Origin of the sequence: Kordia aestuariivivens (assembly GCF_014397005.1) — a bacterium.
GTDB classification, from domain to species: domain Bacteria; phylum Bacteroidota; class Bacteroidia; order Flavobacteriales; family Flavobacteriaceae; genus Kordia; species Kordia aestuariivivens.
The window spans coordinates 57,672-109,054 of record NZ_JACGWS010000018.1 but is presented as its reverse complement, the minus strand read 5'-3'; the positions used below and the strand labels follow the sequence as shown (position 1 = coordinate 109,054).

The window sequence follows — 51,383 nt, the reverse complement described above, 5'->3', positions numbered from 1 at the left end:
GAAGTCTGCAAGACGCACGCAATGTTGTAAGTTGAATTAATCCCGTTGCATAACGGGATCTCAAGAATCAATAGTTCTAACTCAACATTGAGAAGTCTGCAAGACGCACGCAATGTTGTAAGTTGAAGTATTCCCTTTGCATAACGGGATCTCATGAATCAATAGTTTTAACTCAATATTGAGAAGTCTGCAAGACGCACGCAATATTGCAAGTTGAATTAATCCCGTTGCATAACTGGATCTTATGGTAAAACAATTAAAAATTTTAGATGCTATTCTGGTTCCTCCTTTGAGTCAGCTCCGGCTCTTTTAGTGCCGCCATTAATTTTAATAGTAATATCATTAGAAACTTTGTACTGTTTCAATTGAGAAATACTTACTTGACTTTTTCATGCTAAAAGTTTTATATATTAATAGGTTAGGTAAGGTACTAAATATTCTTTAAATTTATAACTGCCACATAATGAACACAGATTTCTAATATTTATGGTTATTTCACAGATAAGATTTCGTAAGTTTTTTTTAGTATTTATTTTTTTGATGCCATTGTGTTTATTGCAAGCACAGGATGTAGAATTAAGTAATTATTATCATCAGCAACTGGAAAAAAGAGAGTTCTCCTTAGCTGAAAAAGAAAAGCTAGTAGATAGTTTATTACTTCAAAAGAACATTCAAGTTGATCCGCTAAAATTGGTTAAAATTTATAGAGATTTTATTAATGTGGCAGGTTTTTCAAACATTAAAAAGGCTGTTTTTTATGCTCAAAAAGTAGAAAATATAGCAGTCATATTGGACAATTTTAATATTAACGACTTCAAGAAAAATCGTAGAAATAGAATCGTTTTTTTACACCGAGATCAGCAGTTTTATAAAGCCTTAAAAGCAGCGAATAATTATTTAGAAAGGTACCCTGAAGTTAACAATTCTACAAGCAAAATATATCGATCTCTCGGAAATATATACGGTGATTTAGGAGATTTTCAGAAGGCAATTACTATTTATGATAAATCTATATATTTATCAAAATCTTTTCAAAATGATGAAGAATTAGTAAGAACATACGTTTGTAAATTACAAATTTTAGTAGATTTATATGAAACTAGCTATTCTAAACAAATATTAAAAATAAAGAAAGAATTAGAAAAATTGACAAATCATATCAGTGTAGAAAATAAAATAGTTACTTACTTAAATTTGGGAGCTTTTTATGATTTTATAGAGGATTTTACAAGTGCAAAAGAAAATTATGTAAGTGCGTTAAATATATCGACTTTAGAAAATGATACCATTAATATTTTCAGGAGTAACATAAATTTGGCAATAGTCAGTAAGAAAACAAATCAACTAGAAAAAGCAAAGTATTTTTTAGAAAAAGCAAATGAAAATAGCTCTGAAGATGGAAATATGAAAGCAATGGTCTCCAACAACTTAGCCGACATCTATCAAAAAGAAAACAACCATCAAAAAGCACTCATTCATTACCAAAAGGCAATTGTGTTAGCATTAGAATCTAAAGACATTGACTATCAACAATTACCAACACTGCAAGACATTGAATTTTCTCCTAATAAAATAGATGTTTTAGGATACTTAATCGACAAAGCTAACGGTTGGATTGCCTATTACGATGCAGAAGGAAATCCTGAATACCTCAAAAATGCTCTCGATACGTTTACACTAGCAGATCAATTAATAGATTTGATTTACGTAGAAAGTCGTGAAGACTTATCAAAACTATTCTGGCGAAAAAAAGGCGCAACATTCTACCCAAAAGCGGTTGAGGTTTGTTACCGTTTGCAACAACCCGAAAAAGCCTTCTTCTTCATGGAAAAAAACAAAGCCATGTTGTTGTTAGAAAACATGACCAATGCAACGGCAAAACGCTTGTCTAAACTTCCCGAAAACATACTAGAGCGCGAACAAAACTTAATCAAAGAAATCAAAACGTTTGAATCTGAAATTCAAGCGTATGAAACTACTGAAACGCAGACGATAGATTCACTAAAAAACAGCGTTTTCAAATACAAAAAAGAATATGCCGCATTCATAGATTCATTAGAAACGGAGTTTCCAAAATACTATAACTACAAGAAAAACATCAACATTGTAACCTTGCAAAACGTACAATCAACATTACAAGCAGACGAACTGATATTACAATACATTGTTGGAAAAGAAAAAGGATTTGTGGCGTTAATTTCTCCAAAAAGCATTCAGCTAAAAGAATTGCCAACAACGGAAATCCTAACGGAAACAGTTACACAATACAAAGAAGCGGTTTCCAAACCTTTTGTAAAAAACGAAGATAAAAACAAGTATGAAGCTCTTGCTAAAAAACTCTATCAGCAACTCATACCATTCAATACTTCGGAAATGCAATTCGCTGAAAAACGCATCACGATTATTGCAGATGGACTCTTGCAATACATTCCTTTTGAAGCATTGCGTACGCCAAACAATGCGTATTTCATTGAAAATACAGAAATTCATTATAACTATTCGCTTTCTTCGGCCGCACAATCGCAACAAAACAACACGCCAATCTCCAAGGCATTTATTGCGATCGCGCCTACGAAATTCAAAAACGATCAATTTGGCGCATTGGCAACAAGTAAAGAAGAATTAGAAAAACTAACCAATATATTTAACGCCAATCACTTTCAATACGAAGAAGCGACGAAAGAGCTATTTACAGAAGCTTATGGAAATTACAAAATAGTGCATTTATCAACGCATGGCGGAATAAATAATACGGTTCCTTGGATGGCTTTCTATGACGAAAAAATAACGTTGGATGAACTCTACTTCACCAAAAACAAATCCGAATTAGTAGTATTAAGTGCTTGTAAAACGTCTGATGGCGAACTCAAAAAAGGCGAAGGTGTGATGAGTTTGGCAAGAGGATTCTTCAACGCTGGCGCAAAAAGTGTGGTTTCTTCTTTATGGGATATCAATGAAAAAGCGAGCAACGATATCATACAAGAATTCTACAAAAATATCGCAGCTGGCGATACAAAATCGTTCGCGTTGCAAAAAGCAAAACTCACGTATCTCAAAAACAATAAAAACACTAGTGAAGCTTCTCCCTATTACTGGAGCGCATTAACCATTACGGGAGACATAAATCCTATCTACAATAATAAAAACGTGTATCTATACTATATAATAGGTGGTTTGTTCCTTACGGGAATAATCTTATGGATTCGATCTAAAAGAAGAAAACAACAAGCAGCGTAAGTAATTGTAAATTATAAATGTTGAAAGTTAAATTTTGAATCGTTTAATATTTTAATTTCTTGACATTCAATGCTATTTCAAAGTACTTCTCGACACTATTTTCTATCGAAAATCGAAGTAGCGTTTTGACAACTAAATTTTGAACTTTAAAGTAAAAAGTATTTTTTCGAACAACCAACAACCAACAACCAACAACCAAGGAACAAAGCGACTTAAAAGAACTAACCCAACACTTTCTTCAAATTCGTAATCATTTCAGAAACAATAGCTTTCATGTCAAATTGTGAAGACCAATTCCAATCATTTGTAGCTGTTGTATCATCAATACTTTCGGGCCAACTATCTGCAATTTCCTGTCTAAAATCAGGTTCATAACGTATCGTAAAATCAGGAAGCAACTCTTGAATCGCGATGGTTAATTCTTTTGGTGTAAAACTAGTAGCGGCAATATTATACGAAGAACGCACTTTTACGTTTGATGCTTCTGCATTCATAATGTCAATCGTAGCGCGAACAGCATCATCCATAAACATCATTGGTAGCGAAGTATCTTCATTCAAAAAACACGTATAGGTTCCATGCTTAATAGCTTCATGAAAAATTTCTACAGCATAATCCGTAGTTCCGCCACCTGGATTTGCTTTCCAACTAATAATTCCCGGATACCGAATACTGCGAACATCAACACCATAATTTTTATGGTAATACTCACACCAGCGTTCCCCCGATAACTTACTAATTCCGTAAACGGTAGAAGGCTCCATAATGGTGTGTTGAGGTGTGTTTTTCTTTGGCGAATTATGACCAAAAACAGCAATAGAACTTGGCCAGAAAACTTTTTTAATGCGTTGATCTTTGGCTAAATTAAGCACGTGCAGCAACGAATTCATATTCAAATCCCAAGCCAACTCAGGGTTTTTCTCAGCAGTTGCCGAAAGTAAGGCAGCCATCAAATACACATCGGTAATAGTATGCTTATCAACACAAGCAGCAATAGCTTCTTTATCTCTGGCGTCAAGGACTTCAAAAATACCTTCGCTAAAAACGTTACTTTCGCTTTTTCGAATATCCGAAGCAACAACATTTGCAATACCATACATAGTTCGCAAAGCTGCTGTCAATTCTGTGCCTATTTGCCCACAGGCACCAATAATTAAAATTTTTGTAGTCATTAAAAACAGTAAAAAGTGTATACAAATATATAGAAATCTATTGCTAGCGAATGCGAAAAATTAAATTTAACAGCTAGTTTTTTGATAAATTCATAAATTACAATGCCTTAGCATGGTAAACTTTGTTAAAAATACAGACGAACATAAAAAACTAGCTATATTTGTTTCTCATTTTTTAATAAAATTGATAGTCAAAAATTAATGAAAAAAATCATCGTACTTGTGCTTGTCATGATCTCCTTTTTTGCATGCAAAAAAGAACAACAGGATACGCGCAATACCCAGACAGAAAGTCGTGAAGATTTTCTTGCCAAAAACAAGTTAACCATTCCCAAAAAAGGAAAACTCAAAGAATTAACGCCAATTCAAAAAAAGTTGGTGCAAGATTGGTTGGAATTTAAGACGGTACACGAAAGCACAAAACTCATTAATGCTAGTACACGCTTTGCTATTGTAGAAGACTTGGGGCAGTTAGCAGCAAACATTGACGCTATGGAACAAAAGAGATTTCCAAAAGAATTAGATGTTATGCAAATACGCAGTCGTTTCTTAGTATTAAAAACTAAAGCACTGAAGCTGCAAGATGACGCAACAGACGAAAATATTTCGAACGAATTTATAGAAAAAGAAATTGTAGAAATAAACAAAGTATTCAATGCGATTTGCTATCAAATAGAACAAGCTTCAGCATTAAACATTACTCCTGAGGAAATTCTTGGAGATGCATTCAAAACTAAAGATAGTACGGAGGCAGTAATGAATAAGGAGCAAAAACCTGCCCAAAAACTCCCTAAAAAACAATTCAAACAAGTAGAACTAGAAAAAAACTAAGCTTTGAAAAAACTAATCTTATTGCTCACTTTTGTCACATTTGTATCGTGTAATACGGAAAAAGCGCGCCAAAAAGTGGAAGAATTTCGTTTAGAAAAAAGTAAAACAGCCATCAATACCGTATTAGATGCTTGGCATAAAGCTGCAGCAGATGCAGATTTTAATGCGTATTTCTCCAAAATGACGGATGCCGCTATATTTATAGGAACCGACGCTACTGAAAATTGGAAAAACGAGGACTTTAAAGCATTTTCAAAACCCTATTTTGACAAAGGAAAAGCTTGGAGTTTTACTGCCTTAGAACGAAATGTATTTATATCGGAATATGGCGACATTGCATGGTTTGATGAGCTATTAGATACACAAATGGAATTATGTAGAGGTTCTGGTGTACTCAAAAAAGTAAATGACACTTGGAAAATATCACACTATGTACTCTCTATTGCAATTCCAAATGACAACGTCAAAGAAATTGTAAAGCTAAAACAAGCAAACGACTCTATCGTAAAATCGCAACTATAAAATGTCTTAAAGAAATGTTAATGTGCTGACTAACGGTAACATTACAGTTATTATTTATACTAAATTGCGTAGAACTAATTAAACACAATCAAAAAATGAAGACAAATAGTTTAAAATTAGCACTTTGTATTACAGCAAGTGCGCTTCTTTTCTCTTGCGAAGGAGAGAAAAAGGAAAAGGCCAAAGAAATAGCCTCGGTTCCAGGAATCAACTTGGAATACATGGACACTTCGGTAAGCCCTAAAGATGACTTTTACACGTATGTAAATGGTAAATGGATGGAAACTACAGAAATTCCTGCCGATAGAACATCTTGGGGAGGATTTGGCGTATTGCGTAAAAAAACAGATCAAGATGTATTAGCTATTCTTGATGAAGCACTCAAAAGCGGAAAATACGCAGCCGACACTGATCAAGCGAAAGCATTAATGATCTATAATTCTATTTTAGACACCATAGCACGAAACAAAGCAGGAATCAAACCATTACAGCCAGCGCTAGATGCAATTGCGAGTATCAAATCAATTGCGGATATGCAAACGGTATTAGCTAAAAACCCAGCAACAGTTTCAGCACCTTTCATGGGATTATCGGCATTTGCAAACTTAAGCGATAGTAGCATGAACGCAGCGTATGTTGGTGCAGGAGGATTAGGATTGCCAGAAAGAGATTATTATTTAGATCAAGATGAAAAATCTAAAGAAATCAGAGCTAAATATGTAGCACACATTACACGCATGTTACAATTTTTAGGTGATAGCGAAGAGAAAGCTAAAAAAGATGCTGAAACAGTATTAGCATTGGAAACAAAATTAGCAGCACCACGCTTAGATAAAATAGAAAGCAGAGATGCGCGTAATTATAACAATCCGAGAACAATTGCTGAACTATCAACAATAACACCAGTTATCGATTGGAATAAATTCATGACAGACTTGGAGATGAAAAAGGTAGATACTGTTATTGTAACACAGCTACGATACATGACAGCATTGCAAGAAATCTTAACGAATGAAAGTATTGAAGATATCAAAACAGTAATGCGTTGGGCTACATTAAATAGTGCTTCTGGACAATTAACAACAGAATTAGACAAAGCAAACTGGGATTTCTATTCAAAAGAACTAAACGGAGCAAAACAACAACGTGATGCTGAAGAAAGAGCATTAGCAACTGTTAATGGAACTGTTGGAGAAGCAATTGGACAATTATATGTAGATGCTAAATTTCCGCCAGAAGCGAAAGAAAAAGCAGAAAAAATGATTGCAAATGTAATTGCTGCGTATAAAGATAGAATCATGAACTTAGACTGGATGAGTCCTGAAACGAAAGCGAAAGCAGTTGAAAAACTAGATAAGTTTACGGTAAAAATTGGATATCCTAACAAATGGGAAGACTACTCTACATTAGCAGTTAAAGATGGTAATTCATATTATGATAATATGGTTGCAGTTGGAAATTGGGGATTCAGAAAAAATTTAGATGAAATCAACGAGCCAGTTGACAAAACAAAATGGGGAATGTCGCCTCAAACGGTAAATGCATACTTTAATCCTTTAAACAATGAAATCGTTTTTCCAGCGGCTATCTTACAACCACCTTTCTATAACTATCAAGCAGATGATGCTGTAAACTATGGTGGAATTGGAGCTGTAATTGGACATGAAATTTCACATGCATTTGACGATTCTGGAGCACGTTTTGATGCGGATGGAAATCTAAAAAACTGGTGGACAAAAGACGATTTAGCACAATTTACAAAACGAGGAGATGCATTAGCAGCTCAGTATAGCGCTATTGAAGTACTAGATAGCTTATACATCAATGGTAAATTTACCTTAGGTGAAAACATTGGAGATTTAGGTGGTGTTTTAGGTGCGTATGATGGATTACAACGTCATATCAAAGAAAACGGACGACCAGAAAAAATAGATGGATATACAGCTGAACAACGTTTCTTCCTTTCTTGGGGAACTGTTTGGAGAACAAAAATGAGAGATGAAGCATTGCGTACAAAAATCAAAACAGATACGCATTCGCCAGGACAATACAGAGCGTATGTTCCTTTACAAAATATTGACGCTTTTTACGAAGCTTTCGATATCAAAGAAGGAGACAAAATGTACTTAGCTCCTGAAGATAGAGTTCGAATTTGGTAACAATCAAATCACAATAAAGTAAAAGCCTGAATGTATGTTCAGGCTTTTTTTATGTTTGTGCTTAATACGGAACCTCATAAACACATTAAAACTCAATCGTCTTTTTTACTAAAACGGCATCATTCAGTACAAAAGGTCTTGGCATCATGTTTTTAGCACGCGCAGGAATTGTAAACAACGGATTCGTCAGCAAATCAAAAGAAGCTTCATACATTATAAATGATACTTTTTGATCAGGTTTTGTGGTGAATGAAAGCGAAAGCGGCTCATTATCTGAAACATAATAACTCACCAAACGTCTGCTGCGTAATTTGGGTATTTTAGGCACTCTAACTCCATTAATCTGTAAAGTTTCAAGTTGTTTTCCATCGCCAAATACTTCAATTCTATTTACATTTCGCTGCGGAATAATCTTTACTTCTACATGACGAAGATTACTGTGTACGGTATCTTTTATTGTTTCAAAAAGCGGTATCGGAATCGGTTTTACGGGCGCAGTTTGCGTGTATGTATAACCAGACTTGTACTTACTGTCTAGTATTTCTTTTGTTCTTGCAATCGTTTCATCTTTGATGTAATTTCGCGTCCAATCGTCCAAAATGCCATCATACGTATTCCAATTGGCTTTATTCTGATCCGCATCTAAAACGTATACCAAACTATTTGGTTTTTGAGTTTTCTCGGTAAATCCGGAATTGGAATGTGCTACAAAAAAGGCAACAATCGCCAAGAAAAAGAACAAACGCGCCGTCCATTTTTTACGTTTATACAATCCGAAAACGGGCATTAACAATCCAATTATCAATACAACTAATAGTGCAACAACTGCAATAATTTCCAAACCTAAACCAACAGGAAACAGCTTGATAAACGGCGTTAAAATTACCACTGCAGGAATTGCTAAAAAAGTTAATGAAAAAGCCGGAGGTTGTTTTTGGTTTCTAATCAAAATAATGACAGAAACTAAACTTAACAGTACAGGAATGCTTATAAAACTTGCGCCGTCTAAATAGAAAGCGGCAAGTGCTGTAATAACAACCCAAAAGAAAAGTGGTGCAATTGATAAGTTTGCAGCGGTTGTTTTTTTACCAAATTTATGATAAGAATAAAACGAAATTCCCAATGAAAGAAATGCAAAAAGTGAAATATAGGTGTATCCATTATACGTAAATCCATGTTGAATTTCGCCATAATGCGGATACAACCAATTGATTAATTTCCAACCTAAAATCGTTGCGGCACAACTCGCGATAAGCGCCACTAAAAACGGAATAAATCCGGATAAAATTCCTTTGCCAGAAAGCATTTTTTCTTTAAATCCATAGAGTATTAATCCAATGAATAATAATATAATTAAGATTAACATCGGTAAAATCCACGAGAATGGATAGGTATGAAATCCAAAAGGTGAATTGAAATAAATCAAATCGTCTTCAGATGTCATTTGTGTTAAATCTTGTGTTGAAAAATAATCTAACAATGGCATCAAATACGTTCCTTGATGCGCTAGCGTGTTGAAGTCTAAATTTTCTGGCGTATCATTTGCGGTGTGATAATCAAAATGATCGTCAATAAATGCAAAGTTAAATCCTTGAATGTTTCCATCTTCCCGAAAAACAGTCAAATCGGTATCATTTGGAAGCATTTTATAAATACTGTACGCGAGTGAATTTCCAACAGGATATTGTGTTCCGGCATCTTTAAACGCTTTGATGAGTTTGGCATTTCCGTTATTAGTTTCTAACAACATTATACTTGGTCCGCCACTTCCGCGCGCTTCAAAATTCAATACTAAACCAACATCTTTTGCCCATGGATGTTTGTTTACAAACAATTCGGCACCATTCAAACCTAATTCTTCTCCATCGGATAGTAATAAAATAATATCGTTTTCTGGTTGTTTTCCTTTGGCTAAAAAAGCACGAGTTCCTTCTAAAATTGTTGCAACACCACTTGCAGCGTCACTTGCGCCAACAGCTGAATGCGGATCACTATCGTAATGTGACAATAATAGTAATGCTTTTGAAGAATTTTTCCCTTTAATGCGTGCTAATATGTTTTTTGGTTTTGAAACATTTCCCCAGCCATCTAGTGTGAATCCTTCTTGAACACTTGGTTGTAAGCCTAATTTTTTTAATTCTGAAATAATATAATTACGAACCGTTTCATGCGCTTTTGAACCTACATAATGTGGTTCTTTGGCAAGTTCGTTTACATGTTCAAACGCACGAACTGTAGAAAATTCGGTTTTTGGAACTTTCCCTTCTGTGGCTTCTTGCGGCATCGCACTATGAAAACTTGAATAGACGGCAAATGCAATCAGTAAAAAAGAAAGAAAGGTATAACGTGCTTTTGGCGTATTCATAGTGTTTGGTTGTAAGGTTGCTTAAAAATAGTAAAAACTATACAGTTTAAGGATATGAAATGACGGTTTTAGGTTAACCAGTTAAAAATGAGTAACTTTAGGAATCACTAAATATATTTATTATGGGAATAAAAAGTTTTCAAGGTGCACGAAAAGCGCAGACTAATAGTGCAACCAAAGCAGAAGCGTTTAAAGTTAGTGATTATATGACGCGAAATTTAATCACGTTTAAGCCTGAACAAACTGTGGAAGAAGTGATTCAAAAACTAATTCAGCATAAAATTTCTGGTGGACCAGTTGTGAACGATAAAAACGAATTGATCGGAATTATCTCTGAAGGAGATTGCATCAAGCAAATTTCGGACAGTCGTTATTACAACATGCCTTTTGAGCAAAATAAAATAGAAGCACACATGGCAAAAAATGTAGAAACTATTGATGGTAATTTGGATATTTTTGAAGCTGCCAATAAGTTTATTCAATCTAAAAGAAGGCGTTTTCCAATTGTAGAGAATGGAAAGCTTGTTGGGCAAATTAGTCAGAAAGATATTTTGAAAGCGGCGATGCAATTAAAAGGGCAGAGTTGGAAGTAATTTTTAACTTTTTTTAGCGGTTATCATTTCTTAATCTATGGCTTCCGCCAGATTGGTCATGATGAGTTTATGCTTTTTTGTGCCTTTTTCTAACTATACTTGTATTCATTTTTATAATTTTCTCTTAACACGTTTCATCGCTTTCGGTTCATCTGTGACTAACAGTTTTTGTTCTTTTGAACCTGTTAATGTCAACACTCTTGAATCAGAATAACCGTCTACAGGCGTATCAATTGTTTGCCATTTAGCAATGCCCATTACGGCAATTTCTTCATTGAGCTCAATAACACTTTCTTTGTAGCGAAGTGTTTTATTCATCCCAAAAAAACCTGTACTTTTATTTCCTTTTAATTGTAAATAACGTTCTATTTCTGCATCAGGTTTTTTGAAAAAACCTGAATTTATAGAATGATCAGTTACTAAATAGATTCTTTTCGTGTTGTCTTTTTGTACTTTTAAATTCAAAATAGCGCTTTCAGTTCCTGTGCTGATAAAGAAATCTTGAAAAACAACATCGTCGATTATAGTTTTCCAGTGTTTTCCACTTTGTTCTTCTACTTTTACAGCATAATACACGCATTTCCGATTGCTAAGCGGCGCAATTAAAGGTTCTCCCGCATGTTTTGCTTTGCCGACAATCTTTACATATTCGTTTTCTCGTGCACTGTGAATTGCTTTTCGACGCACTTTTTTCAGTTCACGGAGAATTCTACTTTTAGCGCTAAAATAAAAGCCAACAAAAATTAAAATAGCGAAACCAACGATAATAAGTGCTGGAATTATATATGCTGAAATGTCGAAACTAGTGTCCATTATGGGGATTGCTTTTGTAGTTTATGAATCTTTTTTGACTAATAAATAATAATCATTATCTAACAACAAATATCCTTGATCGTATACATAATAATACGTTGCACCGGCTTTCGTGGTATAGATTGAGGTAAAGTAACTAAAATCAAATCCTTTTTCCAAAAGTTTTCCTTTGGTCGTTTTTGTCTTTTTATGTACGTTTAAATCTTCTAGAATACGCCAATTTTTCCGCAAGCGATTGTTGATATTCCGAATTAGATTTTTTCCGTCTTTATTAAGTCGATTGTTGTGTGCATTTCGACAGTAATCGCTACAAAACTTTTTATCGACACGACCTTTGAACGTATCGCCGCATTCTAAACATTTTTTGTCCATATTAATTCGGTTTTGCGATGTTATACCAACGAAGCATCATGTTTTCGGGTTCATAATAGAAATCTTCCAAATAGTCGAGTCCAATTTTCAATAAGACGTTATGTGAAGCTTCATTACCTTTTTCAGTAATTCCATATACTTTCTCTAATTTCAATACCTTCCACGCGTATTCCAAACAGGCTTTGGAAGCTTCTGTGGCGTATCCTTTTCCCCAGAATTCAGGACGCAATCGATACCCAATATCATAGAAATTTGTGAAATTATTGAATGTGTAATCTGTGTACAATCGCAATCCACACCAACCTATGAACTCGCCAGTTTCTTTAATTTCAACTGCCCAGCGTCCAATTCCACGTTCCTCATATTGTTTTTTTATGTCTTTAATATATTTTAGTGCTTCTTCTTTTTTTGTGATTGGTTTATTGCCTAAATATTTGTGTACTTCCGGATTTGAATCAAGCGCAAACATTCCGTCTAGGTCTTGTTCTGAAAGAGCTCGGATGCGAAGTCTGTCGGTTTCTAAATGTATTTTCATGAGTGATTTCTAGCTGCCAATATACATAAAAATTATCCATTTACAAACGACTACAAATATTTGTAAACGAAAGTAAGCACTTCGTAACCGAATAAAATTTGGAAGTCGTTTCATATTTGCACTGTTGAATTACAATAACGATTTGACATCAAAAAAAATTTAAACTTTTAAAAATAGAAATTATGAATACACTTAGAAACAAAGTACAGTTGATTGGAAGATTAGGACAAGATCCAGAAATTATCAGTTTTGAAGACGGTAACAAAATGGCAAAATTCTCTTTAGCTACCGATGATAGTTACAAAGACAAAGATGGAAACAAAGTTGAGCGTGCACAATGGCACAACTGCGTTGACCATTTGTACCCTCGAATTAACAGCCAAAGCGCCGCCTAAAAAAGGCTACCCATTGATTCCTTTGACTTATGGTGACTATTTAAAGCAAGCACGTATGGATATCGGCTACACGATGGTAGAACTTGCTATGGAGCTTGTAGTGTATAAGTCAACGATAGATAAATGGGAGCGAGGACTTACACAGCCAAATTATATAAACAAACAAAAAATCATAGATTTCTTTGGATTTGATCCAAGAACAGAAACAATAACAATTTAAAAAATAGAAATTATGAACAGTTTAAGAAACAGAGTACAGTTAATCGGAAATTTAGGAAACGATCCAGAAATCATCAACTTAGAAGATGGAAAGAAAATCGCAAAATTCTCCATTGCAACGAACGAAACTTACAAGAATGCGCAGGGAGATAAGATTGAAAACACCTACTGGCATTCCCTAATCGCCTGGAATAAAACGGCCGAAATTGTAGAGAAGTATTTACTAAAAGGAAAAGAAATTGCGATAGAAGGAAAGCTTACAAACCGATCTTATGAGACTGAAAATGGCGAGAAAAAATATGTAACGGAAATTTTGGTAAATGAGATTTTGATGTTAAGGAACTAAGGGAAGAAAAAATAGTTTAGTCACTGTATAGATGCGCTTTTATTTGTAAGATTTTTAATTGAATTAATGGCTTTTTAAATGTAAATTCGATTAAAGATCTTACATGTATGAAAAAAGTAAATTTATTATCATTAATTGATAGTTTTCAGCACCTTGAGGAAGATATTCGAAATCAATATTTTACCTTTTTAGGTTTAAATTTTGATAACTTGGAATATTCTTGTTTGCAAACTTTAGTAAATAAGATTCAGCAAGAATGCGCTAATATTGATATTTTTGATAATTATTTTATAGGTTATACAATCCCACAAATTGGCAAAGAATTCGATCTATTAAGATTTGGACAAAATACCCTTGTTAATATTGAACTTAAGAGTGAAAGCTCTGATGAAAAAGTTCATGAACAACTTTTAAAGAATAAATATTATTTAAGTTTTATAAATAAGGACGCTTACTTTTTCTCTTATGTGTTGGATAGAGATAGCCTATTTTGTTTAGATGAAGCTGATAACTTAATTGAAGTAGATTTCAAAAAACTTGCTAATTTTTTGATTAAGCAAGATTTATTGGATATAAATGACATTAATGATTTTTTTAACCCTACAGACTATTTAGTTTCTCCTTTTAATTCTACAGGAAAGTTTATTTCAAATGAATATTTTCTAACAAATAGACAAAATCAGATTAAACGAGAAGTGATTACAAAGGTTGACAATAATGAAGTCTCACTTATTTCTATATCTGGAAAACCTGGTACAGGTAAGTCTTTATTAGTTTATGATATTGCAAAAGAGTTTGCGAAAAATGGAAAAACAGTCTTAATTATTCACTGTGGTAAATTAAATAGAGGGCATTTTGAATTAAACCATTCAATCAATTGGTCAATTGTAGCAATAAAGGTTGTTTCAAACATAGACATCAATCAATACGATCTTGTTGTGGTCGATGAAGTACAAAGAATAAGAGGATCAAGCTTTGATTATATTTTAGATAAGCTAAAACGATCAATAAATAAAAGTTATATCTTTTCACACGATGGAGAACAGTGCCTACATAGGGATGAGATTAACAGAAATATTCCACAAAAAATAGAAGGAATATCAGATGTAAATCATTACAAATTTCAACTAAAATCAAAAATACGAACTAATAAAGAGGTTGCTCAATTCATAAGAGTACTATTTGATATTAATAAAAAATTTGAAAAGTTAAGTACTGATAATATTATTATTAAGTATTTTAAAAATCTTGATACTTCCAAAGTTTATATGGAGTTCTTATCTAGAAATGGATGGAAGATTATTAACTATACACCATCATTATACAATCGCGATCATCATGATGATAATCAAATACCAAATGAAGATAAGACACACGATATTATTGGACAGGAGTTTGATGATGTAGTAGCTCTTATTGATTCATCTTTTTATTATAATACAGATGGTTTTCTAACAACGAGAGGTATAAGTACATATTATCATTCACCAAAAATGCTGTATCAAATTTTAAGTAGAGCTAGAAAACGACTTAATATTATAATTGTAAACAACCCAAGTATGATGAATCGCTGTCTTTCAATTTTGGGAACGTCTATGAGAACAGAATTAAAAAATAAGCCGTAACCAATGATTCTGTATTACTTTATAATAATATTTATGATTTTATTTCTTTCTTTTCTTTTTTCTTGATTTTTTTCGATTCTAAATCTATATCAACTTGAAATATTTTAACAATTCTTTTAAGAATTATAAATAAAGTCAAAAAGATTTGAAAAGATAAAAAGTACAGTATTGAAGATAATATGAATTGAATTATTATATTTAAATCTAAATTTATGGAGTAGTAATGATATTTGAAAATTATGGAATTATCAATTACAAAAATATTTATCAAAATTAAATTTATTAATCCCAAAATGCATAGAACAATTGAAAAGGCAATATTGAAAAATGTCTCTTCAATTAGTTCAACTCTTCTTTTTTGATTACTTAAACTAAGTCCTTTTGTTGCTAAATTTGAGATTATTAGTATTAATAAATTTAATAAAAGACCTATTAATATTGATAAACAAATACTAAGAATATTCTGAATATTATTGTTTAAAATATTGCAGTATGAAATGAAAAGAGACAAAATGATCGGTAAGTACACAAATGCAATTTTCTCATTAAAAAGCATTTTGTTATCATTACCCAAAAATGTTTTTTTGTGCTGCTTGAATATGTTTTTTATGTCCAGTTTAGAATACAAAGCTTATATAATTCCTAAATTAAAAGATTTTAGCAAGGTTATGGTTTCTTTATTTATTGACTTATAGTCAGAAAATCCTTTAGCGTCAATTTTTACATCTATTAAATAGTAAGGTCTAGTTTTTAAAGTATCTTCAAGATCTATAGTTCTTTTATTTCCATTATAGGTTGTTACTACTTTAATGTTTGCATTCTCATCAAAACCTAGGTTTTTTAAATCTTCATCCTCAAAAAAACCGTCATAATGTTCAAGATGTCTTACAATCTTTTTCTTTGTAAGGATTGGAATTACTGTTTTTGCTTGAGGAATAATGTTTAATTGAATTTGATATGCTCCTCCATCATGATAGGTTCCTAAGTAGCGTTCACTCTTATCAGCAGGAAGATACTTTCTACTTAAAATAATCCTTTCATAATCACCATTTATTAAAAATTCTTTGATTAGTTCACTTTCAACAAAACCATTAATTTTCACATCTAATTCAGAAAACTTATCATTTATAAATTTTCTAAAAATTTTAGAAAAATCTCCTTTCATCGCATGTCTTCCTTCTCGTTCTAAAACAATAAAGCCCTTGTTTGACTTTTCAGGAAGAGAAATAAAGAAGAAAAATGGTCTCTCAACTGATTGCCCTTTTTCAATAGTGAACAATCGATCTTTATTTTTGTCTGCTGTAACTACGTCTTGTTCTTTATTTTGGTCTTCACCTATTTTAATTTTACCTGATACATATCGAAGACTAGACTTGGTCTTAAATAGACTTTTTTTACTTTCATTATTTACTTCAATTTTGGTTGTCTTACCATTTACCTGTGATGGAGCTAATCCGTCTACGAAAGGCAAAAAGTCAGTTTTGAAAACATCAAATAAATCTCGTCCATAAACATCTGAATAATCTATTATTTGTGAAGGTTTGCGATTTTCATGTAAATAAAACGTGTGAATTTCTAACTTTCTTTTTTCCATAATCAAATAAATTTGTTCTTAAATATTAGGACTAATTTAGATAAGTAATTTTTAGATTACAATTAAAAACAAAAAATCTTATGATTTGACGGAAATTTACTTAAGCCAAATATAGTCTTTAAGATGGGATAATTATTTTTTTTGTAAACTAAATACTGCAAAGACAGGTGTCATATTAGTCATGTTAACTTTCAATCAAAGTAAATTAATATAAATCAGTTCTAATTGAGGTTTTCCGTAACTCTAGATAAAAAAATATTAATTCGTAACAAATACCCATTTATAACTACTTATTCAACATGGAGTAGTTGAAATTTCCTATCGACTAAAGTTTCTTTCTTCAGGTGTCAAATACTTAATAATTTAGTCTTAAATGATTTATTAACCATTAAAACTAAAGTTATGAGTTTAAATGAAAAACAGAAGTATACTGAAGAAGAATTAAGAAACCGTTCAATACAATTAAACCCAAATAATGAAGCTTTTTGGAAATGTCGAGGAAGAAAAAAACGGCCAAAAGATTGGAAGCGCACTGCTAAAAGTACTTAAAAAGGAAAAGCCATTATGAATGAAGTAGCAAATATTTTTAGTCCACATTACAATAGAAAGCACGATGTTCATCTTGCTTTTATTTTACGTTTGATTTTTTGGTCAAGATTTAAAACATCAGAGAGAAGAGCTATTTATTTTTTGTTTGGTGTTGGTAAAATAAATTTAAGAATTAATAATAGTAACTCTTTTACTAAAGAGTCGTTGTTAAACCACATTTTTGATTTAACACAAAATCGAAAGATAGTAAAGAAAGCTGAAATTCGTGGAATTACAGGACTTTCCAAGGGGACATTCAATAAATATTTTAGAAAATGTCTACAAGATAAAGGTTTAATAAGACGTAAGATATTTACTTTTCCAGAAGTCTATTCAATATTAGAATACTGGCAAGGTGATGAAAAATGGGGAAGAATGAAAGCTTTTACAAAGAATGAACTTTCTAAGCTTTTTACTAATGGCAATTATGAAGAATTAGAGATTAATATGACCAATGAAGTTATGTCATACCATAAATATAAGTCTCAAAATAAGATTGCTCCAAAAAATGTGAAACAAATTGCAAAGCACTTTTTCAGCGGTGCCGAAGAAAATATTGATTCATTTTACAAGGAGCATTTCAATAATGATTATCTGACTTTTTTTCTTGGTTTACTTATTTGGTATTTCATAAAGGATATTTTACAACAAAACATGATATCTTAGTTTTGAAAAAACACCAAAAGGTGTCTTTTTCACTAATCCAAATAATGATGCGTCAGCATCAGTGCAAAAGCATCAAATACGCCCATCTGATAATGCTCTGCTTTGGTATTCTTTCGTAGGTCAGGCATACGACGTTTCAGTTCGGGATACCACGACACAATCGTCTTTGAAATCCCATACTTTGAACTATTCCCAAATTGCTTAAAGGTTTCCTTGATTTGATTTCGTGAATAGCTATACACTGGAATATCAAGTTTAGTAGCTTCTTCTTTGAAAGCATCAATCGTAGTAATAACTCGTTTGCTGATCTTGTTATCCGTATCATCATAATCACGCAGAATGATCAGCGTTGGTCGGTACTGTTTAATAAACGAATATAATCGTTTGATGTACTTATCTTTCGTAAGTGGACGAATACGTGCCACGCCATAATTGATAAGTTCCTTGGGTGTTTCGCATATAACATATCCCATACCAAAGGCATTGGGATAGAGCGTGACAATTAACTGACTATTCATGATTGTTATCTAGTTCAACAAGTCGGTCAATAATAGTATCAAGGAGTTGTAGTCGATGATCTATGTTGGGTGTTTTCATATTCTCCATAAGTTTTTCACGAACTGATAATCCACCTCTTAAACATTCTTTGATAATGCTCGGATAGTGATTCTTAAAGAGTTTCTCAATCGGTATGTTGAGAATAATATGGTATGAGAGAACTACAGTCATACTTGCCTGTAACTTTCCATGTTCAACTTTTGAAAGGTTTCCAATATCTACACCAATCATGCTTGCCATATCTTGGAGTGAAATGCCGGTTCGTTCTCGATAGCTTTTTAATAAATGAAGTGCGTTTGTCATATAAATGAAAAGCGATGGGGTTAACTAATATCCAACGCTTCACCTATTTTAAAAAGTTATGAGGTTTCAATATAGATAGACCTATTTGTAATATTTACAAAAAAAATCGCGGTCACGCGAAATTGTGTGGAAGAAGTGTGTATAGATGGTTACACATTATTTCGGGAATTGTATCCGCTTCAAACCTTGTGAACTTTCTTCACTGTACATCTTTGTATGTTTAATTATTGTAGTGTGAAGTTTCTTCACAGACTTTGTGTGCTTAGCTTCACAGCTTTGAGGTTCGAGAATGCAAGAGAAGTAGAGTTTTGCTTCTCGTTGTCGTTCTGAAGCTTCTAACAGCATCTTACCATTTCCATTTTTAACCAGAACTAATTGCTTGTTAATCAGTTTGGCTATGGCAGTGGAAACAGCACGTTGTGAAAGTCCTGTTTTTTTAACAAAAAACTGTTGAGAGATCCAATCCCAACGTTTGTAACTATTTGTTCTGGTATCTTTCCAACCATAGGTTTGACGAATCACGACTAAAAGCACCTTTAGTTCTGCATATCCTAAATCTTTGAGATAGATATCAAAGACATTGTTAGGAACGTTCGTACGATATATATAACTCATATATGTATCATAGGAAGGAACAGGGAAGTGGTATAGATATGCTTATTTGTAACTTATGTTTAGCTAACTAGAAATTCTAAGAATGATAGGATCAACATTCTTTAATATTAGATTACTATTTATAATTCCTGCTTTTATATCTATGATTTGAATAAGATCCCCTTTTTTTAAAGCTTGTATTTTACGTTTGTGACTTTGTTCAACTTTTGAATCTCTGACATTAACTAGACCATTAGGTGTCTGTATTTTAAAAGATGAAACATATAGATTTAAATCAAGGTGAAAGTAAGGTAGTTCTATAGAAACCTTAGGGTTTAATAACCGACTTTTAGATATCTTAGAATTTATATTACCTTCTATTAGAGCTTTAGGTTTCGGTATGTCTAACACTCTAAATTCTCTAACACTAGTAATTTGTTTACCATTCTTTTTCCCCGTAATAATAACTTGCATTTTATCTTTAAGACTGGAATGAGGTCTTATCGTATATTTACCTTTAGATTTTTTGTATACACCTTTTCCTTTTAGTTCCAAATCATATTTTTCAAATCCATGTAGTGATATAGATATTGGGTTATCAATACCACGATAAAGGATATTCATTTTGTCTGCTGAAACAATGATTTCTTCTAGGTCTAATTCATTAGATATTATATTTTTAATGTTACCATCTTTTAATTTCTTATTTAGATTAGACCTATTATTTAAATCAATAGCTATTTTTTCAAGAATAAGATCATATTGTTTTAAAATTTCATAGTTTACATTGTTATGTGATAAAGCATTTTGAATTGATTTTTTTGATTCATTAAACCTTCTTTCAGCAAAATAAGTCAATGAAATTTGATAATGCAGCTTCGATAAGTTTTCACTATCTTGAAATTGATTTTCATTTATAAAATTTTCAAGTAATTTTCGAGCATCCGTATATCTGTATTGCTTAAAGAGGACTTCTATTCTCTCTTGAAAAATTGGGTAAGTATTTGAGATTGACAATCTATTTAATTTCTCAAGTAAAGCTTTGTTTTCTTTTTTGAGTAGTTCAATTTCTATATTTTGAGATTTTGAAATGCTATCTATACGATTTAATATATCCTTACTATTTATAGTTAATTCTTCGAGGTATTCTTTTTGTGTTTCTAATTTTTCAATTATTTCATTATCTGAACTTGGAAACATTTGATTGTATGTAAATGTACCAACCCAACTTAACACGATCACGCCAATTATTGAGCTTAATACCCATTTTTCTATCTTCTTGTGTTTATTTTTAGATAGCAAGGTAATTTTGTCATAGGGAATTATATAAATTATTAATAAGATTATTTGAACTATAATGAATATGATATATGGAGAGCTAAGGCTGATATATTCTCGTAGTAAGAATACTGTTGCTAATGTTAGAAATATTATTGATAACGCAATAGCTATTTTTTTATGTTTCAAAATAAAAGTATTGATTTTAAGTTTGCTTTCAGAAATTAATATACAAAATGTAATTAAAAGTTTACGAATTGTAGTTTTTTATTTCAATTACAAAAAAGGTTATCTATATCTAAGATTCTTTTTCTATTACGATAACATCATGAATGAGCTACCAACACCACCAATACAATTATCCAAAAAGGCAATGTCAGAACTAAAAGTTGTTTTAGAACAGGACATTGGGAAGGAAGCACTTGGAAAGTTGAGTGAGGCTGAAATTAATCATATTGGTTGTATGATGTTAACGCTTACCTCAATTCAATTAAAAATACAAATTCGAGAAAAGAAGAGACAGGTTAATCTAGACCAATAGTTTCTCTTACGCTATACTTTAGATGCTAAATCCTCGATACATTCGATACTTTTTAAACACGGAAGTTGTATTACTTGTGTGTAAAAAAGGGGTAACAACACTCTTGGATTTAGCAAAAAAAGAGAATGTAGTTGTTATCCCTTTTTTATTATGAATATGAATCCAATTGAAACCAAAAATTTTACTTACGGCGTATATGCTCGTAAATCATCAGAGTCGGAAGATAAACAAGTACAGTCTATTGATCGGCAGATAGACGACTTTTTAGAATTGCAAAACAAAGAGCAATTGATCTTTTATGATACACCTATTGAAGAATCTCAATCAGCTTTTTCTGTGGGTAGAGATGGATTCAATTCATTGGTCTCTCTTACTGAAAAAGAAAAAGTAAATGCGTGGTTATGTTGGCACGCTAATCGACTTTCAAGAAATGCTATTGATGCCGGAGTAATTGTTGATCTTCTTGATCGAGGAAAACTACATCATATACGAACACCTTCACGTATCTACTTCAATACGCCTACTGACAAAATGATGCTTCAAATTGAATTTACAATGTCGAAAAAAGACAGCGATGATAAAAGTGTCTTTGTAAAGAGTGGACTCAAAAAGCGGTATAAAAAAGGATTACCAAACGGAAAAGCACCCATTGGATTTTTGAATGATAAGACGAAAGAGAAAGGTGATCGTGATTGGATCGTAGACAAGAAACGATTTGATAAATTAAAACTGCTATTCACAAGATTTTTAAAAGGAAACGACTCACTGAGTACCATAACTGATTACGCGCGAACAGTACTTGAACTCACAACGCCTAAAACTAAACGACAAGGTGGAATATTAGTTGGACGTTCTGTGGTTGAACATATCTTGAAAAATTCTATATACGCAGGATTCTTTTATTCAAAAGATGAATACGGACAAGCGAGAACCTTTCGGCAACTTGATAAGCAAATACCAAGAATTCTAACGGAAGATGAACACTTTAAAACATTAAATATTCTAGGGGAAAGAAATCATCCTAATATGCAAAATCACCTCACGCCATATTCGGGATTCATCCACGGGAAGGAAGGAAACTACATGGGAGCAGATGTGAAACTGCAAGTAATTTGCGATTGCCTAAATAAATTTGCCTATCGAAGTAAAGAGGTCTGTCCAAACTGTTGTATCAAGATTGCTGACATGAAGAATCCTAAATACCTTTCCTATACTTATTATTACAACATCAAACGAAAACGTACTAGAGGGCTTTCTGCACGCAGTATTGAAGAACAGAAAATCAATAACGTTCTCATTAATTTATTTGAAGAAGAATTAAAAATATCAGAAACGTTCTATATGTGGGCAAAGCTTCATCTTAAAGAATTGCACGATCAAGAAATTGAAGAAGACAAGAAGTTAGCGAAGATTCAGCGTAGAGCATTAAATACTTTGGAAGACAAAAAAGCACGTCTGCGAGAATTATTTGTTGATGAGGTGATCACCAGAGAAGAATTTCAAGATGATCTGAAAAAATTAGAACAACAAATTTCAAACAAAAAAGCAAGCTGTGAGTACACCGAAAACTGGTATGAGCAGATAGAAGAACTTTTGGATACACTCTTTCGTTTTGATGAAATTATCAAAAAGGGTAGCTATTCTGAGAAAAGAAAGGCATTAGAATTAATAAGTCCGAACCTAGTGTGGGACGAGCAAAATCTCCTTATTTTAAAGGAGAATTGGCTCAAAATATTCTTAGAAGGACGAAATATGCTTTTGCAAGAATATCCAATGTTCGAACCTAAAAATAACGTTGTATTTAAAGGCTTAAATAGTGTTTTGGACATCAGGTGTCCAACTTTGCTGGGTGTGTTGTTAAAAGTTCGAAAAATCACCTGTAAAAGAAAACCTATTTTGTAGGGGTTACTATTTTGGCTATCATATCTTTTTAAATATGTTAAGCCTTCTTGTAGATATTACTAGGGTTAATTTATTTTGAACTTGAAAAAATAGTATGAAACTATTTATTGAGATTGTAGAGATCTCTTCGTTTTTTGAACGCTCTTTCTCCTCCCTCAAGAATTGAACAAGATTGTTCTCTAATAGATTTTTTATCAATAGAGCCTCTATCTACCACTATAGATCTTTCACTTGTGCTTTTCAGTGGGATAATTAGTTCGGCATCCGCTAAAACAGCTATGTTGGCATTGTGAGTAACAATTATCACCTGACGTTTTTCCTTTATTTTTTTAAGATTTGAAACAATTGTTTTATATATAAATTCACTGTCTAAATTATCTTCAGGCTGGTCAATGAGCAATGGATACTTATTTTTTGAATGCAATAGTATCGCCAAGAGAATAGATTGCTGTTGACCTAGAGATAATTTAGCTAGAGATTTACGAATAATGTTTGTTTTACCATCACTACCTTTAATTCTTTTTATGACTTTTATTGATGGTTTATCTTCATATAATATTGTTTCTAATTCTTTAAATTTATTATTGACGAGGTAACTATCTATAAGTTCTTTAATATCTAATTTTGAGAAAATTTTTCTTCCTTGAGTTTCATACCTCTCTAATCGGTCCATTTTCTTTTTTAGAAGAGCTTCAATAAATTCTTGAGGATTATACAGTTCACTTATAATGTCAGCCTTGCCAACATTAACAGTTCTATAATCCATAGTATTTTTGAGATGACTTGTGAATTTTGGACTTAATTTACCTTCTTTGAAACTAACATGAACCTCAAAACCTTCTACGGTGTCTTTTAAATTTTTGTTAAGCTCAGATGCTAAATTCTTTCTTAATAAATAAATTTTTGATTTAGATTCAAATCTTTCTTTTATAAGCTGTTTATGACTTTTGTTTATTTCTTTCAAGCGTTTTTCATCTTTCTGGATGCGACTAAGTTCTTTTTGATATTCAATAAGGTCACGAGATAGTTGATTAATTTCACCTATATCGAAAGGTATGCCTTTAGATTTTAATTCAATTTTTTTCTTGTCAATTTCTTGTTGTATTTTAAGCTCTTTGCTTTTCCAGGATCTAATTTGCACCCTTAATTTATCTAATTTTTCTTCAAGTTCTGTGTTTAGCTCATTTGACTTTTCATTCACGAATATGGCAATTTGACTGACTAAATCTTTGACTTCTGTGAACTCATCTTTTCCAATTTCAATATTTTTATCGTCTAATGCTATTACAGCATCAAACACATCGGTATCTTGTAATATATCTTTATAAGTATCCTTTAAATTTTTAATATCTTCAATCAAGCTTTCTCTGAATTCTTTTTCCTTATTTAATGCATCGTGATATTTTACTAAGTCTCCAACCTTATCTTTTTTTAACCTTTTAATTTTTCCTTCTCTATCTTTAATTATTTTTTCGTAGGAAGGTATTTGTTTAACTTTAATCTCTAATTCGTCAACCTTGCTTTTATTAGATATAAGTTCAATTCGAATTCTCTCTTCCTCGTTTTTTAGAAATTCTAGATCAATAAAATCATCTAAAATCTCTAATAGAATTTCAGGGTTTTCATCGCTATGCTGTATTGTGTCTGACACGGCACCCTGGCCCCATACTTCGATCGGTATACTTGAAATTCCATCTTCACCATCAGTGATATTAAATGATTGCGCATTTTTTCTCTCGAACAAACCTAGTTCTCTTTTTAGTTTCATCTTCATAAACTAAATTAATTGTTTGGGACCAAACATCACTATCAACTACCCCTGCTTTAGATGGGTTTCCTGACGCCTCTTGAATTGAATTTAACAAGGTTGATTTACCTGTTCCTCTACCACCTATTATACATGTTAGATTTCTACTAAACTTAATTTCTTGGTCTTTGAGCAAGCCATCATCTAATTGAATGCCTACAAAATGAGGGACGGATTCTGGTATAATTTTTTCTAAACGTATGCGAGAGGCTGGGAGACTTAGAGCATTCTTAAAACCCTCAAAAGTGAGAGTATCCATTTTGATGCGGGTCAAACGTTTTTCACCATCAGCATTAGTTCCAAGCTTTTCAAGAGAGTGAGCATCTGAAGACATTAATTTTGCTAGATCAGAATTTTTATCTAAATCTAAAGACTTTCTTCTCTTCGAGATTAAATTTTTTCGATCTGAATTATCATCATTATCTGTATATAATATTTCGTTTTCAATTTTTACAATTTCAAGTCCATATAAATTATCATGGTTCAAAATATTATCCATTATTGGTCCAAATTTGCCAATAGCTTTTTCAAAACCAGATGATTCTAATTCTATGTGCGCTAAAATACCTATCCCATTATAAGACTTAGAAAGCGTTAAACATTCGACTATTCCTTGATTACAAGTTTCTTTATTTTCAGCTATTCCTAATTTTCCATAAAAGTTTCTTAAATCCTTGAAAGCAGGGAAATAGCACAGTAAATGTCCTTGTGTCGTTGATATTTCAATACCAGGAATAACTAAAATATTTTTACCTTTTGAATAATCAATTGCTTTTTTAGAATTGTTAATTTCATTATGATCAGTAATACTAATTATTGACAGACCAGAATCAATTGCTTTATCTACAATGTTTTCAGGTGTCATATTGGGATCTTTTACATCAAAAGAGCCGTCTTCAAAACCATGTGAATGAATGTGAAGATCTGCTCGATAAAAAATACCTCCATTTTCAAAATGGTCAAAATAATTTTCGTTCATATGATAATTCTAACATTTTAGTTTCAGTCTCCTAATATAAACATAGTATTTTTTATTTTTTACTATTATTAATGTATTATGTTAAAATAAGAAAGAATTTAGTCAAGTAAAAGTAATTTTATTAATCATTATTATGAAAGAAAAACTGAAATATAAATTTTGTACCAGTCTCTGATATTTTTTATCATTAGTTTTATTTTTTTGAGTAATTTATAATTGTGTAACGGTTTTCAAATAAGAAGAACTTGTCTTTACGGAATTTGTTCGTATAATTAATTGTTAGAGAAATAATTATTTTAGTAAATGTTATTATAATACTACTATGACTAAAAAATCAGATGAATTTGAAAAGCAGGTAGCTAGAATTTACTCAATTTTAGAATCGGATAAAGAATCAATTGTGACTTGGGATGAAGAGGTTCCAAATCCACATTACAAGGGTACAACTAGACAGGTAGATATAACTGTTAGGAAAGGAAACAGTTTAACTGTAATAGAATGCAGAATGCGAAATAGGACACAAGGTTCAGAGTGGGTTGATCAATTAGATGGAAAAAGAAATAGTCTGGGGGCAGATAAGGTAATTGGTGTGTCTGCAAGCGGTTTTACTAAACCTGCAATTGCACAAGCTGAAGCCTTAGGGGTATTTCTAAGAGACTTAAGTTCTATTACTGAGAAAGAGGTTCAATCATGGGCTAATAAAAGCGAAATAAGAATTTGTTTATACAAATATGAAGATATAAAGTTTGCTTTTTTTCTTAAAAAAGAAAAAGGTAAAAATATCAACAAAAAAGATATTAGAATATTTATGAAGGAAAATGAATATTTGCAATCAACATTCAAAAATATCAAGCACTTTTTACAAGAAGATAAATTTTCATCAGTAGATGGAGAAGAAGTTGCATTAGAGTCTAATCCATTACCACCTAAAAATATTATTAAAGGAATACATATAGAAAAAATTCAATTTTGCTCTAATATTAGCGTTTCAAGTAAAGATTATGATGTCAATTCAATCATGGTATTTAGTAATTTGGAAAAACCAAATGTTAAAGAGGAAGTTCTACATATAGAAAAACATGGTTTAGGAAATAATGAGATAATAAAAAAAGGAGAGTTTGTTACACCAATTATAGATCTTACAGGTTTTAAACTTGAGCCTAACAATCAATTTAATGGAAGATTCATCGTCTTATTTGGAACGAACTACAAATTAAAAACTATTATGCATCACACTATCAATGGAGATAATTTAAACAAAATTATAATAGAGAATTATAATATTGATATTGTTTGGGTTTAAGGTGTTTTTTTGTTTTATCAAAATTTTACAACAAAGGATATCTATATATCCAATACCACATACGTCATACTGTGAGGTAATGCTTCCATCTCAAAATCCAAAAATAAGCTATTTCGCTCGTGTTGATTATCGTAATCGAAACGACATATTTGGTATATATCAACACGATCGCCTTATGGGAACTTATCTCTTAGGAAAGACAGGAAGTGGAAAAACAAACCTCATGAAAACGCTTCTCTACCAAGATGTATTTCATGGTAGAGGTTTTAGTCTGTTTGATATCAATGGCGATTTACTCAAGCAAATATTGACCATCATTCCTCATCACAGAAAACAAGATGTGGTACTTCTCGATGCCACCAATCCAAATATTAATCTAGGATACAATCCACTGAAAAGAGTCAACTATGAAAAACGAGCCTTGATCGCTTCAAGTATCTTGGAAACCTTTCAAAAAATGTGGGGACAGCAATCATGGGGACTAAAACTTGAATACATTCTACGCAATGTACTGTTAACGCTCTTGGATCAACCCAAAGCAAGCTTTGATGATATTCCTAAATTACTCCTTGATTCACACTTCCAAAAACAATGTTTGCAACACGTTGTCAGTTCTCATGTGAAGCGTTTTTGGAGTATGGAATTTCCTAAGTACTCTAAAACAGATATTCTTCCTGTTCTTAACAAGGTTGGAAGCTTTCTATCCATCCCAATGGTGCATAAAATATTAGTGAAAAATCAAGAACAGATTTCTTTACGTCAGATCATGGATAACAAACAAATCTTCTTGATAAACCTCTCTAAAGGAAGTTTAGGAACGGATGGAGCACACCTCTTAGGTTCATTACTTCTCACCTCGCTATCATCAGCAGGGTTTAGTAGAATCAACATTGACGAGCAAGAGCGCATTCCATTTTTTATCTACCTCGATGAATTTCAAAATTACACCACTGCATCGCTTACCAATATGTTTTCTGAACTACGAAAGTTTAAAATTGGGTTTGTGTTGGCACACCAATACCTACATCAATTAGATGCAAACATTCGTAATGCGGTACTAGGAAACATTGGAACGATTATCTGCTTTAAACTAGGGCAAGCGGATGCTAAATACATGGCACAAGAATTCACTCCCATATTTCAAACTTCTGACTTTATGAATCTTGAACACTTTCACATTTACGTAAAACTTCTTATTAATGGCAGATCGTCACAACCATTCTCCGCAAAGACTATTACGCTCAATGATCTTCATTACAAAAAAGGCTATCTATATCGATAATTTGATTTCGCTCATACTCGTATCAGACGAACCTTAAATTCAATACGACATGAATAGAACATTACCGAGTACGTGGCTCAATCGTACCAACGAAATTGAACTTGACTATGTGCGACCACTCTTTAACAAGATGTTTTACATCCGAAGTTCAAAGAGTGCTGACTCGTTTTTAAAACGATTTGTACACCTCAAACAGCTTGACCTAAAAGAACGTTTTTGGGCATTGTATCTCAACAATGCAAATGGTGTTGTTGGGATATCAGAAATAGCCAAAGGAAGTACGACATCGGTATGTGTAAATATCAGACACGTCTTTCAGTTAGCGCTCTTAACCAATGCCGTTGCCATTATCGTGGCTCACAATCATCCTTCGGGAACACTCAAAGTTTCAGGTGCTGACAAAGCTATCACCCGAAAGCTCATCAATGCAGGAACCTTCATGGATGTCAAAATCCTCGATCACCTCATTATCACTTCTGAAAGCTATGTTTCGCTAGCTGATGAAAACTTGATGTAACACTTCTTACCCGTTCTCATTTCCATTTTTTTATTATATGAAAACTCCCATAACTTACTACGGAGGCAAGATCACTTTGCTTTCAAAAATACTTCCGCTTATACCTAAGCACCGAATATATACCGAAAGTTTTTTTGGAGGTGGCGCGGTCTTCTTTGCAAAAGTTCCTTCAGAATCAGAAATCATTAACGATACCAATAACATGGTGATCAACTTCTATGAAGTATGTAAAACTGATTTTGAGAAACTTAAAACAAAGATTCAAGCAACACTCTTCTCCCGCGCAACCTACACAGTAGCACTTACGATGTATAAAATGCCACACTTGTTTAGCAGATTGCAGCAGGCGTGGGCATTTTACATCGCTACAAACATGGGATTTGCTTGCAAGATTGGAAGTTGGGGATTTGATAAATATGGGAAACGATTAAAAACTGTGCAGAACAAAAAGATTCGATTTGATGAAGACATTCCAAAACGACTGTTGAACACGCTCATTGAAAACAATGGTGCATGTAAGGTGATAGAAATCTATGATGACATCGATGCCTTTCACTACGTTGATCCGCCATACTTCAATGCTGATATGGGACACTATGATGGATATACCGAAGTTGATTACCGCAAACTTTTAGAAACGCTATCGAATATCAAAGGGAAGTTTCTTTTGAGTTCATATCCATCAGATATTCTTGATGAGTTTATCAAAAAGAATGGTTGGTACACCAAAACGATAGACAAGCCATTGGTGGCAAGTAACGGAGCGAATGTTGCCAAGCGAAAGCGAAAGATAGAGGTGCTAACGGCAAACTACTCAATTTAAAATAACAAACACAAACCTTTAAATTTAATACTTATGAATATTACAACACAAATAGTCGTGAGACATTTTCTCATGCGATTAAGCGAAGGACATCAACCCCATACGGGAATACATCCTTTCTTTGACAACTTCTTTACCAAGCAAGAACTCATTGATATTATTACTCACATTTTCAGCGAACACGAAGTAAGAGAAGTTGATTTGGATGTACTCACACATGATGAGTTATTAGACATTATTGATGATGATATGAGCATTCTACGTTTTTATCTACATCAATGGGAACAGCAACTCATATCACATGAGTCCCACAGTACTCATGAAGTAAACGATACGCTTGAACAACTGTCGCATCATACCCATTATTTGCGTAACAAAATACCAAAGGATTGGGATAAATATGATCGAAGTAATTTCCGTTCACTTCAACTTAAAGCAGGGAAGCTACGCAAAGTATACGGCATCTATGATATCAATGTGAGTCAAGACCAAGTACAAGAAGTTCATGCACCACCAAAACGTTTTTATCAAACCCAAGAACAGGCTACGGAAGTGATGAATACCATGATATCAAAGAGTGATTCACAGGATGAATATTTACATGTGCTATATCTCTATAAAGCTATTTAAGTTATGAAACTCATTACTAAAGAACTTAAACAACGTTTTGAAGAAGTGGGCAGACAAGATGAAAACCCTCTTGTGGTTGCCAAATTCTTTGATCCTGCTGGATCAGGTACTTGGTATGCTACTGAATATGATGTAGAAACAAATATTTGTTTCGGATATGTTACCGGACTTGCCTTTGATGAATGGGGAAGTTTCTCAATTACCGAAATGGAAGCCATCAAGCGACCATTTGGATTAACGATTGAACGAGACCTTCATTTTGAAGAAATACGATTCAACACATTAATGAATATTAACTCTTAAAATTTAATACCAATGAACAACAACAATGTTTTTGATGTTTTATTACAAAACATCACCGAGGATCAAAAACTGCTCAAAGAAGCAGATGAAAAAATTGATCAAGCAAAGGAAGATAAGCAAGCAATTACTGATCGTATCAAAGGCTATCGCAAAGATGCAACCGCAATGATTAAGTATGCAAGTGAAGAACAAATTGAAAAGATTAAAGCTTTGGACTTAGACCTATCAGAATCTAAGCAAGGACTCAATTCAGTTGCAACGACCGCATTTGATATCATGATGAACACTAAGAAGAAATCAATGACCAATGATGAGTTGTATCAAGCGTATGTTGATAGCTTGGATGATACAGGTAAGGCGGTAAAGTATACCGCGTTTAATATAAAGTGTCGTCCACTCTACAACAATCAGCGATTAATCCGAACTAAAGGAAGTGACCCGAAGTCGTCACGTACTGATATTATTAGCTTGAATGGAAGTTCAAAGGCTGTGATTAAAAAAGAATCAACGGAAAAGAAATAACTAAACAAGAACACTCATGTATTTGGGTGTTTTTTTAATACGGAAAGAAGTAATTATTCATACTTATAAATGTATTCTTCTTTGAGTTCTTCATCTTGATATTCTTTTTTGCTAATAATTAAGCCATTAGTTCCATAAGTAAATAAGGTATATGCTGTAATGATATTGTCTCTTTTTCTAACTTTTTCTTTTTTTATCAATAGATCATTTTCATAAAGATATCGATGAAAGTAATTGTCATCAATATCTTTTCTTATTAATTGTCTATTCTTGTTGTATTTATTGCGTAGCGTTTTTTTGAATCTTTTACTCTCAAAAATTTGTTCACTCACAAGAAGGTTTTTTTTGTAACGCAAAACCTTATGAGCTTTAGAATCTTTATAGAATTCAATAGCTTTTAATTGTCCAAAAAAATTATATTTGAATGCGACTGAATCTCGTGAATGATTTGTTGTTATATACTTGAGCTTATTTTTTCGTTTGTATACATTATTGCTAACAATTTTCACTTTTTCGAATACGGGTCTATTAATGGTATTAACGAGACTATCGAAATTTCCATGTTTGTCATAATACAATCTCTCTAAATTATTGAGCAAAGCATTTACGTATAGTTTTTCCATACTTAATTCTAAAAGCGGATTATTAAAATCTTCTTTATACACTTTGTAAAAGCCAAATTCATTTAGTGAGTCCTTTGAATAATAGTCAGTCATAAAATTAGTTTCTTCCTTGAAGAAACCGCTTTTGTATTCTGTTAATGTGGTGTTTAGTACTGTTTTGTTGGTAATAGGACTTATTTTCCACTCGTATCGAACACTTTTTACTTTTGTTGTATCAACATGCTTTTGCGAGTGTAATAAATAGCAGTTAAATAAAATTATGATTATTAATAAATGCTTCATTTTTTCAATAAAAAGTATCTGTTTTCAAAGTATATTTTTAATACGTTTCATTATTCATTTTTTTCTTTAATCCATTTGTTTCTATACAAATTCACGCTATCGATTAATTCTGTAAAAGGAATCAAGTCTCTATTTTTTCGTATAATTTTCAATCTTTGTTTTTCAACAGAATCAAGAGAATTGTATACCTTTTTAAGTTTGCCTTGTGAGTAGGTCTCATGTTCTATAAAATCCTTGGCTTCTTTTGTTGACTCATATATGTTTGAAAAAGCTATATGTGGGGTTTTTGCTAAATAGGTAACATAAATTCCCATATCATCGATAGTATGTGTTTCAGGCGTATTCATATAATCTACAAAGGCAGATGAGTTAACTGTCATTGTATATAGTGTCTGTTGCTTACTATCAATATATGATTTGACATCATTTTTAATTTTCGAATCAGTTATATCTTGAATATTCTTTGGTGTTGACCTTGAAGAATTTGGTAAATGAGCAGTTAAGGCTTTAAAATAATTTTTAAGGCTAGAATATTTACCGTCATGTTGCGGGTAATCAATTCCTTCTTTGTCTAAATGTCCTTCTTTTAAAAAAATTTTATAGTATTCAGCTTCAACTAAAGTGTCATTATACAGAACATATGCGCCTTTCACCTTTTGAATTTGATAACATACAATAATATTAAGTTCATCATTAACAGCTTCTTTTCTCATAAAACACTTTAGAGGGTTTGATGACATAGAAATTTCTCCCTCTGGAAATTTCCATTGGAACACATTTTCAAATAACATTTCTTTTTTTGAAGTTAATTCTTTTGATCCTTTAACAAGCTCATAGTTACGATAGTCTTCAAGGTAGATGCAATCATTACACCGATCTATTGCAATAAATGGCTTTTTAATTGATTTACAGGCCACAAATAGTAAGCCAATAATTATGAATATTTTTTTCTTTGGTATAACCATTCCTCAATCAAAATGTGTATATTTTCGTTTTTGTTTCATTGTTCAATTTTTTGTTCGGATATTATCCTTTCTAACTTTTAAACTGTCATGCCTTATAAACTCTTTATAGTACTCAACCCTATTGAATAATCCAACAGAATAAAATACCGAAATTTGCTTTTCATTAAAATCTTCTACATTGTTATAATCCCAATGCGATACGCCATCTTCAAAGGTTCTTCCATACTGTTTTCGTTGAAAGTCAGTTAATGTGTAATCAATAATAAAACGCTCTCCAATTGCTTTATTATTTGTTAGCGAATCATTAGGCATATATTCAGTGTATTGTAAAAATTCTTGATGTGGAATATTTCCTTTGTAACCTTTTAATGTCTGTTGATCTTTTTTTAAAAGTGTAGAATTAGGATACCTTCTTTTTATCCCTTCTTTGGTGCATAAAATTAAATCTTTATACAATTTAAAATTTATACTGTCTTTCATTTGTATATCAAATAATTCTTCTACAAATGGATCGTAATAAAAATATTTACGAGTTAAGCTAAAGAAAATTTTAGGGTCTTCTCCTTTAAAAGTTTCAAAGCCAAAAGATTCATAAAATTGATAGACACTTATATCATGTAATCCCGTTTCTTTATCCTCCCTTAAAAAAAACAAGGATTCTGTGTAGTTATCGTTATATCTGCCTGAATCTCCAAAATATTTATAAGGAAAAATCCTTGAAATATAATAATTATCATCATGAGATATGTTTACTTCAATGGCTCCTCTAGCTTTTTCTAAAGCTCTGCAATACGCTTTAGTATAATAGACTGTGTCGCTTAAAAATAGCTTATCATCACAGTTTACAGGAATCGCATCACTTGGCATTTTTTTATTGGCATTGCTCTCACAGTTGAAAGAAACTGAAGCAGAGATTACCAATACTAACAAAACCATAACCTTGTATAATTGAACTCGCATTTTTTAATTATTTTATCTTTAAAATTTTTGAGACATCCTCATGAGCTTTCTCAATTAAAAGCTCCTTGTACCTATACTCTTTATCTCCTTTCGGCTTTCGCAATTTAGTTAATTTAGGAGAGGCAAAATCCGTAAGTTGCCATTCATAGTATGTTTTTTCTCTTCCTGTGCCAACTGAGGCAGCATCATTGACTGTGATACTATATTCCTCTTCAACCTTGTTTCGTATTTGTCCTTTACTACCTGGAAACATAAAGGTTTTAAAAATATCCCCTAAATAGGCAGAAACTACTTGACCGCTATTTGCTTCAAAGAGTTTCTTTGCTAAAGCTTCATTATCATTAAAAATATCTTCGCCAATAGGCTCTGGTTCTAATCTAAACCCTAAGGTATTCTTTTTAAAATCAGCATCAGAGTTAAAGGAATTTGCTGCTACATCTAGAACAACATCATTATCAAATATCTTTAAACTCATTGTCTTTAATTTATTAAACGCATTTAACGGGAAGTTATTGAGCATACCACCATCTACCCAAAGTCCTTTGTATTCGTTGTTGTATGCTTGTGTTTCTTCTCGATTCACTGAAGCTGTCACAAAAACTGGTTTAAATAAAAAGGGTAAATTCATTGACAGAGCAACTGCTTCAATAACAGGAAAGTCAGGTGTGTGATATACAGAAAAATATTTAGATAGATGCTGTGTTAAATTAGTTCCTGTAATAACTAAATTAACCCCAGTAAGTCTAAAATGATCTCTGAACGTCATTTTCTCTGGATTTTCTGCTAAATGGTAAATGACATTTTTAAAATTATGTTTTGGTTGTTCTCCTTTATAGTATCTAAAATACGCATTAATTATTTTATGGATCTTTCTTCTTGTTACATCTTTAAAGTACTCTCGTACGGCAAGCCCATTAATTAATCCCCTATTATATATTAAATTTCCTAAATGTGCTCCCGCATTAGTTTCTTCATAAGATCGATGCACATAAAAAGGTGTAAATGGTGGAGGAATAGGGAGTACCGGAACCGAAGTAGATTCTTTTCTATCTGTATAAAGTAGCTTCTCAATTAATGTATTATTTTTATCATGCGTAGTAAAATCATTATTCAAAAAATATCTCAAAGCTTCAACCGAAAGATAATTTATTGTACCTCCAAGCCTGTTATTTTTATGGATACGCTGAGTAGCTCCAAAATTATCATTAACCTCTCTCAATTTTTGATCAAACCTTCCGTTTTCAAAAAACTTTTCAAATCTATTCACTGGTTTTAAAACTGGGGTTTTATCATATGGTCCCAATGCCATTTTGGTTTGATCATCAACCTCCATCTCCATTTCAACTTCACTGGAACTCATTCCTAATGATAGTAGGTATGCAGTAATAGCTCCCGCAGAGGCTCCACTAATTCCTTTGATATGTCTTTGACTGGAACCAATAGAAAGATCAGGATTGATTATTGATATTATGGGAACTCCTTCTTTACCATTGATTGCTTTTTCCAAGGCTTTGACAACTCCCATATAAATAAAACCTTTTCCACCACCACCTTGAAAAGACAAATAACTTATATCATTTATTTTTACACTCATCTATTATATTTTAAGGTAACTATGAGTATTTCAATACTCACAGTTACCATTTATTATTTTATTGTGGTTTACGATACTTGAAACTTACTAATTCCACCTTCAGGATTACCAATTAGTGTACTACCTCCAGTTCCTTCTCCAGTATAATCATTACAATTACATGGTAATCCGTCACCTGCGATTGCTCCCGAATCTTTTTGTAAGATGTTCAATGAGGTTGGTACGCGTGTTTCCCAAGAATCTCCGACTGGTGTAGGCTCTTGTTCTTCTAAGCTTGATAACACTGATTCATATAATGGATCACCAGGCACTGGAACTTCTCCGCCATTCCATATTTCGCCTGTTTCCATATAATATATAACAGCTCTTTCATAGTTTGGTTTTACAGGAACTACCACACGAGACATCCCTGCCTGCAAGAATCCTCTAAAAATATGATCGTTGTCATCTAACTTATAAATTTCTTTCCAATTACATTTTTGTCCCCAAAAATATGGATAGAATAGATAGGTCATAATATCCCAATCAAATGCTTGCTCAAAGAATTTAGCTTTTTGAGCATAACAAGCCAATGCTTCACTGGTTTGCATTTGTGGCATGTTAGTAACGTCTTCACATGGACTTGTCGTTCCATAATAGCTATTGCCAACGCTAACTTCTAACCAATTCAAACAACTTTTTTTAAGCTCTTCTTTCTCAGTCATTCTATTATACAAAGGATTGTTTCCTTGAATCTGTATTCCAAGTGAGGCTTGTGCTTTGGCTTCCGCTACTGCATTTTCATATTCTGCTCTTTTCTGCTGATATGCTTCCATAATTTTGGCAAAGGTATCAATGCGCCATTGTTCCATAAGTTCAGGCTTACGCTCACACTTTATCACTACATTGGCATGAAATGAGTACACATGATTCATGTCATAAGATATCGGTAAAGCGCCTTCTATGTCACTGAGATAAAAATTTCCATTAATTGTTGTATTATAACTATTTGCCACAAACTCATCCCATCCTTCTGAGGTGTTTCTGTTTCCAATAGAAAACGATAACCAGTAATCGTCATGATATCTCATGAACCAGTTAAAAGTCATACTTGCATGATACGCAACATAGCCGTCTGGAATGGTCAGTTCATTGTTAGAACTTCCATGAAATCCAAATTCTGAAGCGGATGCTCCTTCTTTATTAAAAGCTTTCCCTACTTCTTTATACAATGCAGGAGGTGGACTTACTTTAGCATCATACGCTGCTGCCCAATGCTCATAACTTGAACTTCCTGTTAAGGTTAATGCTGAATGATTTGGAAGACCATGTTCTCTTGGGTCTTCTGGTTTTTCGATGCTCACATTATTTTCTTCCTGTGCCATTGCCCATAAATGAAACTTTGCAGGTTCAGGAATCATAAACTCATAGGTCATACGTTTTCCATAATTGACCACTTGGTTCTTATATATCTTATCAACCCAACGATAAATTCCTGTTACGTGACCCGTAGTATTGTTGGTATTATCTAAACCATGAATATTGTTTTCTTCAAACTCTTCAATGACTTTGGTAATTCGCTCTTCACGAACTCTATTAACCACTCGATCAAGTGCTCTGCTACTTATTTCCTTTGCATACGAAACTGCTTGAGCATTTGCATCTACAGTTGATGTTGCGGTTGCAAATCCTGAATCTACTGTCAAGTTTACAGGACCTAATTGTGAGGTAGCTGTTACGCCGATGTCAAAAGCAGTATCTTGTTGTATGACCGAAGATGTTTCTTGTTCCATTTCGTAGCGATCCGTAGTTGTCGTATCACGAAGCTTTTCTGTCGTATTTTCGGTTTCAAATGTTGTGGTTGTTTCTTGTCGCCTGAGTCTTCTTGTAGAACGCTCTTTGTATTCTCCTTGTAGAATATTTTCAATATGAGAAACTTCTCCAGGTGTGTAGCAACAAATCTCTTGTTCAACACGCATATAATCTGAAACACCTAAGTTTTTCACTCCCGAACATGATGATTCAGTACCTCCGTCTCCGTCATCAGTAGAACCGCCACATGGATCAAAATATATAGAGTGGAAGGCTTCGTCTGCTCTTGTAAAAGCAAAATCTAGCAATAAAGGCTCTAATTCAGATGTTGGGGAACTATCGTCAGCTTTATGAATCAACGATAATAATCCTGTCGATGGGCGATAACGATTAAAAACAATTTTTGTTCCATCAGCAGTATCAACTCGAGCAATCTTTAACTGGTCACCACTTTTTACAGTAATAAAATCTCCTGTAGAAACTCCATTAATATAAGCTTGAGCAATGGTGTTAGTTGCTGATGTTGTACTGTTAAATCGAGAACTAACTCTTATTGCATATTTTATACTATTTATATGTGCATTTGTGTTTTGCGGTGATAAGCCTACGTAATAACCAGCTCCACGAGGAACTTTACTAATGGTAAAACTCATTGAACCATAGTCCGCCATTACTTCTTGTGAAGCTCCTCCTGAATTTCCAATACCTGAAGCTGTAGAACGAATAAAATTACTTGCCATTGTCGGATCAGTTGCGCTACTTATTGCACTGGCAAAAATACCCACTTGATCCACGATAGTAGGAAAACAACCTTTGTTGAATCCTGTAGTACTTCCTGTATCTTCACGTAATTCTATAAGACTGCTTCCTGTTGAAACGATCTTTTTTGTCAGCTTTTTGTTTTCAAAAATAGTGGTGCTAGCCTTAACCATTTCTTTTTCTATACTAGCAATAGCTTTTTCAGGATTTTTTAAAGATGATAGCTTTAATTCCTCAACAATAGTAATGGTCTCTGGTGATACAATTTTTGCTAAACTATCTTTATCTAAAGGATTTCCAATTTGTTCTTGTAATGTATCTTCACTTATTGTTGAAATAGAGACACCTTTTAATTCAGAAGCTTCCAACTTATCAGGAGACTTACCTGCTTCGGTGGCTTTTATTTCTGCACTACTTAATTCTTGGGTATATATTCTATTTACTCGTTGTAATTCTTCTATGGCGTACTGGTATTGAGACAATTTTTGTAGAATAGCATCTTCATCAACGGTATTATATGCTGTCGTTCTTTCAACTTCATATATTGATTCATCTGTTGACTTTTTTGGTCGCGACAATATTAGTTTAGGAATAACAACACTTGCATTGGCTAATGCCTTAACATCAGTATCCGTTTCTACTAATTTGGTATAGTTTTTTACAAAATTATCGGTAACCAACAACATTAAAAGTGCTTCTCTGATGTATGGAGATTTGTTTTCAATAATGTAATAGAAAATATTGTCCCATATTTCGATTGTTTCTTCAGCTGTAAGAACCTTTAAGGATTCTATTTGAGTGGCAACTTTAGTATCTACGACATTCCTATTTCTAAATAGCCAATCAGCGAAATTATATAATCCTAAATTAACCGCCTTAACCTTTTCAACAGAATCAATAGGACTGAAGGTGTCAGCTACTTTTGAAAGATCATCATAATCTATTTTCTTCTGCGGATCATTTCCTTCGGGAACAAAAACACTTGCACTAATATCAGGATGATGAATAAATTGTTTGCTCGCCTCATCTGGGCTTGCGGTTTCAGGATTCCTAAGTGTTACAAACTTAAATACATTGGATTTACCTTTAGCTCTTTTTTCTAAAGGGACAAAATCGGTTTCTGCCATGTGATAATAATTTAAAAATTAAACAATAGTTGTCTTAGTCAAATGGGGATTTAACTTGTGCTTTAGGCTATGTATTAGGTGGGTTATTTTAGATTAGATTATTTATAATCTTTCATAAAGATATGTAAAAAACTTACAGATTAAAAAAATATTGTATAAGCGTCGTGTTTTTGCAATAAGCGTTGAATTTTGATCATATTGTATACCTTAATAGCAAATAAAAGAATTATAATTACATTTTATTGTATTAATTTCCCCCATATTTAAAGGGAAATTGCCCCTTTATCTAGTGCACTGCTTTTGTGTGAACATTATTTGAGATTGTAGTATTCAAGAAATACTAGCTTATTTATTCTTTAATTATCTTAAAAGTAGATACTCGATTTTCGCTATCAGTCAATTTCAAGATATACATATTAGGGGATAAATGACTTACAGAAATAAGACTATTCTTGTAGTTGCATGATGTTTTTTGCCCTTGAAGATTAAATAATTCAGCATTTATTATCTGAACACTTGTTTCAATAGATAAGAAGTTGTGAACGGGATTTGGAAATATTTTGATCGTTGATACATCAAATTCATCAACTCCTAATAAGCTACACATTCCATTATTGAAATCTGAAACTGTTGGATTGTATAAGTTGCTTGTAACAAAATATGCTCTAGTCAGTCCGTTATTAATAGCCGTTTCAATTGCACAAAAATCTTCAAGAAGTGCATTTCCTGTAAATCGTATATCGGCTTCAATGTTGGTCAGTGACTCAAATCCTTCTAACGATGTCAACAAGTTGTTATTAATGATATTAAAATTAGTAATAGGAGCACCACTGAACCCTATTGACTCAACTGAACTAAGGGCAGATAGTGTTGTTAAATTGGAATTGTTCTCAATACGAAGTGAGTTGCCAAATTCAAGAATGGTACCTATACCCGAAAGGGATGTTAAGTTGGTGTTATAAATATTCAATTGAGGAGAGTTGGTATAGTTCTGTAATCCTGTAAGGTCATTGAGTAAAGCATTACCATCAATAGTTAAAATTCCTCCTGTATAGTTTGATAGAGCAGAAAGTGAAGCGAGCATATCATTATCTTTAATAGTAAGAGTGTTCTGGGTAAAGTTATTAAGTAAGTTAATATCAGTTAAGGAGATGTTGTTATCCAAAACAACAGAAGCAATAAGAGATAGATCAGTATTCAGTCCATTAAGAGTTTGAAGATTATCATTGTTCATAATGTTAATCTCTCCTGTGGGTAAAAATACTCCAATGGATATATTTTCTAATCCCAATAAGTTTGTTAGTGCATCATTATCATCAATGGTAAGGACTCTTTTAATTTGCGGAATGGTTATATTCGTAAAGGTCGTTAAATTGTCATTGTTTCTAATCGTAAGCTTAAAAATATCATCGTCAGAGTCAAGATTTTCTAATGATACTAAGGATGAATTATTTTCAATAAGGACTTCTGAACCATCGAGACTCAAGTTAGCAATGGTTAACAGGCTATCGTTGTTGAGGATATTAACGTCACATGTAATTAAGATATTATGAAATCCATCAAGATTGGAAAGCATATCATTGTTGTCAATCGTAAGATCACCAACAAGATTTGGCGTTGCAAAAAATACTTCCATATTTCCTAAAGCTGATAATGATTGTAGTGATGCATTGTCCTTAATTCTTGTAGAAGCAAATAGGCTCTTAACATTCTGCAAACCTTGTAAAGATGTAAGATTATCATTGTCAGTAATTTCAAAAAGATCATTCTCACTTTCTATGCCAATGGTATGCAAAGAACTCAAAGGTGATAGATCATTAATGTCTGTGCTCGTTCCGGCCACTTGTGGAACGATACGAAGCGAACCATTTACTTTAGAATATCCCATTGCTCCGAAATCATTTATCTCTTGTTGTGACGTAAGGAGTGCATCGCCATCAAACTCACGATATGCACCACCACTTTGTGCTCCTTGAATATTATCAATGTAACAACTTGTTATAAGAGGGAAGTTATTATAGATGTATAGAGAGATTTTTCCATACTTACTGAGCACCACGGGTTCAGCATCATGAGGAGATAGATTCAAGGCATTATCAAAATCAAAAGAAAGTGTTTCCCATCCAATAACGCCTGTTGTATTGGCTACTATGCCAATTGGATATCCTCCAAACTGCTCACTATCGAGAACAAAAAATACCTGAACTGACTCATTGGTAATATTATAGTAATCAAGAGTGATGGTATTGTTATTAGGATCACTTACATCAATGAGTGTCGTTAAGCGTAATTCGTATTTACTAAAATTTCCTCCATTGTTAATGATTTCCGCTACATCATTGTTTGAGTCATTTGGATCAGTAATTAAATTGAACTGGGCTGGACTAGCAATGGGGTCATTGATAAATTGGTGTAGCGGATCGGAAAAGTCAATTGGTAGTTCTTGGGAAAAGGTTAAAGAGCAAAACAAAAAGGTGCAAAAAAGGAGTAAAAGTTTCTTCATAATGTTCAGATTTAGATTACACGTTTAACAAACATAGTAAAAAAACATTTACCCAACAATTTTGTTGGGTAAATAATCGCTCAATACTCCTATTTTACAAAATAACTTAACATTTCATTGTTTGAAGGACACAGAACTAGCGGAACTAATTCTCAATATCGGTAAGCGTATACGCGAACTGAGAAAGGAACAAAACATGACCCAACTTGATTTAGCAGTTAAGTCGGGCATGGAAGAAAACGCCGTTCAACGACTTGAAATGGCTCGGACGAGTCCTACGATAAAAACCTTGTATAAGATTGCAAAAGGATTGGGTGTTGAGCTGAGAGAGTTATTTTAATTTCTCCTAACAATAAAATGTTTGATTACAAACGTGAAGGATTTACATTTTTCAATTCTAAAACTCCCTTGTCTGTAATTATTATTTACACTCATAAATGGATTATCAGCTAATACATAATCATACTTGCCAACAGGCATGTCTATAATATTGGCATACTCAGTTGGAAGGATACTGTATGAGGCTATTCTTTTTCCTTCTTTTTTTAAACTTATATAATATTTTATTTGAGATGCATTTTTAAAATAGTAATCTCCTGTTTTTAATTCTTCACAATTTTTATCAGTAGTTTTTTGATTATTTTCTACTTCATTTTTATCAATTCGGTAATTTTTCGTTGTTTTATTTTTTGTTTCAAAATTTGTTTGGTCTAAAATTAATTTCATGTTTTCATCAAGACTTACATTGCTAATCATCGCTGAAAGCTGTCTCCCTGTTTCTACATCAATAATTTTTATTCGAATACGAAGTTTATGTAAACCATAATCAACTGTTCCAGTAACTATTGCATCAGCAGAGGTAATCATACCAACTTGTTTAGCGGTTTGCGGATTAATAAAACCTTCTTCATTCCATTTGTGCTCTTCGGAAAGTTGTTCAATATGGTCTCTATCAATCACATTGAATCCTTTACTTGCATTGGTAAAGTGAATTGAAAAATCTCGTCCAATGTAATCACCAAGTTCATTTTTCTTCCCACGAGTCGTATGGAAAAACCAAACAGCGATGTTAAGTTTTTTTGTTTCTTTTGCCTTGAGAGCTGTTTTTTTAGCTAGTTGTTCCATCTGTTTATCATACTCAGTTTCCTGTGCTTGGATAACATGGAAGCTCGTAAAAAAGTAGATGAATATGATTGCGATTTTTGTTTTCATAAATTGATCTTTTTTAAAGTATTAGTTTGTGCGTTTGTTTTTGATGATCCATTACCCATAAACATCTGAGAATATGAATCAATTACTTGTCCAGTATCCGTTGATAAAATAGAATACTCAAGATGAAGTTCACAAGTAATCTTATCTTTAAGAATTTTATTTTGTCTGAAAGAATATCGTACCTTACCTATACATACATAGTCAGTATGTCTATTAATTTTAGCTCCTAAAAATTTAATATTACCCGATAGTAAATTTTTAATTACATCTTCATTTAACATATTTGGCAATATAAGATTTGAAGTAATATTGTAGTTTGTAGATAATTGCTGTTTGAGATAATTTGTCATTGAGGCATCGACATTTTGAATAGAATCAAATACAAACAGGCTTAATTCTTTACTGTTAGGAATATTGATAACCGATGGATTAAAAAGATCATCTGGAGTTTTTATATCTGTTTTCACTTCTTTTTCCAAAGGAACATGACTTACTTCTTTTCTGTCTACTAAATATGTTTTTACGATTCTCTCCGTAACTGGTTGTAATGGTTCTTGGGTAACAGGATGAATACCATAAGTATTATAAAATTCAGTTTCTCCATTGTAATGTGTATACCAGACTTTGGCAGTATTATCTTTAAAAAAATCAGTATTCTTATCAGGGAATATTCTATTCGTGTCATTTACGATGAAGTTTTTAGCGTGTATGGTAATTGGAGAAGAAGATGTATTATTCATTCCTATAATAGATAAAACAAATATTACGACTAATGTTATCAAGCCAAAGATTCCAAAATAATAAAGTGGTTGAGATGATTTCGCCTCTAACGGTTCATCAAGTTTTATGTTGTCGTCAAGATTATGTTCTGCTAAATCATCATTATTTTTTATTACATAAGGAACATCTACTTCATAATCAATTGCAGGAGCATTATTGATGAATTGCTTGTATGACTGGAAATTTATATACGCTAATAAAATATCACGATTGTCTTCATTAGGTTTGGGAGTTTTACCAATATTAAAAAAGAAGTAGTTAAAATAATTTAGAAGCGATTTGGCGGTTAAGAAATTATTAATAGGCTTACTTGCTACAATCTTATCTGCTAACTGAGTCTTATTAGTTGCCTCGGGAAAATCTTCTTTTCCTTTTTTAAAAACGAGTCCAATTATTTTTTTTAAGGTTTCTAGTTCCATTACTGATATTTATTTGGAAATACTATGGAAATCAAATCTTTTCATAGTAACAGTCATTGCTTATTTCCATTATATTTCTATTTGATATTCACGGAAATAAACCAAATCCAAGACATTTTTTAAACAAATTTGTCCTGTACTTCAAAGCGAAATACACTTGTGCACAAGGTCTCGTCTTTCTAATAAGTCCAAAATTGGTGGCGAGCCAAACGATTCGGATCAGGGCATCTAAAAAGATGTATATCATGGCAAAAAAAATAAGCCTAATCATTCTTATGTTCTTAGGAATTGGAATGACCACATCTTGTTCTTTGGATGACGATCACATCGAAATTCCTGTAGAGCAAAATACAGGAGACGAAGTTGACGATCCAGCTAAACCTGATGAAGATAACTAATACGTTATCTCAAAAAGCAAATCCCTACACGTTAGGGGTTTGTCTTTTTTAACAACTAAAGTTACAATAATTATTTATATTTGAAATACTAATCTACTTACTAAGTATGAATAATTTTCGTATAATCTTATCTCTCGTATTGATTTTTCTTTCACTTTCTATTTATGCCCAATCAAATATTTCTAACATTGATGACTCATATAACACGATCATTTCACTTCTTGAAAAAATAGATAATAAGAGTATCAGTGATTCCATTCGTTACAATCTAAGCAAAGAAGCATACTCGTTAACAAAAAAGCTTCAGAATGATTCTCTGAAAAATAGAGTGCTACAACAATGTGTCCTCTTTAGTTATAGAAATGAAGACTGGAAACAATTTAATGTGTTTAGAGCGGAACACTTACCAATAGCGAGAAGCCTTTCAGATTCTCTGGCAATTGCTAAGAACTTTGACTATGGAGCGTACTATCATAAAGTAATTACCAACAATCTTGATAGTGTATATAAATACTATTATAGCAGTTATAAAATATATGATGCACTCAAAGATTCCTTAGGCGCAGGAAAGATGAAGCTGAATATTGCTATTGTTAAAAAAAATGTACACGACTACAAAGGAAGTGAAACAGCTTCTGTTGATGCACTAAAGTATTTAGTACCAATCAAAGCAGAAAGAAGAATTGCTTCAGTATATAATAATCTTGGTATTATATTCAACCAGTATAAAAATTGGAACAAAGCACTTGAATATCATCAAAAATCTGCGGAGATACGTGAGCGATTTGATAAGCGAATTTATTATTTACACTCATTAAATAACATCGGAAAAGTATACAAAGATAGTGGTGACTATGCCAAAGCAGAAGAATATTTTAAAGAGATACTATCAAATGATTCTATTATATCTCAAGCTAAACATGTATGGTTTAAAGCCGTTGTCATTGATAATCTTGCTCATGCTCGATTCAAAGAGAATCCACAATTAGAAGTACTTCCTGACTTTATGGAGGCATTGAAAATTAGAGAAGATAAAAAAGCTTTTTCTGGAATGGTTATCAGCTACATTCATCTAGCGGAATATCATAAAGAAAAAGAAAATTTTATAAAAGCAAGAGACTATGCTGAAAAAGCTGGACAATTAGCCCATGACACCCATAACTACAGAGATTATTTAAAATCTCAAGAACTCCTTTTGCATTTATACGATGAGGTCAAGTATAAAAAATTGTTGGATCGATACATCTTCGTTCGAGACAGTTTGGATAAGGTTGATCGAATACAAGAAAATAGATTTGCAATTGTTGAATTTGAAGTAGATGCAAAAGATAAACAGATAACGTCACTTAAAGTGACAACTAAAAAGGGCAAACGTTACATTGCAGTTTTGGCAATTAGTATGGTGTCTTTAACGATCTTTTTAATTTTCTTGATAATTAGGAAGGTGAAACAAGGAAAAAATCTAAAAGAATCTAAATCAGAATTAAAGAAAACCGAACATCAATTATTAGAACAAACACAAGAACAAGCAACTTCAAATGATGATAATCTATTTCAATACCATCAACACCTAAGTGATACATATAATATTAGCAAAAAACTATTAGAGTATTGGGTTCTTAAAGCAAATAGATTTACCAATCAACAAATCGCAGACAGATTAAAAATTACCCTCGGAGCTACCAAAAAAAGAAATGCACTTTTATTACATAAAATTTTTGAAATAGAGGGGAAACAAGATGTTGATAAATATTTTTTAGTAAATCTTTATGCTAAAAAACTAAGGGAATTCAAAAATAGAATATGATTTCTTCACAGGTTGATATGCAAGTAAAACAAAAGGTATCCGAAAAGGGATACCTTTTGAAATTATTCATCACTAAAGGTTAAAACCGTACTTTTTTATAAAGAGTTTTCATTAGTATTGAGCACATGTAAACCTTAAAAAGTGTATCAATATGTACAAAAAATTACTCCTCTTTTTTCTTTTACTCTGTTCACAACATATTTATTCGCAATGTACAAATAACTGTGTTCCTCGTTGGGGATTAGCAACTTATGTATATGACCGAGTTTATGATTATAATAATCCTATTGATTACCCTTCAATCAATTATCCTGTTCCATATCTTGATCTGTACAGTTCTAATCCAACAATAGATAAGAAAATACGTGTATTAAGCTACCTTGATTATAATGACGGAATAACGGTTCTTAGCCACCTTTCTTCTAATGGTTATTTTCTTCCAACAGGAACGGTAAGTAGATATGAAGCACTAGCAGTCATCATGGAAGCGTGGGATATTCAGCCAGACGATACAGGTTCAGTTCCTTTTAACGATATCAGCCAAAGTAATCCTTACTTCGGTTACATAAATGAAGCTGACGATAGAAACTTTCTTGATGGTTTATTTGGAAGCAATTTCAATGGAGATTATGGGATAACGTTCAATGAAATGCAAACCATTATCTCACGGGTAATGAATTCAAACTTTCATCCAGTTTCAAATTCAACACTTTTAAATCCAAATAATTATTTCATGCCAAATAATTATACACCTCAAAACCTTGGGATGGCTCGCGGTTTAGAACAAGGTGTATTTAGTCACTACGCTAAAAATAGTTTTGTGATTCCCGATAGAAAATTAAATTTAAACTTCTCGCACTACTATAGTACACAAATGGTAGAACTTCCCGAATCGTATTTTCCCATAAAGCCCTTAAGTCGTGGTTGGACACACACGTATAACTCTTATGTCATTAGAGAAAATAATGTAGGACAAGATGGAATTGATTATTTCTATATTATTTGGTCAGATGGGACAATTCATATTTGGAATGATACCGATTTGGAATATGTGACAAAAGGGGTTTATGATAATTTCACTTACGGTACGGGTGATATTATCTTGAGTATAAAAACTAAAGATCAAACACGCTACACTTTTGAAAAGATTGATAACGATTTAGACATTTTCTATTTGGTAGAGATTAAAGATAAGAATGATAATAAAATTATAATTGGGTATGAATCAGCGGAAGAAGATGATCTTGAGCGTATTGAATACGTTGAAGCGCCTTCGGGTAAACGCCTGAATTTCTTCTACCATAACAATACCGATTATATTGATTACATAACTGATCCCATAGGAAGAGTTATACGATTTACATACAATGAAGAGCGTTTAAAAAACTTTTATGATGCCAAAGATCAAAGAACAAGGTATTACTATCTAACCAATGATGAAGGTATTGTTGAACAACATCAATATAAACGATTTTTACTAAAAAAAGTAAGACTCCCAAGAAACAATACTATTGAAGCTGAATACGATGTAGATGAAGACGGAAAACTTAAACAATATACTATAAATGGCAACGATCCCGTAGACATCAATGTTATCTTTAATTATGGAGTTACCAATCCTATTACGGCGAATGTTTTAATGCCAATGCCGAATGGAGGAAATCAAAACTATCACTATGAATTCAATGGAGATGGAATGATTACCCAGTTTCAAGATAATGTAAACGATTTAGACATTACGTATCCTTCTGCTTCATCAAGTTTAACTCCCTTATTACCAACCAATGTTGACCTTAACGGTTTAGATATCGATTATGAATATGACGATAGAGGAAATGTAACGGAAATACAAAAAGAAGGCATTACGGATGAAGATTTTTGGTATGACAATGACAACAATCTTATACGTTATGAAGATGCAAACGGAAATAATACGTACTTCAATTATGACAATAACAGTAATCTCACTTCAATTGAAGATGCCTTAGGACACTATGTGTACTTAACGTACGATACTTATGGACAATTAACCGCTATTACCAACCAAGAAGGAATCACGGTTAACTATACCTATGAAAACGATGGTGCGGTTTCTACCATTACGGCTCCAGAAAATCTAACATCATCATTTACCTATGATGGCGTAAATAGAATGTTGTCAAAAACGATCAACGGGCAGACTTCATCATATAGCTACGATGCTAATGATAATCTATTAAGCCATACCAATATTGGCGGACTTACGACAAGTTTTGATTATGATGCAAACGACAACATGGTTTCTATCATTAATGCCAATAACATTGAAACAGGTTTTACTTATAATGATAAAGATCAGCTAACAAGTGAAACCTTCGGTTCATTAGTAAAACAATATATCTATAATGATGATGGAACTTTGGATAAATATATCAAGCCAAGCGGAATACAAATAGAATATGATTATCTAAGTGATGGAAAACTCAATGATGTAGGAACGATTACTGATATTGATTATTATGGCACAGGAAAAAGAAAAGACTTAATCAAAAGCATTGCAACAAATGATATTCGATATAATTTCGATTATGATCCATTAAATAGATTGGATGAAGTCGTAAATGACGATACCAATGAAACGGTAACGTATGACTATGATGATGTTGGAAACATTACCAAAATAGTATATCCAAGTTCAAGTTCGGGCGTATCGGTAGAAGCACGATATACCTACGATGCTAAAAATAGATTAATACGTGTACGAGCAAGAATCAATGGAAGTAATACAACCATCGCAGAATATCAGTATCGAAACGATGATTTAATTAGTGACATTATTTATGGAAATGGAGTGAGAACTCACTTTTTTTATGATGAAGCAGGCAGGAAAACAGGAGTAAATCACACAGGAATAAATAACAATCCGCTTTACAAAGAAGCTATTGAAATTGATAACAGGGGAAATATTATTCTTCAAGATGTTGAATATGAAGTAACCTATGAGCACTTACATTTTAGCCCTAATACCAACGAACAAAACTTCAGTTACAATGAAAATAACCACATAGAAGGATCATATTTATTCAATGATGACGGAAATTTAATTTCTGATGGATATGCAACACATACATACAACATAGACGACCAACTTATCAGCCGATCAGCAAGTAGTGAAAATTTTAGCTTTACTTATGATGCCTATGGAAATAGAGTGTCAAAGACACATACGTCCAATCTAGGAACGCGACGTTATATTTGGGATATTTTAGCTCAAAATATTATCCAAGAAACGAATGCTAGTGGATCGAATGTGCTCAGTAATCATATCTATGGTTTAGGTTTGGAGGCAAGTATCTCATCAACTGGCTTTATTCGTTACTATCATGGAGACTTACGTGGAAATGTTGTAGTAGTCAGCAATCAAGATGGAGAACGAATCAGAGACTACGTTTATGATGATTTTGGGAATGTAAAGCGTTTTAGCGTTGGATACAATCCTGACAACAATCCATTTACATTTTTAGGGAAGTATGGTATCATTGAAGACGATGGAGATAAAGGTCTCTATTACATTCGGGCACGATATTATGATGCAAGTATTGGAAGATTCTTAACTCAAGACCCTATTTGGAGTACGAATTTATATCCGTATGCGGATAACAATCCGATTAGTAAGATAGATAGTAATGGTAAGTTTTGGAATTATGTGGCAGGAGCTGCTGTAAATGTTGGTATAGGTTATGGTCTTTCAGTTTTAACAGGGCAAGATTATTCTTGGAAACAGGCAGGGATTGATGCTGTTGTTGGGGCTTCAGGAGTTGGAGTTATATCAGGAGCGAAAAACTTGTATAGGACTTATAAAGCATCTAGAACTGGAGCTACTGTTTTATCAACCTCATTAAAAAGCTCGTCATTGTTAGGGATGAATTTCGGAAAATTAGGAACTGTAGTAAATAAACCGAATATTAGTTTATCTAGTTTTTCTGGTCATGGTATTAAACAAACAGTATCTAGAAATGTTTCAAATGATTTGATAAATGATACCATTAGCTATCCATTATTAGTATTAGAACAAAGCGGGGGTAAACGGTTTTTGTACCTAACTGAAAAAGCAGCAGTTGTATTAGATTCATTTGGGGAGCTTATTACTACATATCCACGCTCAATGTTTAAACCTGAAATATTAAATATCTTAAATAAATTATGAATAATAAGGAAAATCATATCATTTCTTGTGTTAGAAATATATTAAATAACGATTGGGACCCACTTAATGCTACTTATATTTCTACTGCTGAAGATGAGTATGACAGGTATTTAAGTTTATTAATAAAACTAATTAACAAAAAGGAAAGTGAATCTAAAATTATTAGACTATTGAAGAAAATAGAAAAAAAAGAATTAGGAGGTATTTCATCTACTGCTGAGCAGTTAAATATTGTTGCTAAAAAACTACATCAATTAAAAATGAATTAAATGAAAAATATAATACAAATACTACTATTTCTCATCCCAATCACACTCTTCGCACAAGTTCACGAAGAGCAAAGAGTATACGAATATGACAACCTCAACCGTTTGGTAAAGGTTGTTTTTTATAGCGGAATCGTTTATGAATATAGCTATGATAATTTAGGTAATCGTTTAGGTAGAACAGTAGATGTTGAACTCCCGTACAACAACTTTACGGTAAATGCTATTGGTTTAAGCTGTATCAATTCAAACGACGGAAGTGTCATTATTGAAGCGTTAAGAAAAAATGTATACGTAGCTCGCTTGGTAAATAGCGATAGCAATGTAGCGCAGACAA

Annotated in this window: 45 protein-coding genes and 1 pseudogene (1 of these 46 only partly in view); 26 read left to right on the top strand and 20 right to left on the bottom strand. The window is 32.6% G+C overall.

Annotated elements, in window-relative coordinates:
* Positions 1–540 precede the first annotated feature (540 nt).
* The gene (locus H2O64_RS21835) at positions 541–3,237 is read left to right on the top strand and encodes a CHAT domain-containing protein (protein ID WP_187564367.1); all 2,697 of its coding nucleotides are present in this window, start codon (positions 541–543) and stop codon (positions 3,235–3,237) included.
* A 221-nt stretch (positions 3,238–3,458) separates the two neighbouring features.
* On the opposite strand, the gene H2O64_RS21830 is transcribed toward H2O64_RS21835, so the two are convergent.
* On the bottom strand, positions 3,459–4,409 hold the full coding sequence (locus H2O64_RS21830; RefSeq protein ID WP_187564366.1) for an NAD-dependent epimerase/dehydratase family protein: 951 nt from the start codon (positions 4,407–4,409) through the stop codon (positions 3,459–3,461).
* 201 nt (positions 4,410–4,610) lie between these two features.
* Between H2O64_RS21830 and H2O64_RS21825 the strand changes: the two genes are divergently transcribed.
* The 3 genes from H2O64_RS21825 to H2O64_RS21815 all read left to right on the top strand — a co-directional run bounded on the left by H2O64_RS21825 (position 4,611) and on the right by H2O64_RS21815 (position 7,921).
* Positions 4,611–5,240, top strand: a complete 630-nt coding sequence (locus H2O64_RS21825) for a hypothetical protein (RefSeq protein ID WP_187564365.1) — start codon at positions 4,611–4,613, stop codon at positions 5,238–5,240.
* A gap of 3 nt (positions 5,241–5,243) precedes the next feature.
* Complete coding sequence (locus H2O64_RS21820; RefSeq protein WP_187564364.1) at positions 5,244–5,762, top strand: nuclear transport factor 2 family protein; 519 nt, start codon at positions 5,244–5,246, stop codon at positions 5,760–5,762.
* A 95-nt stretch (positions 5,763–5,857) separates the two neighbouring features.
* On the top strand, positions 5,858–7,921 hold the full coding sequence (locus tag H2O64_RS21815; RefSeq protein WP_187564363.1) for a M13 family metallopeptidase: 2,064 nt from the start codon (positions 5,858–5,860) through the stop codon (positions 7,919–7,921).
* Between the two features lie 85 nt (positions 7,922–8,006).
* Here the strand turns inward: H2O64_RS21815 and H2O64_RS21810 are convergent, their stop codons facing one another.
* A complete protein-coding gene (locus H2O64_RS21810) occupies positions 8,007–10,286 on the bottom strand; it encodes a M28 family peptidase (RefSeq protein ID WP_187564362.1) in 2,280 nt (759 codons plus the stop codon).
* A gap of 122 nt (positions 10,287–10,408) precedes the next feature.
* On the opposite strand from H2O64_RS21810, the gene H2O64_RS21805 reads away from it, so the two are divergent.
* Positions 10,409–10,879 carry a CBS domain-containing protein gene (locus tag H2O64_RS21805; RefSeq protein ID WP_187564361.1) on the top strand — a complete coding sequence of 157 codons (471 nt, stop codon included), beginning with the start codon at positions 10,409–10,411 and terminating at the stop codon, positions 10,877–10,879.
* A gap of 111 nt (positions 10,880–10,990) precedes the next feature.
* Here the strand turns inward: H2O64_RS21805 and H2O64_RS21800 are convergent, their stop codons facing one another.
* The 3 genes from H2O64_RS21800 to H2O64_RS21790 are packed head-to-tail and all read right to left on the bottom strand — an operon-like array spanning position 10,991 to position 12,599.
* Positions 10,991–11,692 (bottom strand): hypothetical protein, encoded by a 702-nt coding sequence (locus H2O64_RS21800; protein WP_187564360.1) that lies wholly within the window; start codon positions 11,690–11,692, stop codon positions 10,991–10,993.
* 21 nt (positions 11,693–11,713) lie between these two features.
* Positions 11,714–12,064: a hypothetical protein gene (locus H2O64_RS21795; protein WP_187564359.1), complete on the bottom strand. Its 351-nt coding sequence runs from the start codon at positions 12,062–12,064 to the stop codon at positions 11,714–11,716.
* Between the two features lies 1 nt (position 12,065).
* A complete protein-coding gene (locus H2O64_RS21790; protein WP_187564358.1) occupies positions 12,066–12,599 on the bottom strand; it encodes a GNAT family N-acetyltransferase in 534 nt (177 codons plus the stop codon).
* Between the two features lie 182 nt (positions 12,600–12,781).
* Between H2O64_RS21790 and H2O64_RS21785 the strand changes: the two are divergent.
* From H2O64_RS21785 to H2O64_RS21770, 4 genes and pseudogenes are all read left to right on the top strand, one after another.
* A pseudogene (locus H2O64_RS21785) lies at positions 12,782–12,952 on the top strand (single-stranded DNA-binding protein); the annotation flags it as partial.
* Positions 12,891–13,214, top strand: coding sequence for a helix-turn-helix domain-containing protein (locus H2O64_RS24260; protein ID WP_317173853.1), 324 nt, complete (start codon positions 12,891–12,893; stop codon positions 13,212–13,214). The pseudogene H2O64_RS21785 and the gene H2O64_RS24260, both read left to right, overlap by 62 nt.
* 12 nt (positions 13,215–13,226) lie before the next feature.
* On the top strand, positions 13,227–13,559 hold the full coding sequence (locus tag H2O64_RS21775; protein ID WP_187564356.1) for a single-stranded DNA-binding protein: 333 nt from the start codon (positions 13,227–13,229) through the stop codon (positions 13,557–13,559).
* A gap of 107 nt (positions 13,560–13,666) precedes the next feature.
* On the top strand, positions 13,667–15,184 hold the full coding sequence (locus H2O64_RS21770) for a DNA/RNA helicase domain-containing protein (protein WP_187564355.1): 1,518 nt from the start codon (positions 13,667–13,669) through the stop codon (positions 15,182–15,184).
* 631 nt (positions 15,185–15,815) lie between these two features.
* Here the strand turns inward: H2O64_RS21770 and H2O64_RS21765 are convergent.
* Positions 15,816–16,778 carry a hypothetical protein gene (locus tag H2O64_RS21765; protein WP_187564354.1) on the bottom strand — a complete coding sequence of 321 codons (963 nt, stop codon included), beginning with the start codon at positions 16,776–16,778 and terminating at the stop codon, positions 15,816–15,818.
* 402 nt (positions 16,779–17,180) lie between these two features.
* Here H2O64_RS21765 and H2O64_RS21760 point away from each other — a divergent pair, with 402 nt between their 5' ends.
* Together H2O64_RS21760 and H2O64_RS21755 are read left to right on the top strand one after the other, a co-directional pair.
* Positions 17,181–17,327, top strand: a complete 147-nt coding sequence (locus tag H2O64_RS21760; protein ID WP_187564353.1) for a hypothetical protein — start codon at positions 17,181–17,183, stop codon at positions 17,325–17,327.
* 15 nt (positions 17,328–17,342) lie between these two features.
* A complete protein-coding gene (locus H2O64_RS21755) occupies positions 17,343–18,032 on the top strand; it encodes a hypothetical protein (RefSeq protein ID WP_187564352.1) in 690 nt (229 codons plus the stop codon).
* 32 nt (positions 18,033–18,064) lie between these two features.
* On the opposite strand, the gene H2O64_RS21750 is transcribed toward H2O64_RS21755, so the two are convergent.
* The 4 genes from H2O64_RS21750 to H2O64_RS21735 all read right to left on the bottom strand — a co-directional run bounded on the left by H2O64_RS21750 (position 18,065) and on the right by H2O64_RS21735 (position 20,687).
* A complete protein-coding gene (locus H2O64_RS21750; protein ID WP_187564351.1) occupies positions 18,065–18,550 on the bottom strand; it encodes a hypothetical protein in 486 nt (161 codons plus the stop codon).
* Complete coding sequence (locus H2O64_RS21745) at positions 18,543–18,893, bottom strand: helix-turn-helix domain-containing protein (RefSeq protein ID WP_187564350.1); 351 nt, start codon at positions 18,891–18,893, stop codon at positions 18,543–18,545. Before H2O64_RS21745 ends, H2O64_RS21750 begins: the two co-directional genes overlap by 8 nt.
* Before the next feature lie 156 nt (positions 18,894–19,049).
* On the bottom strand, positions 19,050–19,508 hold the full coding sequence (locus H2O64_RS21740; RefSeq protein WP_187564349.1) for a replication protein: 459 nt from the start codon (positions 19,506–19,508) through the stop codon (positions 19,050–19,052).
* A 63-nt stretch (positions 19,509–19,571) separates the two neighbouring features.
* Complete coding sequence (locus H2O64_RS21735; RefSeq protein WP_187564348.1) at positions 19,572–20,687, bottom strand: GldM family protein; 1,116 nt, start codon at positions 20,685–20,687, stop codon at positions 19,572–19,574.
* 163 nt (positions 20,688–20,850) lie between these two features.
* On the opposite strand from H2O64_RS21735, the gene H2O64_RS21730 reads away from it, so the two are divergent.
* Both H2O64_RS21730 and H2O64_RS21725 read left to right on the top strand, forming a co-directional pair.
* Positions 20,851–21,306 (top strand): hypothetical protein, encoded by a 456-nt coding sequence (locus H2O64_RS21730; protein ID WP_187564347.1) that lies wholly within the window; start codon positions 20,851–20,853, stop codon positions 21,304–21,306.
* 150 nt (positions 21,307–21,456) lie between these two features.
* Positions 21,457–23,208 carry a recombinase family protein gene (locus H2O64_RS21725; RefSeq protein WP_187564346.1) on the top strand — a complete coding sequence of 584 codons (1,752 nt, stop codon included), beginning with the start codon at positions 21,457–21,459 and terminating at the stop codon, positions 23,206–23,208.
* Between the two features lie 100 nt (positions 23,209–23,308).
* Here H2O64_RS21725 and H2O64_RS24000 read toward each other — a convergent pair whose 3' ends face one another.
* Both H2O64_RS24000 and H2O64_RS23995 read right to left on the bottom strand, forming a co-directional pair.
* Positions 23,309–24,982 carry an AAA family ATPase gene (locus H2O64_RS24000; RefSeq protein WP_215907205.1) on the bottom strand — a complete coding sequence of 558 codons (1,674 nt, stop codon included), beginning with the start codon at positions 24,980–24,982 and terminating at the stop codon, positions 23,309–23,311.
* Positions 24,921–25,994: an AAA family ATPase gene (locus H2O64_RS23995; protein WP_215907204.1), complete on the bottom strand. Its 1,074-nt coding sequence runs from the start codon at positions 25,992–25,994 to the stop codon at positions 24,921–24,923. Before H2O64_RS23995 ends, H2O64_RS24000 begins: the two co-directional genes overlap by 62 nt.
* 322 nt (positions 25,995–26,316) lie before the next feature.
* On the opposite strand from H2O64_RS23995, the gene H2O64_RS21715 reads away from it, so the two are divergent.
* The 7 genes from H2O64_RS21715 to H2O64_RS21685 all read left to right on the top strand — a co-directional run bounded on the left by H2O64_RS21715 (position 26,317) and on the right by H2O64_RS21685 (position 31,374).
* Positions 26,317–27,297: a restriction endonuclease gene (locus H2O64_RS21715; RefSeq protein ID WP_187564345.1), complete on the top strand. Its 981-nt coding sequence runs from the start codon at positions 26,317–26,319 to the stop codon at positions 27,295–27,297.
* Between the two features lie 175 nt (positions 27,298–27,472).
* Positions 27,473–28,579: a type IV secretory system conjugative DNA transfer family protein gene (locus H2O64_RS21710; protein ID WP_187564344.1), complete on the top strand. Its 1,107-nt coding sequence runs from the start codon at positions 27,473–27,475 to the stop codon at positions 28,577–28,579.
* A 49-nt stretch (positions 28,580–28,628) separates the two neighbouring features.
* Positions 28,629–29,096: a JAB domain-containing protein gene (locus tag H2O64_RS21705; RefSeq protein WP_187564343.1), complete on the top strand. Its 468-nt coding sequence runs from the start codon at positions 28,629–28,631 to the stop codon at positions 29,094–29,096.
* A gap of 37 nt (positions 29,097–29,133) precedes the next feature.
* On the top strand, positions 29,134–29,919 hold the full coding sequence (locus tag H2O64_RS21700) for a DNA adenine methylase (RefSeq protein WP_187564342.1): 786 nt from the start codon (positions 29,134–29,136) through the stop codon (positions 29,917–29,919).
* A 33-nt stretch (positions 29,920–29,952) separates the two neighbouring features.
* Entirely contained in the window at positions 29,953–30,549 is a 597-nt protein-coding gene (locus H2O64_RS21695) for a hypothetical protein (RefSeq protein WP_187564341.1), read from the top strand.
* A gap of 3 nt (positions 30,550–30,552) precedes the next feature.
* The gene (locus tag H2O64_RS21690; protein WP_187564340.1) at positions 30,553–30,852 is read left to right on the top strand and encodes a DUF2958 domain-containing protein; all 300 of its coding nucleotides are present in this window, start codon (positions 30,553–30,555) and stop codon (positions 30,850–30,852) included.
* A 12-nt stretch (positions 30,853–30,864) separates the two neighbouring features.
* The gene (locus tag H2O64_RS21685) at positions 30,865–31,374 is read left to right on the top strand and encodes a hypothetical protein (RefSeq protein ID WP_187564339.1); all 510 of its coding nucleotides are present in this window, start codon (positions 30,865–30,867) and stop codon (positions 31,372–31,374) included.
* A gap of 53 nt (positions 31,375–31,427) precedes the next feature.
* Here the strand turns inward: H2O64_RS21685 and H2O64_RS21680 are convergent, their stop codons facing one another.
* The 6 genes from H2O64_RS21680 to H2O64_RS21655 form a co-directional block, all read right to left on the bottom strand.
* Entirely contained in the window at positions 31,428–32,090 is a 663-nt protein-coding gene (locus tag H2O64_RS21680) for a hypothetical protein (protein ID WP_187564338.1), read from the bottom strand.
* 239 nt (positions 32,091–32,329) lie between these two features.
* Positions 32,330–33,244 (bottom strand): hypothetical protein, encoded by a 915-nt coding sequence (locus H2O64_RS21675; RefSeq protein ID WP_187564337.1) that lies wholly within the window; start codon positions 33,242–33,244, stop codon positions 32,330–32,332.
* A 42-nt stretch (positions 33,245–33,286) separates the two neighbouring features.
* On the bottom strand, positions 33,287–34,204 hold the full coding sequence (locus H2O64_RS21670; RefSeq protein ID WP_187564336.1) for a hypothetical protein: 918 nt from the start codon (positions 34,202–34,204) through the stop codon (positions 33,287–33,289).
* A gap of 7 nt (positions 34,205–34,211) precedes the next feature.
* Positions 34,212–35,798, bottom strand: a complete 1,587-nt coding sequence (locus H2O64_RS21665; protein ID WP_187564335.1) for a patatin-like phospholipase family protein — start codon at positions 35,796–35,798, stop codon at positions 34,212–34,214.
* A 68-nt stretch (positions 35,799–35,866) separates the two neighbouring features.
* Entirely contained in the window at positions 35,867–39,475 is a 3,609-nt protein-coding gene (locus H2O64_RS21660; RefSeq protein WP_187564334.1) for a hypothetical protein, read from the bottom strand.
* Positions 39,476–39,824: 349 nt separating this feature from the next.
* Positions 39,825–41,978, bottom strand: coding sequence for a T9SS type A sorting domain-containing protein (locus H2O64_RS21655; protein ID WP_187564333.1), 2,154 nt, complete (start codon positions 41,976–41,978; stop codon positions 39,825–39,827).
* Between the two features lie 121 nt (positions 41,979–42,099).
* Between H2O64_RS21655 and H2O64_RS21650 the strand changes: the two genes are divergently transcribed.
* A complete protein-coding gene (locus tag H2O64_RS21650) occupies positions 42,100–42,318 on the top strand; it encodes a helix-turn-helix domain-containing protein (RefSeq protein WP_262890655.1) in 219 nt (72 codons plus the stop codon).
* Here H2O64_RS21650 and H2O64_RS21645 read toward each other — a convergent pair.
* A complete protein-coding gene (locus H2O64_RS21645; protein ID WP_187564331.1) occupies positions 42,315–43,190 on the bottom strand; it encodes a FlgO family outer membrane protein in 876 nt (291 codons plus the stop codon). The genes H2O64_RS21650 and H2O64_RS21645 overlap by 4 nt on opposite strands.
* The gene (locus tag H2O64_RS21640) at positions 43,187–44,389 is read right to left on the bottom strand and encodes a hypothetical protein (RefSeq protein ID WP_187564330.1); all 1,203 of its coding nucleotides are present in this window, start codon (positions 44,387–44,389) and stop codon (positions 43,187–43,189) included. Before H2O64_RS21640 ends, H2O64_RS21645 begins: the two co-directional genes overlap by 4 nt.
* Before the next feature lie 245 nt (positions 44,390–44,634).
* On the opposite strand from H2O64_RS21640, the gene H2O64_RS21635 reads away from it, so the two are divergent.
* The 5 genes from H2O64_RS21635 to H2O64_RS21615 form a co-directional block, all read left to right on the top strand.
* Positions 44,635–44,787 (top strand): hypothetical protein, encoded by a 153-nt coding sequence (locus H2O64_RS21635; protein WP_187564329.1) that lies wholly within the window; start codon positions 44,635–44,637, stop codon positions 44,785–44,787.
* 106 nt (positions 44,788–44,893) lie between these two features.
* Positions 44,894–46,594: a tetratricopeptide repeat protein gene (locus tag H2O64_RS21630; RefSeq protein ID WP_187564328.1), complete on the top strand. Its 1,701-nt coding sequence runs from the start codon at positions 44,894–44,896 to the stop codon at positions 46,592–46,594.
* A gap of 151 nt (positions 46,595–46,745) precedes the next feature.
* Entirely contained in the window at positions 46,746–50,780 is a 4,035-nt protein-coding gene (locus H2O64_RS21625; protein ID WP_187564327.1) for an RHS repeat protein, read from the top strand.
* The gene (locus tag H2O64_RS21620) at positions 50,777–51,049 is read left to right on the top strand and encodes a hypothetical protein (RefSeq protein ID WP_187564326.1); all 273 of its coding nucleotides are present in this window, start codon (positions 50,777–50,779) and stop codon (positions 51,047–51,049) included. Before H2O64_RS21625 ends, H2O64_RS21620 begins: the two co-directional genes overlap by 4 nt.
* A protein-coding gene (locus H2O64_RS21615) for a T9SS type A sorting domain-containing protein (RefSeq protein WP_187564325.1) crosses the window boundary here: on the top strand, positions 51,050–51,383 show its 5' end (the start). It continues 599 nt past the right edge of the window; the window shows 334 of its 933 coding nt (coding positions 1–334); its start codon is at positions 51,050–51,052; its stop codon lies beyond the right edge, outside the window.

Coding starts and splice junctions, on each gene's coding strand:
- H2O64_RS21835 (WP_187564367.1), top strand. CDS start 541: ATGCCATTGTGTTTATTGCAAGCACAGGATGTAGAATTAAGTAATTAT.
- H2O64_RS21830 (WP_187564366.1), bottom strand. CDS start 4,409: ATGACTACAAAAATTTTAATTATTGGTGCCTGTGGGCAAATAGGCACA.
- H2O64_RS21825 (WP_187564365.1), top strand. CDS start 4,611: ATGAAAAAAATCATCGTACTTGTGCTTGTCATGATCTCCTTTTTTGCA.
- H2O64_RS21815 (WP_187564363.1), top strand. CDS start 5,858: ATGAAGACAAATAGTTTAAAATTAGCACTTTGTATTACAGCAAGTGCG.
- H2O64_RS21810 (WP_187564362.1), bottom strand. CDS start 10,286: ATGAATACGCCAAAAGCACGTTATACCTTTCTTTCTTTTTTACTGATT.
- H2O64_RS21805 (WP_187564361.1), top strand. CDS start 10,409: ATGGGAATAAAAAGTTTTCAAGGTGCACGAAAAGCGCAGACTAATAGT.
- H2O64_RS21800 (WP_187564360.1), bottom strand. CDS start 11,692: ATGGACACTAGTTTCGACATTTCAGCATATATAATTCCAGCACTTATT.
- H2O64_RS21795 (WP_187564359.1), bottom strand. CDS start 12,064: ATGGACAAAAAATGTTTAGAATGCGGCGATACGTTCAAAGGTCGTGTC.
- H2O64_RS21790 (WP_187564358.1), bottom strand. CDS start 12,599: ATGAAAATACATTTAGAAACCGACAGACTTCGCATCCGAGCTCTTTCA.
- H2O64_RS24260 (WP_317173853.1), top strand. CDS start 12,891: ATGATAGTTACAAAGACAAAGATGGAAACAAAGTTGAGCGTGCACAAT.
- H2O64_RS21775 (WP_187564356.1), top strand. CDS start 13,227: ATGAACAGTTTAAGAAACAGAGTACAGTTAATCGGAAATTTAGGAAAC.
- H2O64_RS21770 (WP_187564355.1), top strand. CDS start 13,667: ATGAAAAAAGTAAATTTATTATCATTAATTGATAGTTTTCAGCACCTT.
- H2O64_RS21765 (WP_187564354.1), bottom strand. CDS start 16,778: ATGGAAAAAAGAAAGTTAGAAATTCACACGTTTTATTTACATGAAAAT.
- H2O64_RS21760 (WP_187564353.1), top strand. CDS start 17,181: ATGAGTTTAAATGAAAAACAGAAGTATACTGAAGAAGAATTAAGAAAC.
- H2O64_RS21755 (WP_187564352.1), top strand. CDS start 17,343: ATGAATGAAGTAGCAAATATTTTTAGTCCACATTACAATAGAAAGCAC.
- H2O64_RS21750 (WP_187564351.1), bottom strand. CDS start 18,550: ATGAATAGTCAGTTAATTGTCACGCTCTATCCCAATGCCTTTGGTATG.
- H2O64_RS21745 (WP_187564350.1), bottom strand. CDS start 18,893: ATGACAAACGCACTTCATTTATTAAAAAGCTATCGAGAACGAACCGGC.
- H2O64_RS21740 (WP_187564349.1), bottom strand. CDS start 19,508: ATGAGTTATATATATCGTACGAACGTTCCTAACAATGTCTTTGATATC.
- H2O64_RS21735 (WP_187564348.1), bottom strand. CDS start 20,687: ATGTTTCCAAGTTCAGATAATGAAATAATTGAAAAATTAGAAACACAA.
- H2O64_RS21730 (WP_187564347.1), top strand. CDS start 20,851: ATGATATATGGAGAGCTAAGGCTGATATATTCTCGTAGTAAGAATACT.
- H2O64_RS21725 (WP_187564346.1), top strand. CDS start 21,457: ATGAATATGAATCCAATTGAAACCAAAAATTTTACTTACGGCGTATAT.
- H2O64_RS24000 (WP_215907205.1), bottom strand. CDS start 24,982: ATGAAGATGAAACTAAAAAGAGAACTAGGTTTGTTCGAGAGAAAAAAT.
- H2O64_RS23995 (WP_215907204.1), bottom strand. CDS start 25,994: ATGAACGAAAATTATTTTGACCATTTTGAAAATGGAGGTATTTTTTAT.
- H2O64_RS21715 (WP_187564345.1), top strand. CDS start 26,317: ATGACTAAAAAATCAGATGAATTTGAAAAGCAGGTAGCTAGAATTTAC.
- H2O64_RS21710 (WP_187564344.1), top strand. CDS start 27,473: ATGGGAACTTATCTCTTAGGAAAGACAGGAAGTGGAAAAACAAACCTC.
- H2O64_RS21705 (WP_187564343.1), top strand. CDS start 28,629: ATGAATAGAACATTACCGAGTACGTGGCTCAATCGTACCAACGAAATT.
- H2O64_RS21700 (WP_187564342.1), top strand. CDS start 29,134: ATGAAAACTCCCATAACTTACTACGGAGGCAAGATCACTTTGCTTTCA.
- H2O64_RS21695 (WP_187564341.1), top strand. CDS start 29,953: ATGAATATTACAACACAAATAGTCGTGAGACATTTTCTCATGCGATTA.
- H2O64_RS21690 (WP_187564340.1), top strand. CDS start 30,553: ATGAAACTCATTACTAAAGAACTTAAACAACGTTTTGAAGAAGTGGGC.
- H2O64_RS21685 (WP_187564339.1), top strand. CDS start 30,865: ATGAACAACAACAATGTTTTTGATGTTTTATTACAAAACATCACCGAG.
- H2O64_RS21680 (WP_187564338.1), bottom strand. CDS start 32,090: ATGACTGACTATTATTCAAAGGACTCACTAAATGAATTTGGCTTTTAC.
- H2O64_RS21675 (WP_187564337.1), bottom strand. CDS start 33,244: ATGGTTATACCAAAGAAAAAAATATTCATAATTATTGGCTTACTATTT.
- H2O64_RS21670 (WP_187564336.1), bottom strand. CDS start 34,204: ATGCGAGTTCAATTATACAAGGTTATGGTTTTGTTAGTATTGGTAATC.
- H2O64_RS21665 (WP_187564335.1), bottom strand. CDS start 35,798: ATGAGTGTAAAAATAAATGATATAAGTTATTTGTCTTTTCAAGGTGGT.
- H2O64_RS21660 (WP_187564334.1), bottom strand. CDS start 39,475: ATGGCAGAAACCGATTTTGTCCCTTTAGAAAAAAGAGCTAAAGGTAAA.
- H2O64_RS21655 (WP_187564333.1), bottom strand. CDS start 41,978: ATGAAGAAACTTTTACTCCTTTTTTGCACCTTTTTGTTTTGCTCTTTA.
- H2O64_RS21645 (WP_187564331.1), bottom strand. CDS start 43,190: ATGAAAACAAAAATCGCAATCATATTCATCTACTTTTTTACGAGCTTC.
- H2O64_RS21640 (WP_187564330.1), bottom strand. CDS start 44,389: ATGGAACTAGAAACCTTAAAAAAAATAATTGGACTCGTTTTTAAAAAA.
- H2O64_RS21635 (WP_187564329.1), top strand. CDS start 44,635: ATGGCAAAAAAAATAAGCCTAATCATTCTTATGTTCTTAGGAATTGGA.
- H2O64_RS21630 (WP_187564328.1), top strand. CDS start 44,894: ATGAATAATTTTCGTATAATCTTATCTCTCGTATTGATTTTTCTTTCA.
- H2O64_RS21625 (WP_187564327.1), top strand. CDS start 46,746: ATGTACAAAAAATTACTCCTCTTTTTTCTTTTACTCTGTTCACAACAT.
- H2O64_RS21620 (WP_187564326.1), top strand. CDS start 50,777: ATGAATAATAAGGAAAATCATATCATTTCTTGTGTTAGAAATATATTA.